The organism is Streptomyces actinomycinicus (assembly GCF_016741775.1).
Taxonomy (GTDB): domain Bacteria; phylum Actinomycetota; class Actinomycetes; order Streptomycetales; family Streptomycetaceae; genus Streptomyces; species Streptomyces actinomycinicus.
On sequence record NZ_JAERRK010000023.1, the window covers coordinates 57,672 to 115,342 of the forward strand.

The 57,671-nt window shown below is 70.7% G+C and carries 48 protein-coding genes and 3 pseudogenes (2 of these 51 cut by a window edge); 19 read left to right on the forward strand and 32 right to left on the reverse strand.

The window, feature by feature from the left end; all coding sequences use genetic code 11:
* The 3 genes from JK359_RS31930 to JK359_RS31940 form a co-directional block, all read left to right on the forward strand.
* A protein-coding gene (locus JK359_RS31930) for a CobW family GTP-binding protein (protein ID WP_201843033.1) crosses the window boundary here: on the forward strand, positions 1-1,066 show its 3' portion. It extends 86 nt beyond the left edge of the window; only the last 1,066 of its 1,152 coding nucleotides appear in the window; the start codon falls outside the window, past its left edge; the stop codon is at positions 1,064-1,066.
* A gap of 50 nt (positions 1,067-1,116) precedes the next feature.
* The gene (gene rpsR, locus JK359_RS31935) at positions 1,117-1,359 is read left to right on the forward strand and encodes a 30S ribosomal protein S18 (RefSeq protein ID WP_201843045.1); all 243 of its coding nucleotides are present in this window, start codon (positions 1,117-1,119) and stop codon (positions 1,357-1,359) included.
* 170 nt (positions 1,360-1,529) lie between these two features.
* Complete coding sequence (locus tag JK359_RS31940; RefSeq protein ID WP_201843047.1) at positions 1,530-2,090, forward strand: GNAT family N-acetyltransferase; 561 nt, start codon at positions 1,530-1,532, stop codon at positions 2,088-2,090.
* An 89-nt stretch (positions 2,091-2,179) separates the two neighbouring features.
* On the opposite strand, the gene JK359_RS31945 is transcribed toward JK359_RS31940, so the two are convergent.
* The 4 genes from JK359_RS31945 to JK359_RS31960 all read right to left on the reverse strand — a co-directional run bounded on the left by JK359_RS31945 (position 2,180) and on the right by JK359_RS31960 (position 7,117).
* Positions 2,180-2,947: a class I SAM-dependent methyltransferase gene (locus JK359_RS31945; RefSeq protein ID WP_201843049.1), complete on the reverse strand. Its 768-nt coding sequence runs from the start codon at positions 2,945-2,947 to the stop codon at positions 2,180-2,182.
* A gap of 83 nt (positions 2,948-3,030) precedes the next feature.
* The gene (locus JK359_RS31950; protein ID WP_201843051.1) at positions 3,031-4,260 is read right to left on the reverse strand and encodes an aminotransferase class V-fold PLP-dependent enzyme; all 1,230 of its coding nucleotides are present in this window, start codon (positions 4,258-4,260) and stop codon (positions 3,031-3,033) included.
* Positions 4,257-5,594, reverse strand: coding sequence for a pyridoxal-phosphate dependent enzyme (locus JK359_RS31955; protein ID WP_201843053.1), 1,338 nt, complete (start codon positions 5,592-5,594; stop codon positions 4,257-4,259). The genes JK359_RS31950 and JK359_RS31955 overlap by 4 nt, the downstream gene beginning before the upstream one ends.
* The gene (locus JK359_RS31960; RefSeq protein WP_201843055.1) at positions 5,591-7,117 is read right to left on the reverse strand and encodes a type III PLP-dependent enzyme domain-containing protein; all 1,527 of its coding nucleotides are present in this window, start codon (positions 7,115-7,117) and stop codon (positions 5,591-5,593) included. Before JK359_RS31960 ends, JK359_RS31955 begins: the two co-directional genes overlap by 4 nt.
* A 915-nt stretch (positions 7,118-8,032) precedes the next feature.
* Here JK359_RS31960 and JK359_RS31965 point away from each other — a divergent pair.
* Positions 8,033-9,526, forward strand: a complete 1,494-nt coding sequence (locus JK359_RS31965) for a YibE/F family protein (protein WP_236678768.1) — start codon at positions 8,033-8,035, stop codon at positions 9,524-9,526.
* A gap of 77 nt (positions 9,527-9,603) precedes the next feature.
* Here JK359_RS31965 and JK359_RS31970 read toward each other — a convergent pair whose 3' ends face one another.
* Positions 9,604-10,236 (reverse strand): type III effector protein, encoded by a 633-nt coding sequence (locus JK359_RS31970; RefSeq protein ID WP_201843057.1) that lies wholly within the window; start codon positions 10,234-10,236, stop codon positions 9,604-9,606.
* Positions 10,237-10,364: 128 nt separating this feature from the next.
* Here JK359_RS31970 and JK359_RS31975 point away from each other — a divergent pair, with 128 nt between their 5' ends.
* From JK359_RS31975 to JK359_RS31985, 3 genes are all read left to right on the forward strand, one after another.
* Positions 10,365-10,796 (forward strand): Hsp20/alpha crystallin family protein, encoded by a 432-nt coding sequence (locus JK359_RS31975; protein ID WP_201843059.1) that lies wholly within the window; start codon positions 10,365-10,367, stop codon positions 10,794-10,796.
* 340 nt (positions 10,797-11,136) lie between these two features.
* Positions 11,137-11,580 carry a DUF2267 domain-containing protein gene (locus JK359_RS31980; RefSeq protein WP_201843061.1) on the forward strand — a complete coding sequence of 148 codons (444 nt, stop codon included), beginning with the start codon at positions 11,137-11,139 and terminating at the stop codon, positions 11,578-11,580.
* Positions 11,581-11,730: 150 nt separating this feature from the next.
* The gene (locus JK359_RS31985) at positions 11,731-12,072 is read left to right on the forward strand and encodes an ANTAR domain-containing protein (protein ID WP_201843063.1); all 342 of its coding nucleotides are present in this window, start codon (positions 11,731-11,733) and stop codon (positions 12,070-12,072) included.
* Between the two features lie 95 nt (positions 12,073-12,167).
* Here JK359_RS31985 and JK359_RS39445 read toward each other — a convergent pair.
* A pseudogene (locus tag JK359_RS39445) lies at positions 12,168-12,311 on the reverse strand (oxidoreductase dimerization domain-containing protein); the annotation flags it as partial.
* Positions 12,312-12,612: 301 nt separating this feature from the next.
* Here JK359_RS39445 and JK359_RS31995 point away from each other — a divergent pair.
* Positions 12,613-13,278: a hypothetical protein gene (locus JK359_RS31995; protein WP_201843065.1), complete on the forward strand. Its 666-nt coding sequence runs from the start codon at positions 12,613-12,615 to the stop codon at positions 13,276-13,278.
* Positions 13,279-13,651: 373 nt separating this feature from the next.
* On the opposite strand, the gene JK359_RS32000 is transcribed toward JK359_RS31995, so the two are convergent.
* From JK359_RS32000 to JK359_RS32010, 3 genes are read right to left on the reverse strand one after another with little or no spacing between them, the layout of a single operon-like run.
* A complete protein-coding gene (locus JK359_RS32000) occupies positions 13,652-15,244 on the reverse strand; it encodes a GMC family oxidoreductase N-terminal domain-containing protein (RefSeq protein ID WP_201843067.1) in 1,593 nt (530 codons plus the stop codon).
* A complete protein-coding gene (locus JK359_RS32005; protein ID WP_236678784.1) occupies positions 15,241-15,903 on the reverse strand; it encodes a DUF5987 family protein in 663 nt (220 codons plus the stop codon). The genes JK359_RS32000 and JK359_RS32005 overlap by 4 nt, the downstream gene beginning before the upstream one ends.
* A 5-nt stretch (positions 15,904-15,908) precedes the next feature.
* Positions 15,909-16,505 carry a hypothetical protein gene (locus tag JK359_RS32010; RefSeq protein ID WP_201843068.1) on the reverse strand — a complete coding sequence of 199 codons (597 nt, stop codon included), beginning with the start codon at positions 16,503-16,505 and terminating at the stop codon, positions 15,909-15,911.
* Positions 16,506-17,178: 673 nt separating this feature from the next.
* Between JK359_RS32010 and JK359_RS32015 the strand changes: the two genes are divergently transcribed.
* The 3 genes from JK359_RS32015 to JK359_RS32025 all read left to right on the forward strand — a co-directional run bounded on the left by JK359_RS32015 (position 17,179) and on the right by JK359_RS32025 (position 19,223).
* Positions 17,179-17,841, forward strand: coding sequence for a lysophospholipid acyltransferase family protein (locus JK359_RS32015; RefSeq protein ID WP_201843070.1), 663 nt, complete (start codon positions 17,179-17,181; stop codon positions 17,839-17,841).
* A gap of 191 nt (positions 17,842-18,032) precedes the next feature.
* The gene (locus tag JK359_RS32020; RefSeq protein ID WP_201843153.1) at positions 18,033-18,431 is read left to right on the forward strand and encodes a gas vesicle structural protein GvpA; all 399 of its coding nucleotides are present in this window, start codon (positions 18,033-18,035) and stop codon (positions 18,429-18,431) included.
* A gap of 3 nt (positions 18,432-18,434) precedes the next feature.
* A complete protein-coding gene (locus tag JK359_RS32025; protein WP_201843078.1) occupies positions 18,435-19,223 on the forward strand; it encodes a GvpL/GvpF family gas vesicle protein in 789 nt (262 codons plus the stop codon).
* A gap of 688 nt (positions 19,224-19,911) precedes the next feature.
* On the opposite strand, the gene JK359_RS32030 is transcribed toward JK359_RS32025, so the two are convergent.
* Positions 19,912-20,595 carry a DUF899 family protein gene (locus JK359_RS32030; RefSeq protein ID WP_201843080.1) on the reverse strand — a complete coding sequence of 228 codons (684 nt, stop codon included), beginning with the start codon at positions 20,593-20,595 and terminating at the stop codon, positions 19,912-19,914.
* A gap of 466 nt (positions 20,596-21,061) precedes the next feature.
* Entirely contained in the window at positions 21,062-21,607 is a 546-nt protein-coding gene (locus JK359_RS32035) for a hypothetical protein (RefSeq protein ID WP_201843081.1), read from the reverse strand.
* A 173-nt stretch (positions 21,608-21,780) separates the two neighbouring features.
* Here JK359_RS32035 and JK359_RS39450 point away from each other — a divergent pair.
* Positions 21,781-22,151 (forward strand): annotated as a pseudogene (locus JK359_RS39450) (FAD-dependent monooxygenase); the annotation flags it as partial.
* Here the strand turns inward: JK359_RS39450 and alc (JK359_RS32040) are convergent.
* The 13 genes from alc (JK359_RS32040) to JK359_RS32100 form a co-directional block, all read right to left on the reverse strand.
* Positions 22,146-23,291, reverse strand: a complete 1,146-nt coding sequence (gene alc, locus JK359_RS32040) for an allantoicase (RefSeq protein WP_201843083.1) — start codon at positions 23,289-23,291, stop codon at positions 22,146-22,148. The pseudogene JK359_RS39450 and the gene alc (JK359_RS32040) sit on opposite strands and share 6 nt — an antisense overlap.
* An 88-nt stretch (positions 23,292-23,379) precedes the next feature.
* Entirely contained in the window at positions 23,380-24,156 is a 777-nt protein-coding gene (locus tag JK359_RS32045; RefSeq protein ID WP_201843085.1) for a hypothetical protein, read from the reverse strand.
* A complete protein-coding gene (locus JK359_RS32050; protein WP_201843087.1) occupies positions 24,153-25,529 on the reverse strand; it encodes a condensation domain-containing protein in 1,377 nt (458 codons plus the stop codon). The genes JK359_RS32045 and JK359_RS32050 overlap by 4 nt, the downstream gene beginning before the upstream one ends.
* The gene (locus JK359_RS32055) at positions 25,526-26,104 is read right to left on the reverse strand and encodes a hypothetical protein (protein WP_201843089.1); all 579 of its coding nucleotides are present in this window, start codon (positions 26,102-26,104) and stop codon (positions 25,526-25,528) included. The genes JK359_RS32050 and JK359_RS32055 overlap by 4 nt, the downstream gene beginning before the upstream one ends.
* A gap of 100 nt (positions 26,105-26,204) precedes the next feature.
* On the reverse strand, positions 26,205-27,344 hold the full coding sequence (locus JK359_RS32060) for a beta-ketoacyl-[acyl-carrier-protein] synthase family protein (protein WP_201843091.1): 1,140 nt from the start codon (positions 27,342-27,344) through the stop codon (positions 26,205-26,207).
* A 26-nt stretch (positions 27,345-27,370) separates the two neighbouring features.
* Positions 27,371-28,087, reverse strand: coding sequence for a 3-oxoacyl-ACP reductase FabG (fabG, locus tag JK359_RS32065; RefSeq protein WP_307788354.1), 717 nt, complete (start codon positions 28,085-28,087; stop codon positions 27,371-27,373).
* Positions 28,084-30,186 carry an aminodeoxychorismate synthase component I gene (gene pabB, locus JK359_RS32070; RefSeq protein ID WP_201843093.1) on the reverse strand — a complete coding sequence of 701 codons (2,103 nt, stop codon included), beginning with the start codon at positions 30,184-30,186 and terminating at the stop codon, positions 28,084-28,086. The genes fabG and pabB overlap by 4 nt, the downstream gene beginning before the upstream one ends.
* On the reverse strand, positions 30,183-31,586 hold the full coding sequence (locus JK359_RS32075; protein ID WP_201843095.1) for a class I adenylate-forming enzyme family protein: 1,404 nt from the start codon (positions 31,584-31,586) through the stop codon (positions 30,183-30,185). Before JK359_RS32075 ends, pabB begins: the two co-directional genes overlap by 4 nt.
* Before the next feature lie 14 nt (positions 31,587-31,600).
* A complete protein-coding gene (locus JK359_RS32080) occupies positions 31,601-33,109 on the reverse strand; it encodes an NAD(P)/FAD-dependent oxidoreductase (RefSeq protein ID WP_201843097.1) in 1,509 nt (502 codons plus the stop codon).
* 47 nt (positions 33,110-33,156) lie between these two features.
* Positions 33,157-34,440 (reverse strand): MFS transporter, encoded by a 1,284-nt coding sequence (locus JK359_RS32085; RefSeq protein WP_201843099.1) that lies wholly within the window; start codon positions 34,438-34,440, stop codon positions 33,157-33,159.
* A complete protein-coding gene (locus JK359_RS32090; RefSeq protein WP_201843100.1) occupies positions 34,437-35,531 on the reverse strand; it encodes a MupA/Atu3671 family FMN-dependent luciferase-like monooxygenase in 1,095 nt (364 codons plus the stop codon). Before JK359_RS32090 ends, JK359_RS32085 begins: the two co-directional genes overlap by 4 nt.
* Positions 35,532-35,628: 97 nt before the next feature.
* Entirely contained in the window at positions 35,629-36,762 is a 1,134-nt protein-coding gene (gene alc, locus JK359_RS32095; RefSeq protein WP_201843101.1) for an allantoicase, read from the reverse strand.
* Complete coding sequence (locus JK359_RS32100; RefSeq protein ID WP_201843102.1) at positions 36,746-37,066, reverse strand: acyl carrier protein; 321 nt, start codon at positions 37,064-37,066, stop codon at positions 36,746-36,748. Before JK359_RS32100 ends, alc (JK359_RS32095) begins: the two co-directional genes overlap by 17 nt.
* Before the next feature lie 318 nt (positions 37,067-37,384).
* Between JK359_RS32100 and JK359_RS32105 the strand changes: the two genes are divergently transcribed.
* The 4 genes from JK359_RS32105 (at position 37,385) to JK359_RS32120 (ending at position 41,757) form a co-directional block, all read left to right on the forward strand.
* Positions 37,385-38,371, forward strand: coding sequence for a helix-turn-helix domain-containing protein (locus JK359_RS32105; RefSeq protein ID WP_201843103.1), 987 nt, complete (start codon positions 37,385-37,387; stop codon positions 38,369-38,371).
* A 285-nt stretch (positions 38,372-38,656) separates the two neighbouring features.
* On the forward strand, positions 38,657-39,466 hold the full coding sequence (locus JK359_RS32110) for a glycosyltransferase family 2 protein (protein WP_201843104.1): 810 nt from the start codon (positions 38,657-38,659) through the stop codon (positions 39,464-39,466).
* Positions 39,463-40,263, forward strand: coding sequence for an aminotransferase class IV family protein (locus JK359_RS32115; RefSeq protein ID WP_201843105.1), 801 nt, complete (start codon positions 39,463-39,465; stop codon positions 40,261-40,263). The genes JK359_RS32110 and JK359_RS32115 overlap by 4 nt, the downstream gene beginning before the upstream one ends.
* A 312-nt stretch (positions 40,264-40,575) precedes the next feature.
* Positions 40,576-41,757 (forward strand): hypothetical protein, encoded by a 1,182-nt coding sequence (locus tag JK359_RS32120; protein ID WP_201843106.1) that lies wholly within the window; start codon positions 40,576-40,578, stop codon positions 41,755-41,757.
* A 269-nt stretch (positions 41,758-42,026) separates the two neighbouring features.
* On the opposite strand, the gene JK359_RS32125 is transcribed toward JK359_RS32120, so the two are convergent.
* The 3 genes from JK359_RS32125 to JK359_RS32135 form a co-directional block, all read right to left on the reverse strand.
* Positions 42,027-42,689 carry a M15 family metallopeptidase gene (locus JK359_RS32125; protein WP_201843107.1) on the reverse strand — a complete coding sequence of 221 codons (663 nt, stop codon included), beginning with the start codon at positions 42,687-42,689 and terminating at the stop codon, positions 42,027-42,029.
* Positions 42,690-42,912: 223 nt separating this feature from the next.
* Positions 42,913-43,623 carry a hypothetical protein gene (locus tag JK359_RS32130; protein WP_201843108.1) on the reverse strand — a complete coding sequence of 237 codons (711 nt, stop codon included), beginning with the start codon at positions 43,621-43,623 and terminating at the stop codon, positions 42,913-42,915.
* Positions 43,624-43,638: 15 nt separating this feature from the next.
* Positions 43,639-50,106, reverse strand: a complete 6,468-nt coding sequence (locus JK359_RS32135; RefSeq protein ID WP_201843109.1) for an RHS repeat-associated core domain-containing protein — start codon at positions 50,104-50,106, stop codon at positions 43,639-43,641.
* A 283-nt stretch (positions 50,107-50,389) separates the two neighbouring features.
* On the opposite strand from JK359_RS32135, the gene JK359_RS32140 reads away from it, so the two are divergent.
* Positions 50,390-51,661, forward strand: coding sequence for a phospholipase D-like domain-containing protein (locus JK359_RS32140; RefSeq protein ID WP_201843110.1), 1,272 nt, complete (start codon positions 50,390-50,392; stop codon positions 51,659-51,661).
* Positions 51,662-51,773: 112 nt separating this feature from the next.
* Entirely contained in the window at positions 51,774-52,139 is a 366-nt protein-coding gene (locus JK359_RS32145) for a hypothetical protein (protein ID WP_201843111.1), read from the forward strand.
* A 138-nt stretch (positions 52,140-52,277) separates the two neighbouring features.
* On the opposite strand, the gene JK359_RS32150 is transcribed toward JK359_RS32145, so the two are convergent.
* Positions 52,278-52,559, reverse strand: coding sequence for a hypothetical protein (locus JK359_RS32150; protein WP_201843112.1), 282 nt, complete (start codon positions 52,557-52,559; stop codon positions 52,278-52,280).
* A gap of 15 nt (positions 52,560-52,574) precedes the next feature.
* Between JK359_RS32150 and JK359_RS32155 the strand changes: the two are divergent.
* Positions 52,575-52,706, forward strand: a pseudogene (locus JK359_RS32155) (RICIN domain-containing protein); the annotation flags it as partial.
* Positions 52,707-52,984: 278 nt separating this feature from the next.
* On the opposite strand, the gene JK359_RS32160 reads toward JK359_RS32155, so the two are convergent.
* The 4 genes from JK359_RS32160 to JK359_RS32175 form a co-directional block, all read right to left on the reverse strand.
* A complete protein-coding gene (locus JK359_RS32160) occupies positions 52,985-54,061 on the reverse strand; it encodes a hypothetical protein (RefSeq protein ID WP_201843155.1) in 1,077 nt (358 codons plus the stop codon).
* A 710-nt stretch (positions 54,062-54,771) separates the two neighbouring features.
* Positions 54,772-55,092, reverse strand: coding sequence for an LppU/SCO3897 family protein (locus JK359_RS39455; RefSeq protein ID WP_236678802.1), 321 nt, complete (start codon positions 55,090-55,092; stop codon positions 54,772-54,774).
* Between the two features lie 585 nt (positions 55,093-55,677).
* Complete coding sequence (locus JK359_RS32170; protein WP_201843115.1) at positions 55,678-57,081, reverse strand: FAD-binding oxidoreductase; 1,404 nt, start codon at positions 57,079-57,081, stop codon at positions 55,678-55,680.
* Positions 57,082-57,303: 222 nt separating this feature from the next.
* Positions 57,304-57,671 carry the end of a SpoIIE family protein phosphatase gene (locus tag JK359_RS32175; RefSeq protein WP_201843116.1) on the reverse strand. Its footprint extends 1,699 nt past the window's final position, so only the last 368 of its 2,067 coding nucleotides appear in the window; the start codon falls outside the window, past its right edge; it ends in the stop codon at positions 57,304-57,306.

The window sequence follows — 57,671 nt, forward strand, 5'->3', positions numbered from 1 at the left end:
GGCGGTGCCGGGGAGCATAGCCCTGCACCACGACCTGGCCACCGCGGGCGAGGGAATCGTGCGGCGTCTCCTTCGCGACGCGTCAGGCGTGCTGGCGTCGGGTGAAGCGCCGCTGGTCAACGACTGCGCGTGCTGCGCGCTGCGCGAGGACCTCGTCCCGGAGCTGGAGCGGCTGGCCGGCCAAGGCATGACGCGACTGGCGATCGTCGAATTGTGGGACTCGGTCGAGCCCAAGGCCATGGCGGAGGTCGTCGCCGCCCACAGCGGCGAGGATCTGACGCTCACCAACGTGATCACCGCGGTGGACCCAGCCCTCGTCCTGCCCTACCTCTCCAACGGGGACGACCTGGCCGAGGCGGGCCTCGCGGCGGCGGCCACGGACCAGCGCACCGTCGGCGACACCTGGGCCCGGCAACTGGAGTACGCCCCCGTCCTCGCCCTCGTGGACAGCGAGGGCGCCGATGAACAGGACCACGCCCTGCTGACCCAGCTGCACCCCACCGCCCGCCAGGTCGACGCGGCCTCGGGTGAGCTGGCGCACCTGGCCTTCGCCGGATTCGACGTGGAGGCAGCGGCCACGGCCCAGCACCCGGCCTGCGCACTCCTGCCGCAGGAAGCCGACGAAGCAGGCGTCACGACGCTGGTCTGGCACGGCACCCGCCCCTTCCACCCCGAACGCCTCTACCAGGCGCTGGAAGACCTCTGCTGCGCGGCCGCACGCAGCAGGGGCCGGTTCTGGCTCGCCGACCGACCCGACACCCTGCTCGCCTGGGACGCGGCCGGCGGGGCCCTGTGCGTCGAGAGCGCGGGCCCGTGGCTCGCCTCCCTGCCGGACGCGGCCTGGGAACTCGTCCCCCCGGTACGGCGAGCGGCCGCCGCCCTGGACTGGCATCCGGAGCACGGCGACCGCTGCCAGCACCTCGTCTTCACCTCACCCGGACTCGACCGCCCCGGCATCGAACAGCTCCTCGACTCCTGCCTGCTCACCGACGCCGAGTACGCGGCCGGACCCGAGGGGTGGCGACATCTGCCGGCCGCGTTCGACTCCCTGCTCGACGCCGCGTGACCCGACGACCCGCACAACAGCCCCCGTCACCATCGACCCGAGGAATCCGCATGACCCGACGCCTCAACACCCGCAAGCCGGTGAAGCCCCGCACCAACCCGCTCGTCGCGGCCGGCATCACCTACATCGACTACAAGGACACCGACTTGCTGCGCAGGTTCATCTCCGACCGCGGCAAGATCCGCAGCCGACGCGTCACCCATGTCACCGCCCAGCAGCAGCGCCAGCTCGCCGCGGCCATCAAGAACGCCCGAGAGATGGCCCTTCTGCCCTACGCCGGCAGGCGCGACTGACCACTTCCGAGCGTGCCGCACCGGCGCCCCTCGACCACACGGGAACAGTGGTTCCCGACCGGAGCGATGGCTACTGTTCACCGCCACGGATGAGGGGCACCGGCAGGCGCCGTCGGCCGGCGCCTGAGAACCCCTGTGGGAAACGCTGGACCTGGAGGCTCGACGTCGTCATGACAGCGCAGGAGGCGGCAAGTGCACCAAGGCTCATCCAGTTCACCTGTCCGGACGAGGTCACTTCCGACCTCAGGCGGGACCTGGTCGACTGCTGGGTGGCGGTGAGCAACGCCGGCGGGGCGGTCATCCCGTACGGTTTCCCGCCGCCACCGGTGACCGAGCGGGAGGTCGGGCCGGTGCTGGACCAGATCGCTGACGGACTCGATCCGCGGCGATGCAGGATGCTCGTGGCCACCGTCGAAGGTGAACTGGCCGGCTGGCTGATCCTTCGCCGGGATCCGCACCCCGTCGTCGCGCACTGCGGTGTGGTCAACCACGTCCAGACACACCTCAGGTTCCGGCGGCTGGGTATCGGCGCCGCGCTGATGCACCGCGTACGCGATGTCGCCCGCGACGAGATGGGCCTGGCACGGCTGGGGCTCGGTGCGAGGGCGGGCCTGGGGCTGGAGGAGTTCTACCGCAGGCTGGGCTGGGTCGAGGTCGGCCGGTGGCCGGGAGCGCTGCGGGTGGCCCCCGGCGACGACCGGGACGAGATCCTGATGAGCCTCGCCCTCTGACAGGTGCCTCGGACGGGCGGGCTCCGGGCGTCACCCAGGCCGGTGCGTCGAACCGCCCGCGCGACAGCGGGCGGAGGCGGGTGGGCGATTCAGTCCTTGACCGCCACGAGAACGTGGCTTTCGCCGAACTGCCAGACCGACGTGACATGGTGGAAGCCCGCCTGACGCAGTAGGCCGGCGTGGCGGGCCGTGCTCAGGTCGTCGCCTGCGCTTCCGCCACCGCGCACGGACAGGCGCTGCGCGCGCTCGGTGAACAGGTCGGCGAGTTCGGGGTCCTGAGCCGCCGTGCTCCACCAGGACTGCCAGTCCTCGTGGGCGTGGCTCCCGGCCCGCTCGGCCCGGCGGCGGCCTACGTGGGCGGTGAGTTCCGAACAGCGTGTGGCGTCCTGGGGAAAGTGGTCGCCGTTGACCAGGACGCCGCCCGATCGGAGAAGTGCCGCCAGGCGTCGATAGGTGTCCAGGAGCGTCGGCTCCGGGAGGTAGTGGAGGGCCGTCGTGGAGACGGCCGCGTCCAGGGGGCGATCCAGTTCGAGGGCCTCGGTCCAGCCGTTGTCACCGATCACGGCGTCCACGTAACGGGCAGCGCCGGAGTGGTGGGTTCGGCCGAGTTCGAGGAGGAGCGGGTCCATGTCGACGGCGACGATCTCCGCGTCAGGCACACGCGCGGCGAGCCTGGCCGCCAGGGAACCGGGACCACAGCCCAGGTCCAGGAGCAAAGGCCTGGGGCGGCCGGCCGTGACGTGTTCGACCACATCGGCGATCACGGTGAACCGCTCCTCACGATCGACGGCATAGCGCTGCTGTTGGAGTTCCCAGCGCTCCACCCACTCCTTGGCCGTCGCCATGCTCACGCCCATCTGGTCGCGCCACCTCTTCCGTCTCACCTCTGTCGCGGACGCCACCGAATGTACAGGCGTTGGAAACGGTTTTCATCTTGGATTCACCCGAGCGAGGTGAGTACGGTCAGGAGTCGGTCGATTTCCTCGACGGTGTTGTATACGTGCAGGCTGACCCGTACGGAACCGTCCGTCTTCTCGTCCGCCCCGGCCTGGCAGAGGCTGTCCGCCCGGACCATGAAGCCGTGGCTGAACAGGATGAAGCCGAGGTCGTCTGAGGGAATGTCACGGTGCCGGAAGGTGACGATGCCGTGGCGCCGTTGAGCGGCCGGGACCGAGGAGTCCGCGGCCAGGCTGGATCGGCAGCCCGCGATCTCGTACGCGGTGAGGCGTCGCAGCCCCTCGGTCAGCCGAGTGGTGAGCGCGGACGTCCAGCCGGCGATCCGGGCCGTGCCGACCGCGTCCAGCCAGTCGAGCGCGGCCTCCAGCGAGGCGATGCCCACGGTGTTGGGGGTGCCCTGCCAGCCGCCGGGCCGGAAAGCCGGGCCGCGTGCGTTGCGCGCCCAGACGACCCCGGTTCCGGGCAACGCCAGAGCCTTGTGCCCGGAGAAGACCACGAAGTCCACGTCCAGCGCGGACTTGCCGACATGGACGGGCAGATGGCCGATGCTCTGGGCGGCGTCCAGACAGATCGGTACGTCCGGGCCCACAGCCTCACGGATGCGGTGCACGTTCATGTCGGCGCCGTACACGTGGTGGACGTGCGTGGCGGCCACGAAACGGGTGCGCGGGCCGACGACCCGGTCGAACGCCCGGTGGTCGTAGTCGCCCGACCCGTCCTGGTACGGCAGTGCCCGCACGTGGACACGGATCCCCCGGTCCGCCAGCAGCCCCTGGGCCTCGAGCCAAGGATCGAGGTTGGCCCGGTGATCGGCGAACGGGACGAGGACCTCGTCGCCGTCGGTGAGACAGGGCGCGAGCCAGTCCCGGGCGACGGTGCGCAGTCCCTCGGTGGTGCCGCCGGTGAAGTGGACGGACGATCGCTCAGGATGCGGGTCGCCCAGGAACTCCTTGACCCGCCGTCGGGTCCGTTCCACCAGCTCGGTCGTCCGGTTGGCCCACGGGTAAGTGCCCCGCCCCGCATTGGCGTTGGATGTCGTGAGATAGGCGTGTACGGCGTCCAGCACGGCCTTCGGCTTCTGGGAGGTGGCCGCGCTGTCGAGGTAGGCCAGCTCGGGATGGGCCGTGATGATGGGGAACTGTTCCCGCACCTCCCGCTGCCAGTCGGCCACCTCGGCCCGGTCCTCCCCGTGGACGGGGTGCACCACACTCACTCCCTCACCAGCGGCGCGCCCGCGTCCCGCCAGGCGACGATACCGCCGGCCAGACTGCGCACGTCCGGGTGACCCATCCGGGTCAGCAGCGCCGCGTACCGGGCGGACTTCTCACCGACCGGACAGGCCAGCAGCACCGGCTGCCGCTTGCTGAAGGGCAGTCCGCCGCGGACGAGTTCGTCGAAGAGCTCGTCGACGATGTTGACCGATCCCTCGATGTGCAGCGCCGCGTAGGCGTGCGGGCCCCGCAGGTCCACCACGATGGGGCGCGGCTCGCCCGCCGTGATCCATCGTCGGGCGTCGTCGCTACCGACGGCCTTGGCGTCAGCTTGTATCTCGGCTTCGGTGAGAGCAGCGGCGGAAGGCCCGCGGAGCCGACTGCCGAGAAGCTCGGGCCGGCGCTGCCGTATGTAACTCAGATAGCTCTCGGCGCGGTCGCAGACGATGAAGACCGCTGTTTGGCGCTGCTCCGAATCGGACAACTCCGCGTCCACAGCCCGCAGATGACGTACCGCGCCCTCGTAGGCGGCGCCTCCTGTCGGTCCCGACAGCAGACCGCAACGGCGTATGAGGGTCAGCATTCCGTCGATGGCCTCGTCCGAGGTGACCGACTCGATGGTGTCGTACGTCGCCGGGTCGAACAGGCCGACCTGGCGCACCTCGTCGATGGTGCGGATGCCGGGTATGAAGTCGGACTTGTGGGCGACCAGGCCGAGAACGCGTACTTTCGGGTCGTGCTCGCGCAGCACCCTGGCCACGCCGGTCGACGAACCGGCCGTACCCACGCAGGCGATGAACCAGTCCGGTGCCCGCCCGTCCAGGTCCTTGACGATCTCCGGCCCGGTCCCCGCCGCGTGCGCCTCGGTGTTGCGCGGGTTGAAGTACTGGTCAGTGTGCACGTAGGCGCTGCCCGGTTCCGAGAGCGCCTGGTGGAAACGGGTCAGTGGATCGTCCGTGTCGGTGGGGTCGAGACACTCGCTCTGCCCGGGCAGTTCCTCGATCTCGGCACCGAGCAGCAGAAGCAGCTCCTTGATCTCCGGCACCCGCATCCGGTTGGTGACGCTCTTGAACCGCAGTCCGTGCATCCCGGCCAGCAGGGCGAGGGCCTTGGCCGTGTTGCCGCTGGAGAGTTCCACGACCGTCTCACCACCCCCGGCAGCAGCCTCGAGGAGCGGGCGCGCCATGTTCCAGGCGGGCCGGTCCTTGACCGAGCCGAAGGGGTTGAGCATCTCCAGCTTCGCGTACAGGTCGATGTGGCGCAGGCCGTGCACGACCGGGTCGATGCGTACCAGCGGTGTGTTGCCGATGGCGTCGGTGATGCTGTCGTACCTCATGCCCCTTGCCCCCCGGGGTGTGTGATCGGCCAGTACTCCTCGTCCAGGCACCAGCGCCAGGAGTCTCCCTCTCTTGTGACGGCCACGGTGCGGGCCACCGGCTGCCGTTGTGCGTGGTGGGCGTGGAAGTCCATGACGTAGCCCGCGGTGTTGGCGAACGCCAACAGGTCGCCGGAGCGTGGCAGGCGGGGCAGGAAGACCGTGCGGCGCGTGATGAGGTCGGCCTCCAGGCAGAGGTTGCCGACGAGATGGACCCCCACCGGCCCTTCGCCGCCCTCCCCGACCCCTCCGGTGCGCGGGAGCAGTACGGGGTCGACGAGTACGCCGTGTTCCTCCAGGCTGACGTCCCCGGCATTCATGCCCAGCCGAACCAGATACCCGCCGCCGCCCTGCCCGGTGCGCCGTACGTCCAGGACCCGTGCCAGCGAGAGCCCGCACTGGTCCACGAGGGCCCGGCCCGGTTCGACGTACAGGTCGTAGAGGTGCTCGAGGAGCAGGGTGGCGGGCGGGCGGCCCAGCGAGGGCGTGGGCAGCGAGAGCAGCTCGTCGAGGTAGCCGGGACCGGCGGTGGGGCGGTACGCCGGGTAGAGGGCGGCGGCGCCGCGCACCGTGCCGCCCTCGTTGCGCAGCCCGTAGCCGTGCCCGCGCCAGGTCAGGGGCGGGCGGGTGCCGAGCACCGCCTCGGTCAGCGCGGTGGTGTACCGCTCCCACTGACCGGCGTCGGCGACGTAACCGACTCCGAAACCCCCGCCGACGTCGATGACGCGCGGCGCCAGGCCCCGGGCGCGGCACTCGTCCATGACCACCACACAGCGCTCCAGGGCACGGACCTTCTCCGCCACGGCAGTCGTGTCCAGGTGGTAGGCGACACCCTGCAACTCGACGGCGTCACGGTGCCGTTCGAATGCGGACAGCAGCTCGCCGACCTCTCCCACCGGGGAGCCGAAGCGGCTGCGTCGCGACAGCACCCGCACGCCCGCACGTGGCGAGTCCTCGGCCGACTCGAACGCCGAGAGCCGGAGCAGGACGTCGGTCCGGGGGAGGTCGTACTTCCTCACCATCCCGGCCAGCTGCTCCAGCTCTCCGGGTGAGTCGAGGTTCACCGTCGCCCCGACGCGGGCGGCCAGCCACAGGAACTCCGGGTCCTTCGGTCCGGTGGCCATGATGCGGTCCGGTGTGACGCCGCAGCCCAGGGCATGCCGCAGCTCCCCCAGCGAGGCGACATCGATGCCCACGCCGGCCGGATCCGCCGCAGCCAGCCGCCGCACCAGCGCGCTGGACCGGTTCGCCTTGTGCGCGTAGTACACCCGGCCGGCCAGGTGGTGGTCGCGGTAGACGGCACGGAAGCGGTCGGCGTTCTCGGCGATCCGCTCCGGAAGCAGCACGTTGAGGGGTGAGCCGAGTGCGTCGACCAGGGAGTGCAGGAACGGTGGCTCGGCCAGCAGCGAGGTGAGCGGCGGCTCCAGTCGTGGTCGCAGATACAAGGGCACACCCACGACAGGCACCTTCCCTTCCCCCCTCATGCCGGCTGACCGGGCCCCCGTCAGCCGTCCGGGCGTAATCATTTCCACCTACACCGGTCATTAAGCCCTCGACCGGTCGCGGCGCGGAGTTGGCCGGTGAGTGTCAGTGCGGCCTCCTCCGGCCCTGAGCGGCTTGGTGTTTACGCCAGGCTGGAGGTTGATCCTCAGTGGAGGTGGGCGACGTGCTGCGGGGCGGGCGCGGCACGCAATCGGTCGGGGAGCCTGCCGTCATCCGGCATCCCGGCCCGCGGCCAGTCGGCAACCGTCTCGGCAATCCCCGACACCCGTGTGCGGTCTCACTCATGTCGCAGCTCCGTCAGGCGCGGTGAGCGACCTGCGGGAATCCGCCACTCCCGCGAGGAGGACTGGGCCGCCCACATGCCCGCGCGGGCGGAGACGGAGTCTGCGAAGACTCGCCACCGTCGCCTCCCCGCCCTCGCCCTCACCGGACTCTTCGCCGCGCCGACGGCCGGGGCTCAGGCGGCCGCCACTCCCGCACCCCAGTAGACAAGCGACGACGCCACCTACTTCAAGCACCCGGGCGTCGCCCTCACCGTCTCCTCCGCCGACACCGCCTACTTCGCCGGGTGGTCACCCCGGGCCCGGGGTGACCACCCGGCGAAGTACCCCTACTCCCACACCGGCAACCTGTACGACTTGGCCAGCGGCAACAACGGCCGCTGCTCGCCCTCATCCTTCTGCACCGCGGGCACCGGCTACGACAGCCCGACCGGCCGGGGCGACCCGAACGGCACCTCCGCCTTCACCGCGGGTCACCTCAGTCGCGTAGATCCCCGCGAGGTGAGTCAGAGGTGTCGGCCTGAGTCCGCGACACGGCCGTTCCCGTACTCTTCCCCAGAGCCGCCCCGCAGGTCCGGCTTCGGAGGGGGTAGGAACAACCGCTAGGGAGACGGCATGGGATCCGCTGACCGGCACAACGCCGGTGACCCGAACGGGGCCGGCGACCGGCCCGGAGCCCGCGGTGACCGTGTGAGCCGGCACGGCCACGGCTCCCAGTACGGCGGTCGTTCCGAGCCGGCCCCTGGCCCCGGCCGCGCTGGAGCGGGCGCCGGCGGCCATGGACACACGCACAGCCACAGCCATGGGCCTGCCGCGCCGGTCTCACGGCACCTTCGCCGAATCATCGCGGCGATCCTGATCCCGTTCACAGCCGCGGTCCTGGTCGGTCTGGTGGTGCTCTGGCCCGGCGGTGCCCCGTCACACAAGCGCACCGGCGTCGGTTTCGACCGGCAGACCCAACAGGCCACGGTCACCCGGGTCGCCGAGGTCAGCTGCGCGTCGGTCAACGCCTCGGGCGACACCCCGACGGGCGACACCTCCCCCGCCGAGGGCACCTCGGCGCAAGCGCAGGCCACCGGAACCTGTAAGAAGGCGACCATCCGGGTCGACACGGGCAAGGACAAGGGCCGTACCTTCACCGAGATCGTGCAGCCCGACCAGTCGCGGCAGCTGAGCCAGGGCGAGGAGGTCGTGGTCGCCTACGAGCCCTCCGCCCCGAAGGAACTGCAGTACGCGGTGACCGACGTGAACCGGCAGTTCCCCATGGCACTCCTCGCGGGCGTCTTCGCCCTCGCGGTCGTCGTGGTGGGCAGGCTACGCGGAGTAATGGCGCTGATCGCCCTGGCCGTCAGCTTCCTGGTGCTGACGCTGTTCATCCTGCCCGCGATCCTGCAGGGCTCCGATCCCTTGCTGGTGGCGGTCGTCGGAGCGAGCGCGATCATGCTCATCGCGCTCTACATGTGCCATGGGTTGTCGGCCCGCACCTCGGTCGCGGTGCTCGGCACGCTGGTTTCCCTGCTCTTGATCGGCGTCCTCGGCTCCGAATTCATCGACTGGGCCGCACTGACCGGTGACACGGACGACAACACCGGCCTGATCCACGGCCTGTATCCGTCGATCGACATGAGCGGCCTGCTGCTGGCCGGCGTCATCATCGGTTCCCTCGGCGTCCTGGACGACGTGACGGTGACCCAGACATCGGCCGTCTGGGAACTGCACGAGGCCAACCCGGCGATGGGCTGGCGCGGCCTGTACCGGGCGGCCATCCGCATCGGCCGCGACCACATCGCCTCCGTCGTCAACACCCTTGTCCTCGCCTACGCCGGTGCCGCACTGCCGTTGCTGCTGCTGTTCTCCATCGCGCAGAGCAGCGTCGGGACCGTGGCCAACAGCGAACTGGTGGCCGAGGAGATCGTGCGCACCCTGGTGGGCTCGATCGGCCTGGTCGCCTCGGTCCCGATCACCACCGCGCTCGCAGCGCTGGTGGTGTCGGCAGACCGCCCCGGTCCGCAGAAGGCAACGGTGACCGCGGGTTCGACGGCGGCCGGTGGAGCGCCTGAGGGCCGGGGCTCGAGGGGACGAGGGCGTCGGCGGAAACCTTCCCGGTGATCATCACCACACAGGAGTGAGCGGAAGAACATCGGTGTACGCGCTCACCGGCTTGGCCATCTTCGGCAACGGACGGGTCAGGGGGATGTGAGGGTGTCGAGCCGGGCGGCGAGGCCGGGGTGGGCGGCGGCCAGGTGGGGGCGAGTGGCGGTCAGAGGGGCGATGAGGTCGGCGGGGTCGTCGTGGGCGAGGGCCGCGTGCAGCTCGTCGAGCGGGCCGCGGGCGGCGGCAGGCAGGTCGGTGAGGGCGGTGATCTGTCCGGCGAGGCGGCGCAGCTCGCCGGCGTGGGTGCGGGCCCAGGTGGCGGTGATGCGTCGGGCGGCCCGGGCCTGGCGGGCGGCTGTCACGCGCTGCTCGCCGGTGGTCCCCGCTGGGCCGGGGCGGCCGCGCAGGTAACGGCGTTCGGCTGCCTGGCGGCTGGCGACGCCGAGGGGGCGGGCGAGGTCGGCCCAGCTGGCCCCCGCGTCGCGGGCGGTTTCGATGAGGCTGGTCTCCCACCCGGCGAGTTCCTCGCGCACCTGCCGCAGCAGCATCAGGGAGGCCAGCGCCTGCTCCGGCCTGGGGCCTGGCCCGTCGGGCGTGTCGGGAGAGTTTCGCTGGGCGCCGCGCAGAGCGTCGTCCATGGCGTTGAGGGCCGCCGCTGCGGCGAGGAACGACGCCGGACTGTGGACGTCCGTGCTGGTCGTGGATGGCTGGTCGGCCGCGGTCACGGGAACCTCCCTCGGATTGTCATCACGTTGACGACACCATGTTTGTCATCCATTGGATGACATGTTACAACGGTGTCAGTGAGGCGCATTGGCAGCAACTGCCTGAACCTGCTGGAGGTGTTTTCACGATGTTGATGCGCACTGACCCCTTCCGCGAGCTTGACCGGCTGTCCCAGCAGCTGATGGGACCGGGCACCTGGTCCCGCCCGTCGCCGATGCCGATGGACGCCTACCGCGAGGGCGACGCGTACGTGGTGGCCTTCGACCTGCCTGGTGTCGCTGCGGACGCGATCGACATCGACGTCGAGCGGAACATGCTCACCGTCAAGGCCGAACGCCGACCGGTGGCGAAGGCCGACGACGTGCAGATGGAGCTGTCCGAGCGGCCGCTGGGCTCCTTTTCCCGGCAGATCGTGCTCGCAGACACCCTCGACACCGAGCACATCCAGGCCGACTACGACGCGGGCGTGCTCACCCTGCGCATCCCGATCGCCGAGCGCGCCAAGCCCCGCAAGATCTCCATCGGCGTCGGCTCCAGCCGCAAGGAGATCTCCGGCTGAGACCCGCCGGACGGGTGCGGAGGGCGGGCGCCCGATCTCCCCCTCACCCCGCCCTCCGCACCCCTGTGGGCAGTCCGAAGAGGAAACGGTGGCGGCCGAGATGACTCTGCGACGCGAAGCGTTCCTCGGCCACGTGCAGGACCGCGGCGAATACGGCACCGCCGAGGCCCCGAGCGCGCCGCCCGCGTGGTGCTCGCGCTGCTGGGGCAGATCCTGCTCCAGCTCCCCGCCGGCTACGACCCTCTCTTCGGCTGCCCCCCGCCCACCTTGACCACGACGGGTGGCGCCGCACCCACGGCACCGCCCCACCCATCCCGGCTCACGAAAGGCATGCACCCCAGTGATCTCCGACGCGCGCGTACCGCTTGAGCACCAGCAGCCGTACGGGACGGCGTATGAGCAGATGCTGGAGAAGGTCCGCTACGAGGGCGCCTACCCCACCCGCGAGCGGGCCGACGAAGCAGTCCGCCTGGTCCTCGCGGGACTGGGGCGCCAGCTGACCGGCGACGAACGCGTCGATCTCGCCGCCTGTCTGCCCTGGGAGGCAGCCCGAGTGCTGACCGCACAGATCCCCGACACCCGGCCGCTGAATGGCTGGGGCTTCGTGAAGGACCTCGCAGCCCGCACCGGCGCCTCCCTGGCCACCACCCGCTGGGACACCGGATCCGTCTTCACGGCCGTCGCCGCCCACGCCGGCCCCGACCTCATCACCCGCATCCTGCGCCGGCTCCCCACCGGCTACGCCCTGCTGTTCGGCCGCGCCGAACTCACCCCCGCCGCGTAGGCGGCGAGCGCATCGCAGACGTGCCGGTAAGTGGCTGTCTGGTTTACCTGTTTACCGGCCATCCGCCAGAACCAAATGATCACGCAGAGAACTGGCCGACCAGAGACATCAGGCGCTTGACGCCTGGGTGCAGCCTGTCAGGAGGCGAACATGACGGAGCACAGTGAGGACGATCCTTCACTGTTCGACGCCGACCAACTCGGGCCGGAACAACTTGCCGGCAAGATCGGCCAGTTGCAGCGGGAAATCGGCCAGCTGCAGGAGGCCGTGGTCTCGCATGCTGTGATCGACCAGGCCATCGGTGTAGTCGTATCTCTCGGTGGCCTTCCTCCCGACCAGGGTTTTGGCGTTCTGCGGACGGTTTCCCAGACGACGAACATCAAACTGCGGGACGTCGCGGAACAGATCGTCGGCTGGCCCGCCAGCAAAGAACTGTCCGACGACATCCGACAGGCCCTGCAGGCCGCTCTGTCCCAGGCGGGCTCTGCCTGAACACGGGTGAGCAATAGTCCTCGGATTCGTGTTGGGCGAACCGGTTGCGGCGGGCGTTGGCCTCTGCAGACCAGCAGAACCAGCACCGCGGCACCGAGGATCTGCTGGGTGCGCGCGTCGATCACGGCCTTCATGAAACCGCGCGTCTCCGCGGTCTCGAGGGCCCGGACGACAGCGCTCACGGGCAGCTTGGCGACGCGGACCGAGCGGTTCTGCTCCCTGGCCCGCCGCTCGGTCATGCAGACCAGGCGGGACGACGGGCGGCGTGCGCCCACGGCCCGCCACCAGGACTGTGTCGCGGCGAGGCTGAGGCCGGCAGCTCAGTGACGCTGTGTGAGTTCCAGGGGCGGACATGCGCAGTCCGGGTTGATCGCGCTGTGAGTGACGCAAGGCTGCTCGCCGCGGAGACCGTTGAGTCACACGTCCGGGCAGTCTTTGTGGGGCATCCGTGGAAGCCGCCGGCCACGATCTCGGCCCTGAACGGCGAGAGACAGGGCTGACCAGCGCGTTCTCGCTGCGGGGCTCGGTTTCTCAGACCGGATGCTGTTCGTCGTCCTGCAAGGGAACCAGTTCGGCGGCGTCCTGTCCGTCGAGACAGCGGCGAAATCGGCTCACCGCCTGACCGGTGATGGTGTACACCATCCTTCTGTGGATCAGGGGATTTCAGCACTGCTGGGCGCGGCGATCGGGGTCCTCGGGGCCGTCTCCACGTCAGCGGTTTCCGGTTGGTCGAACCGGCAGCAGATACGGGCCCAGGCCAAAGTCGACCATGCGCATTGGCGCAGACAGGCGCGACGCGAGGCGTACAGTACGTTCCTCGCACCGGCTCATGAGGCCCACAACGCCCTCAAGTACGCTGCGCGTGCCCTGGTAGGCGACACGGACACCGAGGAGGCCGATCGCCAGCTTCGCATCGCACAGGAGGAGATGGGGGCACTGCAGGCGAATTGGGCAGCGTTGGCCGTCGAGGGACCCGATTCCGTGGAGCAGGCAGCCAACGGCGTGAAAACCGCGCTTCATTCCATGCACACCACACTGCTCGCCTGGCGTGACTCCGCAGGCGCTGCCGACCTGAACGTGAAGCTTGTGGAGCGCCACGCCGTCGAGGTCACCATGGTCTCCGAACGCATCAGTGCCTTCGCTGTCGCAGCACGCGCCGCGCTCGACGAATCCACATTTCCCCAGGGCGCCAACGGCCCGGCCTGACTGCGGCGGAACGGCTGACTGCGGCGGAACGGCTACGAGCGACCGGGGGCGCTCGATGAGCCGCGTCCACGACGTCAGGGCCGCCACAGCCGCGGGCGGGCAAGGGTGACCAGAGCCTGGAAGTGGCGGGCCCATCGCCTCGGATGACCGCGGCCTTCTTGTGCTTGCGCCCGTTGAAGCAGTGAACCGGCTGTCACCGAATTGGGCCAGGGCGGTTTCCTTCGGGAAGACCGCGCCTGCGGTGATTCGGTGACACGACGGCCGCAGCTCAGCGTCGTCACCATGCTCCTCGGCCCTTCCCTGCCTTGCTCGAGGTCCCGCAGCGCCACCACCCCTCCGTCATCGTTCTGGTCATCTGATCACACGCTCCACGTCAGGCCGCCGGACTCGGCGCCCCGTACCGGACCGGGACGCCTGCCTGTGCCGCGCGGTCGGTGATCGTGGGTGTGGCACGTTCGGCGAGGGCGGCGATGGTGAGCGACGGGTTGACCGTGAGGGAGGTGGGGACCGCGGAGCCGTCGGTGACGAAGAGGCCGGGATGGCCACGCAGTTCGTTGCTGTCGGTGAGGGCGCTCGAATCGGGACTGTCCCCCATGCGGGCCGAGCCGAGGGGGTGGGCGGTCACGCTCCCGGCGACGACCGTGCTCCAGGGCCGGACCCGGGCCAGGCCGTCCTTCTCGAGGATGTTCCGCAGTGCGGTGTCCGCCTCCTGCCAGCCGCCGAGCGTACGGGAGGTGGGGTGGTAGGTCATGGTGCCCAGGCCGAGCCCGGGAGCCAGGCGGGTGAAGCTGCCGGTGAGCGGCGGGACCGGGCCGAACGTGCCTTCGTTGTCGTCCTCGGTCATCGCGAGCAGCGTGAGCCAGGACCTCCAGCGAGTGCGGAGGTCACGTCCGGGGATGCCGAACCAGTGAGGTGGGCCGGCGGCCTGGGCGAGCACATTGGTCACGGAGGGGAAGTAGATCTGCTGGAGCATGAAGCGGCTGTACTCGGGGGCCGTCGCGTCCAGGTAGTCGTACGTCGCCGCCGTGATGGGGCGGCCGACGGGCAGGCCTTCGTACGGGACGCCGTCCGGGCGGGACAGGCCGAGCAGCGAGCGCACCTTGGTCTCGTCCACGTCGGCGACGCTGACGCGGTCGCCGTTTCCGGAGAAGTACCGTCCCACGGCCGAGGGGATGCCGCCGAGCGGCAGGGCCGAGCGCTGGAGGATGACGGGGGTGCCGACGGCTCCGGCGGCCAGGACGACCACTTTGGCGTGGATGGTGCCCGCCTGCAGGGTGCACGTGTAGTCGTCCGGGTCGAGGACCGTGTACGTGACGGCGTACCGGTAGCCGGGGACGGGCGAAGGCCCGACGGTCTGGACCTCGTGGAGCGGCCGGATCGTGGCGCCGTGCGCCTCGGCCGCGGGCAGGTAGTTGAGCAGCATGGAGCGTTTGGCGTCGAAGCGGCAACCGGACAGCATCCAGTTGCAGTTGGTGCAGCGCTCGGTGTCGACGGCCACGGGCACGGGGTTGCAGGTGTGCCCGGCCCGCGCACAGGCAGCAGCGAGGACGCCGCCCGCGTACGAGACGTCCGGCCAGCCCGTGCGGGTGACCGGGATCGCCTCTTCGACGCGGTCGTACCAGGGGTCGAGTGCGGCGCGGGTGAGGGAGGCGGGCCAGATGCGTCGCCCCAGGCTGCCGCGGCGTTCGAAGACGAAGGCGGGGGCCCGGAGGGAAGCGGCGAAGTACACGACGCTGCCGCCGCCCACGCAGTTGCCGGCGACCACGGCGATGCCGTCGCCGCGAATGACGTCGACGATCCGGTTGTACGTGCCCAGTCGCAGCGAGTGGGTGAAGTCGGCCGCGGCCAGGCGCGGGCCGCGTTCCAGGACGGTGACGCGGGCGCCCCCGGCGACGAGATGGTAGGCGGGGATCGCACCGCCGAAGCCACTTCCGATGACGAGGACGTCCGTGGTCTGCGCGCTCATGCGGGGCTCCCCGAGTCGGTGGTGGCGGGGTGCGGAGTGGCGAGGGCTCTGCCGTAGGAGTAGTCGGTGAAACGCCACAGCCCGTCGGTGCCGGGCCGGGGGAAGCCCAGCCAGGTCAGGCCGGGATGGCCGGTGGACACGGCCTGGCGGGTGTCGAGGTGGGCGGCGGTGTCGAAGGCGAGGCCGGTCAGGAGGCTGAGTACCTGCCAGATGGCACGGTCGGGGTCTTCAGGCCCGAACAGCCCTTGGACGAGTGCGGTGCGGTGGCGGAAGGACAGGCCGACGAAGGCGGGCACGGTGATCGGAAGGAGGACGAGATGGCTGGTGGCGTAGACGACGGCCCGGGCGTTCAGCAGAGCCGCGAGCTCCGGCAGCAAGGGGGCGAGGGGAAGTTCGGGCGAGGTGAGCGTCGCGATCACGCCGGCCTGTACGGCGCCCGGGCCGCTGACGGCGCCTGCGACGGCGAGGTCGCCGGCGAAGCGTCGCTGGCCGGGGATCAGGGTGTCGGCGAACGCCTCCAGTGTCTGCACCGCCCACGCCGCGGACCCGGCCTCCGCGGCCGTCGCTCGAGGGGCGACGGCCGGGAGTTGACCGGCGGACAGGACGGCGGCAGTGGCGGCGAGGGCTTTGAGGACCGCCCTGCGGCCGGGCGGGGACATGATGCTCACCCGGCCAGGGAACAACGCAGGTCGAACGGGAGGGGCACGGTCAGACCCGTCTCGCCGGCGTCCTTGCCGTACTCGTCCAGTACGTCGGCGAGTTCCGGGAAGGCGGGGCGCAGCGCGGCGACGGCGTCGCCTATGCCGACGCTCGTGCCGTGGATGCGGAAGTTGCTCAGCCGGGCGCCGGCCCGCTGCCGGGTCTTGTCCCACCAGTACTGACCGTCCCAGGTCACCAAGGGCGTCGCGCCGGTGGTGGTCTGCACGCTCCAGTGGTCCTTCTGGTAGTAGTGGCAGGTCACCAGGGCGAGGGCGAAGCGTGAGGGTTCGGCGACGAGGAAGCGCAGGGCGCCGCCGTTGTCGAAGGTGACGTCGCGCTTGCTGTACTCCACGCACAGCGGATCATGGAGCATCAGCCACCACGGCGGGATCTCACCTTCGCCGAAGTGATGCCAGGGGCAGGTGGTGGCGAAGGCGGGCTCGGTGAATGGGCTCACCTCGGACGCCGTGGTGGTCTCCGCCGTCGCGGAGCGCGGAGCTGCAACAGCGGTTCCTGGCATGAGGACGGCGGCGCACACCCACCCGGTGATTGCCAGAGACATGACAGCTTTCGTCGTGCGACGCGAACCGAACAAGGCGATCTCCTGCCTTCCTCGACGAGCGACCGGGCCGACTGCTCAGGGGTCGCTCCTGGGGGCGGACAGCCGTTTCCGGCAGAGCACGGACTCCTGCGCGGGCATGGCGGATTCCTGACGACCGGTCATGGAGCGCCCGGCACACCCACAGAATGAGCCATGACTACCAGTCAGTAAAGAGGCGGGTCAGTGACTCATCCACTGAGACTCTGCACCAGTGCGGGACTGTCGGGCTCCGAACGTCCTGGGGCCGGCCTCCCCCTCGGCCGGCGCGGCTCGGCTCGGGTCGACTCAGCAGTGGTGGCACGCAGCCGTGGTGCCGGAGCTCGTGCGCAGTGCGGCGCGGGAGGGTGCCAGCCTCATCGCCGTGTCGCGCGGGGCGACGGCGAGGCCTGCGTCTCACGCCTGCCCCCGAGCCACTCGTCTCACCGCCTGGCGACCTGCCGCGGTGGGGTGAGGGCCGAACAGGGTCTTCGCGCCATGACGCGGGCATCAGCACGGACGCGGGTCGGGCCGCTGACTGCGACAGGAACGAGCTGAGCACCTGCAGGCCGGGAAAATGAGTAGGACAACTCAGGCTGGACGCCCCCTCCCCCTCCGACGATGAAGGTCAGTGTCGTCGAGATCTGGAGACCGCTTCATGCTCAGCCGCATCGCCGACATGCTGGTGCCCGCCTTCGGCCGCCTGTCGGTGACCATCGACCCTGGCGCCGCCCTGGCGCCGGGGAGCATCATCGCCGCCAACCACACCTCGCTCGCCGACCCCGCCATCGTGATCGCCGCCCTGCACCGCCTGGGCGTCGAACCGGTCATCATGGCCACCGCCGGCCTGTGGCGCGTGCCCGTACTCGGCCGGTCCCTCACCCACGAAGGGCACATCCCGGTACACCGCGGCGACCGACGAGCCTCGACCGCCCTCGACCTGGCCACCCACGCCCTGGAACAGGGCAGATACCTGCTCATCTACGCCGAGGGCGGCCTGCCCCGCCGCAAGGACGCCGCAGAGGCACCCCCCGGCGACTTCCGCACCGGCCTGGCCCGCCTCGCCGAACGCACCGGGGCCCCTGTCGTACCCGTCGGCCAGGCCGGGGCCCGCCGCATCACCTCGGGCAGCATGATCAAGCAGGTCGCCGGCCTCGCCACAGCGCCGCTACGCCGACCCGAGCTGCACGTCCATGTCGGCACCCCCATCGATCTGACCGGCGACAGCACGGTGCGCACGGCGCGGGCCCGAGCGGCGGTGACCAGCGCGTGGCGCACGGCGGCCGCGCACCTCGCTGAGCCCGCCGCGCTCGCCGCGTAGCCCCGCCTCGTCGCCTGCGCCCGGCGCATGCCCACGGTGAATCCTTGATGCCTGCTGGTCACGGAGCACCCGAGATGCTCGCACAAGTGTTTGATCACAGGTGGTCAGGGCTACTCGCCGTGGAAGCCTGCGCCACGGTGAGGACAGCGCCGACCGGACCGCGCAGAGACAGATGAAAGGGGTTGGTCGCGATGACCGTGGCGACTCAGCAGGGCGGCGGGGGCGGTTCCAGTGGCCTCTACGACGTTCTGGAACTCATTCTCGACCGCGGGCTGGTGATCGACGCGTTCGTGCGGGTCTCCCTTGTCGGTATCGAGATACTCAAGATCGACATACGGATCGTGGTCGCCAGCGTCGACACCTACCTTCGCTTCGCCGAGGCGTGCAACCGCCTCGACCTGGAAGCGGGGCCGCGCAAGCCGGCCGGGCTTCCGGAACTCACGGGACAGCTCACGGAGTCCGGCGCCCGCGGCAAGACGAAAGGGGCTCTGGCCGGGGCGGCGGAGACGATCTCCGATGCCTTCCAGCAGGCACGCGACGAGGGCCGTGAGCGGCAGGGCGACCGGGCCGCGCGCAGGAGAGGGGAATGAGAGATGAGCACTTACGTTTACGGGATCACCCGCGCCTCGAGCTCCCCCCTCCGCCAGGACATGGACGGCATCGGGGATCCCCCGCGGCCGGTACGCGTGCTGCGCCAGGGCGAGCTGGCCGCGATCGTCAGCGACGCCCCCGATCAGCTGCGGCCCAAGCGTCGTGATCTGCTCGCCCACCAGCGTGTCCTGGACGAAGCCGGAGCGGGGGGCGTGGTACTACCGATGCGGTTCGGCAGCGCCTCACCGGACGACGACACGGTGACCACGGTGCTCGCCGAGCGTGCGGACCTCTTCCTTGAGCGGCTGCGGGCGCTGGACGGCACGGCGGAGTACAACGTCAAGGCCAACCACGACGAAGAAGCCGTGCTCCGCCTGATCATGACGGACCACGACGACATCCGGTCCCTGGCGGAAACGAACCGCGAGGCCGGCGGAGGCACGCACGAGCAGAAGATCAGGCTTGGCGAGATGATCGCCGCCGCCGTCCAGGCACGCGAGGCGACTGACGCGGATCTGCTTCAGCAGGCGCTGCGGCCGATGGCGGACGCGGTCAGCGCCGGGCCGCAGAGCACCGGCTGGCTGGCCAACCTCTCCTTCCTGGTGGATCGCGGATCAGCGGAGCAGTTCCTGGCCTCGGTCGACGCACTCCGCCAGGAGCACCCGCATCTCGAACTACGCGTCAACGGCCCCCTGCCGCCGTACAGCTTCGTCGACGCCGCCTCGTCCCAGCAGGCCGAAGGCGGCACGGCCGAAGCGTTCGGAGCGGCGGCAGCCGAGCCGAACGGGTGAGGAGGAAGCAAGCGCCTGCCGGTGCGGCGCTGCAAGGAGTGCTCTCATCAGCCAGACCAGTCATGCATCCGCTCCACCACGCCAACGCTGCGGCGCTTGGACTTGACTGGTTCTGTTCAAGACTTCGGCCAGCGGCCGGCCTGCGCGTCGGGAGGCAGTATCCGGTGCGGAACGAGTCGCAGACCAGTTCGTGTTCCCAGCTCCATTCGCGTTGCTGTACCTCTGCATCGACAGCGTCGACATCTTCAGGGACGTAAGGCGTTGTCGGCAGTGCGACGAGTTCGGCAACTGCCGAAGCGGTCAATGGCCGGTAGGCGAGGGCATGTATGGGTATCGGCATGCGGATCACTCTAGAACCGGCCGACGCCGGCGAAATTCGTGAATTCGCACAGTGATTATCGTGGGCGCCCGGCCAGTTCATCGGTGCCGTCCAAGAGCACACGGAACGCTCGTGACTACCGCTGTGTCGTGTGCCGGCGAAGTCAGTCGTCCGCACAGCCTTGACCTGCGTGGACTGGAACGGGTCGGATGCGTGGTGCCCAGATGATCTGGTTGGCCGCGAGTCACTGATCCCTTGCGTTCTTCTCGGGCGCACGGCAGTGCTGCGAAACCCCCCTCTCACCAGAGCACGCGCCGGGAGAACGTGGCGTGACTCAAGCTTGAAGCCGACGCCGCCGGTCGTCGGTGGTCAGTAGTCGAGGTTGGGGTACCAGCCGTCGCGGCCCTGCGGGGTGAGGTCGAGGAGGTGCCAGACAGGAGCCAGGAGGTCGATGCCCCGCTCGTCGATGTCGTCGGCCATGCGTGGGTGGGTGGAGTAGAAATGGCGGACTGCGTCGTCGCTGTCACGGGTGAAGACGGAGATGGTGGAGTCCTGTGCGCCGTCCCTGTCCTCACTGCTCAGGTCGTATTTGAAGGTGCTGTCGCCACAGCTCAGGAGCCGTAGCCGGTGCCAGCCGCGGTTGCGGGCATGCTGCCGGAGGGCGGGCAGGTCGGCGGCCGCAGCGATGACGAAGTCGGCGTTGCGGGCGATGTGGTGGGCGATCCCGTTGAAACCGTCGATCCAGAGGGTGCACATGGGGCAAGGGTCGGTCTGCAACTTGCCGTACATGAAGTGGTAGACGATCAACGGTCGGTCGTTGGCGGTGAACAGTTCACTCAGAGTCACCTCATGGACCGGTGTGTCGCCGGCCTCGAGGTCAGCGGGGCCCTCGATGAAGACGTAGTCGTCGACGGGTGGTCCCTGAGGGAGTGCCCGACGCTGTACCGCGACCTGCTCACGGTGGCGCATGAGGTCGATCTCGGCCAGGCGCAGCTCTTCGCGGGCGTCGAGGTAGACCGCGGACTCGCCGGCCAGTCTGGTGTGCCGCAACATCACGTCCTCCTGGGGTGACGTCCCCCCGGGGCCCTGGCCCGGATCACAAGCCCCTCATCACGTGTTCCCGAGCCGGCCTATCGAGTCTACGGCGGCTGTACGGTCCACCGACAGCCGAGCTGAAGTCCGGCTCTCCACCGGTCCGCGAGTGAACCGAGGAAGTCGGCCCTTCCGGAGGGGACCCGGACGCGGCAACTGGCTGACAACCCCGGCGTGGTATCAGTTCGAAGGGCGGAACCGGACCAGATCAAAGAGGCGAGGCGTCGCAGAGACAGTCGGCCTCGTCCAGTGAGGTGCCGTGCCCGCAGGGTGCGCCCAGGTCGGCACGGCTTCGGGTCATGAGGGGACGTCGCATCGCAGAGAACGGATGGATGAGACGGACCGTTGCGGGGCCGTTCCGCAGCACGAACCACACCACTCGGCCTTCGATGGCACGGGCCCAGCGGTCAGAGAAGGCCCTTCACACTCACCCGGAGAGTTCGGCCCGCCACGGCCGCGGCCACTCCCCCGGCGGCGGCGGATCTCCCGCGATGCCGAGATCTCGTCGCGCGCTCTCGTAGAAGGCATCACGCGCCGTACTCGCCAACCGATGGGCCTTGGTCCACATCTCGGCGTCGACCGGGCCCTCCCTTATGAGTAGCTCGATGGTCCAGATCGCCTCGTGCCAGCGCCGCGCCACCGCGATCGTCGCCGCATCCCCGACGAGCAGGACAGATTCCCATTCTGTCGCACGGCGGGACTCCGCGTCGGCGAGGAGGGAGAGACCCTCGGCCGGCTGCAACGGATCGGCTACGTCCGCGAATCCGAGCGCAGCGCCGATGCGCTGGGCGACGCGAAGCTGTGCCTTGAGGGCATTGGCGTAACGGCCGTACGTCTCGAAGCGTTTCTCGTCCCACCGCTCCTCCCGCTGCCGCTTCCACCGTCGACGCTCGGTCAGGCTCTGCACGGCGTACGAGCCGAGCGAACCGACTACGACGCCCGCCAAGGCAGGCAGTTGGTCCGAGAGCGCCACAGCCCCTCCCCGACTTCGTCCCCTGGTGCCACACGCTCATCGCTCTACGACCGGGAACCCCTACCCACCTTTGCCGTGGAGCATCTCTGCTCGGGAAGACACCGAACGGTGCGTTCACCGCATCCCTGGCGGATGACGGACGGGGTACCGGCCTCGCAGCGGACAGCCCCGGGATCACCGGCGCCGGGCTCGGTGGACTCACCTCGGCACCTGTCCTGCACGTCGACGAAATCCCGGTCAGGGTCCACGGGGCCGAGTCCTCCCCGACGGCACGCGCGCAGGCGGGATGCTCGACATCCACGACTACGACGGGCAGCTCGCTGGCAAGGCCGCCGGCCTCATGGACGAGTTCCACTCCATCGTCGTCGAAGGCCGTCGGCCGATGCGGCTCCTCGAACAGGACGGCACCGTCCTGCACGAGATGGCCGATGCCGGCACGAGCGGACAGCCCGAAGTACGGCGCGGAGAGCTGTGGCGAATCCTGCCCGACAGGCCGTCCGAGGTCCCGACAGGGCGTCCGAGGTGTGGTGGTACCCGGTCAGTCCCGGCCTGCGCGGTCGGCGCGGTCGGCGCGGTCGGCGAGTTCCGCCGCCCCGGCCGGCGTCAGGGCGCCGTGCAGCCTGAGCCGCGCCAGCCCGCCGTCGGGGAAGACGTCCAGGCGGGCGTGGGTGGCCGTGGCCGGTGCCGGGAGGGGGAACCGGTGGAGGGCGTCCGGCTGGAGGGGCACGCGGCGCAGCACCTCGGTCCAGGTGCCGGAAGGTCCGTCCTTGACCGACAGGGAGGCCCAGCCGGCGGCATTGCCCTTGAGGTTGGCGGTGTCGATCTCGACGGCCCGTATCTCGCTCTGCGCGGCCAGCCGGTAGGAGATCCAGTCGTTGCCCCCGTCACGACGGCGGCGCGTCTCCCAGCCGTCGTCCTGCTTCTGCGACAGCCCGGGCATGATCGTGTTCCCCGGCGAGGAGTAGAAGCCGTCGGACGCGTCCTCGACGCTGCCTCCGTTGATCACGCAGGCCACGTCCACGGTACCCAGCACGGCGAGCCAGGCCGGGTCGGGCAGGACCTCGCCGTGGACGCGGAGCCGGGCGATCCCGCCGTCCGGGTACTGGTTGACCCGCAGGTGGGTCCAGCGGCGGCCGGAGTCGACGGCGAAGCCGTTGGCCGCATGGCCACGCACCGGTGTCCGCGGCAGGATCTCGTGCCAGTCGGCGGGGTCCCGCAGCAGCTCGGCCACGGACGGAGTGCCGTCGAAGGCGGCGGCCTGGACGCTGACCTGCTGGGGGAAGTTGCCGCGGAAGTGTGCCGTGTCCACGACGATCCCGCGGACGATGCCGGGCGCGCCCAGCCGGATCAGCGCCCAGTCGCGGTCGCCGTCGGCCGGGAAGGGGTCGTGGGCGTCCGTCCCGCGCCGGCGGCGGGTCTCCCAGCCGTCCATGATCTTGCCCTTGTTCCCGTAGGCGTGGACGTCGAAGACGGCCGGAGTGCGGGACAGGAGGTTCTCGCGCTCGGCGAAGAACTCGTCGTCGGCGGCGACGACCGCCGCGCCCAGCCGGCGGTCGGCGAGGTCGGTGAGCCGGGTGAAGGCGAAGTCCCCGTGCCGGTAGTCGGCGTACGGGTCACCGGAGACGTAGGGGGCCGCGTACGCGGACTCGGCGGCGGGGTGGTGGGCGGAGGAGGACGCGGGCATGCGGGGGCCTTTCCGAGTGGGGTGGGCGGGCCGGCTCGAAGGAGCGGCCCCGCCAATCTCGCAGCCCCGCACCGCCCGGGTCCATCGATCATTTCTGACGCAACTCTTCAGGATTTCCGAACGGTTGGGACGTACGCCAGATCCGCTCGAACTCCGCCGCCAGCGACCGGACCCGTTCCCGGTCCCGGGTCACCGCTGCGGGCTCCCCCGGCTCCCCGCACACCAGGGCCAGCGCCCCGTCCACGACCACCGTGTGCCGGGCAGGAGCCCGGCCCAGCCGTATATCGGCGCCCCGGGACGCCAGTTCGCTCAGGTAGCCGACGCTGTCGGCGTCGCCGAGGATCTCGCGGCCGGTCACCTTCCGCAGCAGGATCCCGCGCCGCAGGAGGACGCGGTACCGGGGCAGCGCGGCGGCCATGTGCCCACGCGCCAGCGGCCCCGGCGGGTGGACGACGGCGAGTTCCCGGTGGACGGGGTAGGCGTACCGGCCGATCAGGCCGCGTCCTCCGCCCTCTGGCTGAACGTCGGTACCCGCTCCCCGGCCGCTCCCGTGAGCCCAGGCCCGCCGCAGGCCCCGAACCCCGGCGCGGACGGCCGCGATACGGCGCGCTTCGCGTTCCAGGGCCTCGGTGCGGGCGGCGATCAGGGGTTCCAGCGCCCCGCTGGGGTCCGGCACGGTGATCCGCTGCGCGTCGGTGAGGGTGACCAGGCCGTGGCCGAGGAGTTCGGCCAGAGCGGCGTCGAGCCGGCCGAGGTCCCATCCCAGCCGTCGCGCGGCGTCTTCCGGGAGCAGGCCGGGGCGGTGGAGGAGCGCTTGGTACAGCGCGCCCGCCGGCTCTCCCAAGCCCAGGGCGTCCAGGTTCACCCGCGGCCGCCGTGGGCCAGTGCCGCGAGTTCCACGGCGGGCACGTCCCCCGTCGCGGCCGCCAGCAGCACTCTTTCGAGGGCCCGCAGCCACTCCACGACCTCCCGCTCCCCCAGGCACCGTCCGTCGGCCCACAGGGTGATCTCCGCCGTCCCGTCCAGACGGTAGACGGTCAGGTAGGCGTGCACCGGCATGAACGCGGCGGTCTCGACCCGGATGTCGGCCAGCTCGCCCCGCCCCGCGCCGGGCGGCAGCGGGCCGGTGGCCTCCGGGTAGGCGCTCATGTCGTTGTAGACCACGTCACGCGCGAAGGGGGTCCCCCGCCCGGCGTCCGCACGCTCGCGGGCCGCGCGCTGCGCAGCGGGGTCGACGGCGCTGTACCGGTAGGCGCGCAGGGATTCCTCCCGGGTCAGGCCGGTGAGCCGCCCGAACGGACCGGCTTGCGCGCAATCCACGACGATCAGCGCGTCCTGGGCGAGCGTGGTCACGGCCGCGGCCGTGCGGGGGGTCGACCGATTGGCCGAGATCGAGGTGACGGCGGTCCGCGTGCGGCCCGTCCGGGCGGCGAGTACCGCCTGGAACGCGGTGAGCACGATGGTGGAGCGCCCGGTGCCCGTCCGCTCGGAGACCACCCGGACGGCTTCGGCGAGGCGGGCGGAGATCATGAAGCCCTCGCGGTACCGGGGTTCGTCCGGTGTCACGGTGTGCCGGGCGGTGAGCATGGCCGCCGGTGCCCGCCCGTAGACGTCCTCCCAGTGGGCGAGGGCCCGGGCGCCCCTGCGCAGCCCTGCGGGAGAGTGCTGTTCGAGGGCCAAATCGACGGGGTGCGCGGCGATTTCCTGGCCCCTGCGCACGTGGACCCCGCCGGACAGCAGGGCGATGAGGTGGTCTTCGACGATCTGGAGGGCCAGCCCGTCGACGGCCATGTGCGACAGGACCAGGACCAGGCGGACCGGCCTGCCTCCCTCGGTGACGATCCCTGCCCGCAGGGGCAGTTCGGCGGCCGTCTCGAAGGGCGCCGCCCTGAACCTGTCACAGAGTTCCCGCGCCGCGCGTGCGCGAGCCTGCGGTCCCTCGGCGGGGAGCAGGTGCGCGGCGAGCCGGACACGGCCGAGGACGGACTGGACACCGCGCCGGGGATACACGGTGCGCAGCGACTCGTACGCGGTGAGGACGGTGCGGAGGGCACCGAGGACCTCGTCCGTGGTCACGCCCTGCGGGACGGTGAGATCCAGCGGCAGGAAGGCGAGGTACCGGTCGTCCGGATGGTCCTGGAGCTCTCGGTGCAGCTTGGCCTGCCCCCAGGTCATGGGTCCCCGCCGGGCGGGGCCCGCCTCGAACTCGAGGACGGTCGGGGTGCGGCTGTCGGTCACGGTTCCTCGCTCTGGACGGTCAGCAGGGTTGCGACGGCCCGGCCCTCTTCCGGGGGTGCTCCGAGCTGCGGCAGCCGTGTCCGGATCAGTGTGTCCCGCTCCCCCGCGGCCAGTTCCACCTCCACGACGAGGGCGCGTTCGGCCGCGCCGGAGGCGAGCAGGACCCGGGCGTACGCCTCGCCCTGCCCGGCGGCATCGTCCAGCACGGACAGGCAGGCCATCGGGCCGGTGACGCCCAGGACGCGGGTGAGGTGACCGAGTACGGAGGTCGGCACCGACTGGAAGAACAGGACCGGGGAGGGCGGCTGCCGCTCGGACAGCGCGCGGGTCACGGCGTCGGCGGTCTCCGTGTCCCCGAATGTGGTGACGAGGAGGACGGCGGTGGCGGGCCCGGCGACTCCGGCGGCACCGCCGGGGTACGCCGTGAGGCACCTGGTGACCGCGGCTGCGACGAGCGGGGCGAACGCGGAGAAGGCGAACCCGTGCACCGGGGGCGGGGCCGGCCGGTCCGTGGTCCTCGACTCGGCCCGGGCCAGTACGGTCAGGGCGGCCGGCGCGGACGGGGCTGCGGTCATGAGGACTCCAGGAGCAGGGCGGCGGGGCCGGCGCGGACGGGGCTGCGGTCATCGGCACTCGAGGAACAAGGCGGCGGGGCCGGCGCGGACGGGGCTGCGGTCATGAGGACTCCAGGAGCAGGGCGGCGTTGGCGCCGCCGAACGCCGCGTTGAGGGAGACGGCGTGGCGGAGGGGGGCGGGCCTTGCGGTGTTCGGCACGCAGTCGACCGGGCACTCCGGATCGGCCGCGAGGTGCCCGGCGGTCGGCGGTATGAGCTGGTCCTGGAGGGCGAGGACGGTGATGACGGCCTCGACGGCACCGGTCGCCTCGAGCATGTGCCCCGTGGTGCTCTTGGTGGAGCTGACCGGGGTACGCGTGCCCGCCGGGCCGAACAGCCGTAGCAGGGCGGCGGCTTCCGCCGCGTCGTTGAGCTGCGTGCCGGTGCCGTGCGCGTTGACGTAGCCGATGTCGTGCGGGTGCAGGCCCGCCTTGCGGAGGGCGGCGCGGAAGGCGGCCTCCAGCCCCCGCCCCTCGGGGTGGGGCCGGATGACGTGGTGTGCGTCGCCCGCCATGCCCCAGCCACGCAGCCAGGCCTGGACGGGGCCGCGGCGTGCGGCGACCCTCCGCTCCGACTCCAGGACGAGTACGGCGGCGCCGTCGCCGTGGAGGAGCCCGTCGCGGCCGGCCGAGAAGGGGCGCTGGACTCCGGTGGGGCTCAGTGCCCTGCCGGAGTCGAACTTGGCGAAGCCGTCTTCGGACACCAGGTGGGCTCCGCCGCAGACGGCGATGTCGGTGAGGCCCTGCTCGATCATGGCGGCCCCGTGGGCCAGTGCGCTGGTGGACGCCGTGCAGGCGTTGACGAAGGCCAGCCGGGGCGTGCCGAGGCCGAGTTCGTGTGCGAGCCGTTCGGGCAGCAGGGCGGGCAGGGTGTCGAGGAGCCGGTCGGGCCGGCCGGGCGGGCCGTTGCGGTCGGGGAGTCCTGTGAAGTCCCCTCCGGTTCCGATCAGAGTGGGGGCGCCTCGGGCGTCGGTCCCGGCCATGGCCAGGGCGGCGCGGGCGCACCGGACCAGGGCCTGGTACTGGCCGGCCGGGGGCCGCGGATCGGTGGCGGCGTGCTTCGCCCGGTAGCCGGCGGTGTCGAAGCGGGTGACGGGGGAGAAGATCTGGCGTCCGGCGAACACGCCCTCGCGCAGCGCCCCGGCGCCCGTTCCGAAGGCGGTGAGGACGCCGAACCCGGTGATGGCGACAGATTGAGTCATGTGTGCTCCAAGCCCAGGGAGTCGGGTCAGTGGCCGATGCCCAGGCCGCCGTCGACGGCGAGGGTGACACCGGTGACGTAGGAGGCCTCCGGTGAGGCGAGCCAGAGCACGGCGGCGGCGATCTCGTCGGCCGTCGCCGCCCGGCCCAGCGGGACCTCGCCTGTGATCCGCTCCTTCTGCTGCTCGCTCAGGGTCCGGGTCAGCCCGGCGTCGACCAGGCCGGGGGCGATGACGTTCGCGGTGATCCCGTACGGGCCGAGTTCCCGGGCGAGCACCCGGGCCAGGCCCACCAGACCGGCCTTGCTGGCGGCGTAGTTCGACTGCCCGGGATAGCCGCGGTGGGCGGCGACGGAGGCGACGAAGACGATCCGGCCGCCGCGTCGGCGGACCATTCCCCGGGCGGCCTGCCGGGCCGTCCGGAAGGCACCTGTCAGGTTGGTGTCCAGCACCCGCTGGAACACCTCGTCCTTCATGCCGATCAGCAGGCCGTCGTCGGCGGTGCCCGCATTGGCTACGAGCACCTCCACCGGTCCGTGCGCCTCGGCGGCGCGGGCGAACGCGGCCGCCACCGAGGCCGTGTCGGTGACGTCGCAGGGCACCGAGAGCAAGCCGTCGGGCGCCTCCCCCGACCGGTGGGCGACCGCCACCCGGTCGCCCCGGGCGGCGAAGGCGCGGGCGACCGCGAGGCCCATGCCCCGGCTGCCCCCGGTCACCAGGACGGACCTGCCGGCCGGGGCGCTCACCGGCCGTCCCCCTCGGCGTCCGGGAAGGTCCGCCCGACGACCTTGAGCAGGCCGGTGGCCTTCACCCGGGTCTCCTCGAATTCCGCGGCCGGCTCCGACAGGGCGATCACGGCGCCGCCGACGCCGAACTCCACCTCCTCGTCGCCCGCAACGAGGGTGCGGATGACGATGCTGAGGTCCGCCGCGCCCGACAGCGAGAAGTAGCCCAGGGCGCCCGAGTAGAGGCCGCGCGGACCGTTCTCGAGCCGGTCGATGATCTGCATGGTGCGGATCTTGGGCGCGCCCGTCATCGATCCGCCGGGGAAGCAGGCCCGTACCGCTCCGACGGCGGTGACGCCGGACCGCAGCCGCGCGCTGACGGTGCTCACCAGCTGGTGGACGGTGGCGTAGGTCTCGACGTCGAAGAGGGGGGCGGTGCGTACGGATCCCGGCTCCGCGCAGCTGCCGAGGTCGTTCCGCACGAGATCGACGATCATCAGGTTCTCGGCGCGGTCCTTGGCACTGCCCGCGAGTTCCCTCCGCAGGGCCTCGTCGCGCTCCGGGGTGGCGCCCCGGGGCCGGGTCCCCTTGATCGGCCTGGACTCGGCGGTGCCGTCGGAGGTGACGTGCAGGAACCGTTCCGGGGAGGAGCTGAGCACCGCCGTGGAGCCCCAGCGGAGGAACGCCCCGTAGGGGGCGGGGCTGTGGGCGCGCAGCTGCCGGTACGCAGGCCACGGCTCCAGGCGCCCGGCGACGCGGGCCGTATTGGTGAGGCACACCTCGTAGGTCTCTCCGGCCTCGATCTCCTTCTGGCACAGGCTGATGAGTTCGAGGTACCGGCTGCGGTCGTGACGCAGGGTCAGCGGGCCGAGACCGGCCGGCGGGAGGCCCGCGGGCGGCTCCACCGTGAGGAGGGCGTCGGCGGTGAGGAACTGCTCGGTGTCGTCGAGCCACCGGTGCGCGGCTTCCTCCCGTCCGGTCTCGGCGAGGGCGAGGAGGTGGAAGAGGCCGGTTTCGTGGTCGTGGGCGACGATCCGGTCGGCGAAGATCATGACGGCGTCGGGGCGGGCGGAGCGGTGGACGAGGTCGCCGCCGCATTCGGCCTTCAGCTCGTACCCCAGGCAGCCCACCCACCCGGCGGCGAAGTCGAAGGGCAGCGGCGGCACCTGTGTGCGGTGCCGCGCCAGGTCCTCGTCCAGCCAGTCGAAGAACGGGCCGTCCACCACGTGGGTGCCGTCGGCGCCGGTGACGGTCACGGTGGCGGCCTCGACGTCCGCGGCGGCCACCCGGGCGAGCGGGCCCCGCGCGTCCCCCATGAACGAGAACCTGCCCGTCCCGGGTCCGGGGGCGCCGCTGTCGAGCCAGAACGCGTGGGTGGCGGCCGCGTACCGCCGGTCGAAGACGGTTTCGGGCGAGGCGCCGGAGGTCACGGTACGGGCGATCAGCCGGTGGGTGAAAGGCACCTGCGGTGCCGGGGGCCGCTGCGCGAGGGACGGGGCGGGCTCCGCGGCGGCCGCCGCAGCGCTGTAGGTGGTACGGCCGTTCTGGCGCCGGGTGAGGTCCCGGAAGTTCCGCATCAGCAGGCGACCGTGTTCGGTGCAGACCGACTCGGGATGGAACTGCACTCCCCACAGGCACCGTTCGCGGTGTCGTATGCCCATGACCACGCCCTCTTCGCACCAGGCCACCGCCTCCAGGTCCGCCGGCAGCTCACCGATGGCGAGGGAGTGGTAGCGGACGGCTGTGAACGGGGTGGGCAGCCCCTGGAACAGACCCTCCCCCGTATGGCTGACCAGGCTGGTGCGGCCGTGGCTGACCTCGGGGGCGGGTACGACGCTGCCGCCGAGGATCTGCGCGATGCCCTGGTGCCCCAGGCAGACGCCGAGGAGCGGGATGCGGGCCGAGGCCACGATCTCGGCGCAGATCCCGAAGTCCCCGGCGCGGCCCGGGTGGCCCGGCCCCGGCGAGAGGACGACGTTGTCGAACTCGTCCAGCAGCCCCCTGTGCCAGGCGGGATCATCGTTGCGCATGACGACCGGCTCGGTGCCGTTGACGACGGCGAGGTCGTGGAAGAGGTTGTAGGTGAAGGAGTCGTAGTTGTCGATGATCAGGGTTCTCACAGCTGTCCTCGCTCGTGCAGCAGGGCGCGGTTGCGCAGGATCTTGCCGTTCGCGTTCCTGGGCAGGGACGCCACGGTGAAGTAGCGCTTGGGGATCTTGAACGCGGCCAGGTGCTCGCGGCACCAGCGGGCCAGTTCCTCGGGCCGGGCCGGCCCGGCGGTGTACGCCTCCACCGTGTCGCCGAACACCACGACGGCTTCCTCGACTCCGGGGCAGGCGCGCAGCACCCCTTCGACCTCGGTGAGGTCGATCTTCATCCCGCCGACGGTCACCAGCGAGTCCGCCCGGCCCAGCACGCGCAGCTCTCCGCTGGGCGGGTCCAGTTCGCCCCGGTCGAAGGTGCGCAGCCATCCGCCGGCGTAGCGCGCGGTGCCGTCGTCCTGGAGGTACGGGGAGTGGTCCAGGGCGACTTCGATCCCGCCGCCGCGCACCCGTACCGGCAGGCCCGTGGTGCGCCCCACGCCGGGCGGCGGGCACGCGCCGTCGAGCCTCGCCGTGATGACGCCGGTCTCGGTGGTGCCGTACACCGGGGAGACGGGCACCCCGTACCGGGCGGTGAAGCGCTCGTACACCGCGGCCGGAAGCGGTTCACCCGCCGACACGGCGAGCCTGAGCCGGCGCGGGCGCAGGGCGTCCGAGCGGCCCCGCGAGAGGAGGTCGAACTGGACGGGCACGCCCAGAACGGCGTCCGCGCCGTGGCCGGGGCCACTTCCCGCGAGGATGCGGGCGGCCTCGCCGATCCGCTGGGAGGTGGGGAGGAGCAGGTGGGTCCCGTGCTCCAGGCCGTGCAGGAAGCCCCCGACCAGGCCCATGGTGTGGATCAGCGAGTTGAGCAGCAGGATCCGCTCCCCCGCCCGGGGCATTCCGGCGAGCGCCCCGTACCTGGCCAGTTCGGCGGTGAGGTCCGCCGGGCGGCGGCCCACCACCTTGGGCGTTCCGGTGGAGCCCGAGCTGAACTGGACCAGACACACGTCCCGTTGCCAGGCCGGCCCGTCGGCCCCGGCAGCCCGGCCCTCCGGCCTGCGGGTGACCACGATCGGGCAGTCGGGGACGGGGCCGGTCGCCTGCCGCGCCGGCCCGTCGGGCCTGATCAGGTACTGGGGTGCGCACCGGGAGAGCAGACGGGCGGTCTCGGCCGGGGCGTTGCGGACGTCCAGGAGCTGGACCTGAGCACCGCACGACCACACGGCGAGGACCGTCGCCAGCAGGGTGACGCCGGGGGGCAGCATGACCGCTGCCGTGGACCCCTCCCCCACGCCGTCACGGCTCAGCCCGGCCGCCAGGTTGTCCACGCGGGCGCGCAGTTCGCCCCGGGTGAAGGTGGTGCCCATGGTCGCCCACGGGTCGCCGTCCGCTCCCCTCGCCAGCAGGTGGGCTCCCCACCAGTCGGCGGATGCCATGTCCGGCGGTCCTCTCAGTCGGTGGCCGCGTACGCGGCGTAGTAGGCGCGCAGGGTGCGGGTGATGGCGGGCGAGTAGCGCGCCGCCGCCAGGATTTCGGGCGGGGGTGTGAAGGTGGGGTGGATCTCGTCGGCGAAGGCCCTGAATTCCAGGCGCAGGCTGTGCTCGATGGTGCGGGGCCAGTCCACGGGCAGGCGCCAGTCGTGTTCGTAGCCGGTGGCGAGCATGTGGGTGACCGCCGTCTCGACGGTGTCGCGCCGGGTCATGGGCTGTACGGGCGGCCGTACGGGGGTGAAGAGGGAGAGGTCGAGCTGTGGGGTCTCCCCGTGGAGGCGGCGGGCGATCTCCTCGGCGAGCAGCGGCGACAGGTGCAGCCCGTCGCGGTAGGTGCCGGTGAGTAGCCACAGCCCGTCCGGGCCGGCCTCGCCGATGAGGGGGTAGCCGTCCAGGGAGACGGGCCGGTTGCCGACCTGGAGCCTGCGGACCGGGCTGCTCCACAGGTCGCGGTGGAGCTGCTTCACGGCGCAGTCGAGGAGGAACTGGGCGTCGCGGACAACGGGCTTGTCCACGGCCGTGGGGGAGATGATGTTGGTGGCCCCGACGTACACCTCCCCGGCCGAGCGGGGCACGAGGTGCAGACCGCAGGCGAAGGCCCGGTTGGGCGTCCGGATGACGCTGGACGGCCCCTGCCGGCCCGGTGCGTCGAGGAGGGCGGACACCCCGAATCCCGCGACGAGGCCGGGGGTGCGGCCGGCGAGCTGCGGGACGGTGTCGATCAGGTCCTGCGTCCTGGTTCCGGCGGCGAGGACCACGGTGTCCGCGTGCAGCGTGCTGCCGGAGGCGAGGGTGACGCCGGTGACCCGGTCGTTCCGCTGGAGGACCCGGGTGGCGAGTTCGCCGACGAGCGTCCCGCCCCGGTTGAGCAGAGCGCTCTCCAGCCGCCGCAGGAGCAGACCGGAGTCCACGGCGTGCTCGTCGGGCAGGTACATCGCGGCGAAGGGGCGGCCGGCGGCGTCCGGGGCGATCCACGGCACATCGGCCGGCTCGACGTCCTCGTACTTACGGTCGTACGAGGCGAGGGCCGTGCGGATGGCGGCGTAGTTGGCGCTGTCGATGCCCGGCACACCGATGGCGTTGAGCATGACGAAGGTGCCGTCGGCCACGCGTATGCCGGCGCCGTCTTTGGCACCTTGCGGACCCGCCGCGTCGTCGGCCAGTTCGGCGAGCCAGGCCGGCCAGCGTCCGGCGGCCGTGACGGCCAGGTCGAGCTTGGCCCGGCCTCCGGAACTCGCGAGCAGGGTCGAGGTGACCTCGCCGAAGCAGCCCAGCATGGCGCCGGCGGCGGTGGAGGCCGCCCAGGGGCGGGCCGCCTCGCCCACGACGGCGACCCGTGAGCCGCGCCGGGTCAGGGTCAGGGCCAGGGAGAGGCCGAGCACCCCGTTGCCGACCACGATCACGTCATGGGTCGCGGCCGATCCGCCGCCGCCGTTCGCGGGCACGCCTGTGTTGTCCTCGTGAACCATCTGGGTCTCTTCCGTCAGGGAGTGTGGGGTGCGCGGCAAGGCCGTGATCAGTCGGCCGCGCGGGCGAGTCCGCGTACGGCGGGCACGGCGAGCAGTGCGGCGCACACGAGCAGGGCGACGCAGCCGCTGCCCAGCAGGAGGGCGTCACTGCCCAGCAGTGACGCGCCCGGGCCGGCCAGGGCCTGGCCCACGGGGAACATCGCCATGGAGCCGGCGACCTCGTAGGAGTGGATGCGGTTGAGGATGTCGGGGGGAATCTGGGTCTGGACGCTCGTCGCCCACATCACGCCCCAGAAGGCCCAGCCCGTCCCCGCGACGAGCACACAGCCGCAGACGGCCCACAGGGGCAGGTGGGTGCCGACCGCGACCGGGAACAGGGCGTAGCCGACGAGGGCCAGTGCCCCGGCACGCAAAGGCTTGCGCGGCCGTAGCCGCAGGGCGACGAGCCCGCCGAGGACGCCGCCCGCGCCGAGCGCGGAGTTGACGAGGCCGTAGGCCCCGGCGCCGTGTTCCGACACCAGGGAGGCCCCGGCGACGGGGGTGAGCGGCCCGAGGACTACGAGGGTGAGCAGCATCCACAGGGCGATGACCGACCACAGCCAGGTCCGCGCCGTGAACTCCCGCCAGCCCTCGGCGAGGTCCGCGCGGAACGAGGTACGGCCGGCGGCGGCCTTGCCCGGCTCCGCGTCGGCCGGGGGTGCCAGGCGGAGGGTGCCCAGGCAGAGCGCACTGACCGCGTAGGTGGCGGCGTGGACGCAGAACACGCCGGCCGGGCTCGACAGGCCGACCATGAGCCCGGCGACGGCCGGGCCGCCGAGAGTCATGAGCGCTTCGGCGGTGCGCAGCACGCCGTTGCCCTGCTGCACGTCGGCCGCGACGCGGGGCACGGTGCTGGCGACGCCGGGCTGGAACATGGCGGCGGCGGTGCCGTTGACGGCGCCGACGAGGCACAACTGCCAGAGCGTCACCTGGCCCGTCGCGTACATGACGGCCACGGCGGACTGGGTCGCGACCCTCACCAGGTCCGCACCGATCATCAGGGCACGGGCGTTGAAACGGTCCGCGAAGACGCCGCCGAAGATGACGAGCCCGCCGAAGAAGGCCATGAACGAGCCGACGGCGAGCCCGATGTCCCCGGGACCGAAACCCATCTGGATCATGCCGGCGACCTGGGCCACGGGAAGCATCGCGTCGCCCAGGGTGGCGACCGTGCGGGCCGTGAAGTAGAGCCGGAAATTGGGGTTCCAGAGGCCTGGGACCATTCTGTCCGGACCGCTGCGGGGGCTCAGTGTGCTCGTACCGCCGTCCGCTCCTCCCGCGGTCTCCGTCATCGGGAGACCTCTGGGACGGTGGCGCTCGCGCGGACCAGTTCGGCGAGGGGGCCCAGCCCGTCCAGCACGGTCCGCTCGGGCAGGCCGAAGTCGATGAAGCAGGCGATCTCGTCCACGCCGATCGCGCGGAGCCGCTCCACCGTCGCGGCGGCCTTGGGCAGGGTGCCCAGCAGGCTGCCGTCGTCGTAGTACCGGTCGAAAGCGCGCCGCACCATGGTGTCCACGTGGCGTTCGGAGAGGCGGGCGGGGTCGACGGGGCGGGAAACCCCGAGCGTCTGCGAACCGAGCAGCAGCGTCAGCGAGCTGCGCAGGTACGCGCTCATGGGCTCCCGGACGAGTTCGCGCACCTGCGCGTCGTCGGTTCCGAGGAAAGTGTGCAGCATGACCACGACGTGGCCGCGGGAGGCGTCCGAGCCGGGGCGCGCGGTGTACGCCGTCCGGTAGGCGGTGACGGAGCGCTCCAGGGCGTCGAGGTCCTGGCCCACCAGGTGGGTGAGGACGCCGGCTCCGGCGGATCCGGCCCTGGTGAAGGTGTCCGGGCCGCCCGAGCTGGTGATCCAGACGGGCAGTGCGTGCCGCACCGGGCGGGGGTGCACGCCGACCGGGCCGGTGGTGCCGTTGCCGTCCGGCCGGTCGAGGGTGCCGCCCCGCCAGAGGTGGCGGACCTGCTCGACGGTGCGCGCCAGCACGTCGCGGCGGTCGGCGTACGCGTCTGGTCGCAGCGCGAAGTCCTGCGCGTGCCAGCCCGAGGCGAAGGCGATTCCGGCGCGGCCCCCGGACAGGTTGTCGACCACGGCCCACTCCTCGGCGATCCGCAGGGGGTCGTGCAGGGGGCCCACGACGCTGCCGGCGCGGATGCCGACGCGGGAGGTGATGCTGGCGACGGCGGCTCCCGTGACGGCGGGGTTCGGGTACAGGCCGCCGAAGGGGCTGAAGTGCCGTTCGGGTGTCCAGACGGCGGTGAATCCGTTGCGGTCGGCGAAGCGGGCGCCCTCCAGCAGGAGGCCGTACGGGCGGGCTCCGAAGCCGTGCGCGGCCCCGGCGGGTTCCGGTGCCGGGCTGTTGCCGAAGTAGAAGAGGCTGAAATCCACCTGGGTCCTTGTGAGTCGGCCGGGCGTGTTCGTGGTGCGGCGGCGGGCCGGGCGGTCCGGACGGTCCTGTCCGGCCCTTCCTCTGCCGGGCGCGGCGTCAGCTCCCGGCTGCCGTCCGGCGGTCGGCGAGCCGCTCGGCGGCCGGTTCGGTCAGGGCGCCGTGGACGCGCAGCCGGGCGAGGCCGCCGTCGGGGAAGATGTCGAGGCGCACGTGGGTCGCCACCCGGGTGCCCACCTCGAACCGGTGCCGGGTGTCGGGCTGGAGGCGGGTCCGGGGCAGAACCTCGAACCAGGCGGAGGCGTCGGAGACGTCGGCTCCGGTGGAGGCGTCGAAACCGTGGAGCGCGGCCCAGCCGGCGGCGTTGCCCTTCAGGCAGGTCGTGTCGACCTCGACGGCGCGGATCTCGCCCTGCTCGGCGAGCCGGTAGCGGACCCAGTCGTTGTCCTTGTCGCGGCGCCGCCGGGTCTCCCAGCAGTCCCCGGTGTTCTGGGGCCGTCCGGGCATGATGAGGTTGGTGGGCGGCGAGTAGAAGAGGTCCGAGGCGTCCTCGACGACGGCCCCGTTCTCCAGGGCGACCAGGTCGAGGGAGCCGACGCGGTCGAACCAGGACACGTCCGGGACAACCTCGCCGTGCACCCGCAGCCGGGCGACCCCGCCGTCCGGGTGCTGGACGAGTCGTACGTGGGTGAAGACCTCCTCCGTCTCCACCGAGAAGGCGTTGGCGGCGTGCCCGCCGACGGGCGAGCGGGGCACGATCTCGACCCACCGCGTCCCGTCGGAGAGGAGTTCCTCGGCCGAGGCGGCGTAGGGTGCGCAAGTGGCCTGGACGCTGACCTCGTGCGGGTAGTTGCCGCGGAAGTGGGCGGTGTCGACGATGACTCCGCGGATGATGCCGGTGAGGCCGAGCCGTACCAGGGCCCAGTCGTGGTCGGTGTCGGTGGGGTGAGGCTCGGCGGTGCTGCGGCCTCGCCGGCGACGGGTCTCCCAGCCGTCCATGACCTTGCCCTTGTGGTCGAAGGTGTCCCAGTCGAAGCGGGGCCCCTGCGGTACGACCAGGTTGTCGCCCTCGGCGAAGAGGTCGTCGTTCGTGGCGACGACGCCGGCACCGAGCCGGCGGTCGGCCAGGTTGACGAAGCGCGTGAAGCCGACCTCCTTCTTGCGGTAGTCCGCGTAGGTGTCGCCGCCTTCGTAGGGCTGGGCGTCTCCGGTGAAGTCAGTGAGCTGTGGCACGGAATTCCTCTCTCGGGGCTGCGGGGGCGGGCTCGGCCTCGGTCCCTGTCCGGTCGGGGTGGTGGGCGCGTATGTAGTCGTAGATCGCCTGGGGCGTGCTGAAGTTCTGCAGGTCCGCGTACTGCGGATCGATGACCAGGTCGTGCTTCTCCTCCAGGAGGTGCTGGAGCCACACCAGCGCGAAGGAGTCGACGACGATCGGCGTGTCCAGCCGGAACTCGGCCGACGCCTCGGCGTTCATGCTCTCGGCGACGGCTGCGAGGACGGTCTCGGGGGTCAGCGGGGACGCTGCGGCATCGGCCACGAGGTCACTCCCATCCCATGTCGTTGCTGTCGGAACCGAGCAATCGCCGGCACTTCACGTTCACGATCTCTACCTCCAGTTCCTCCCTGCGGAACTCATAATCCACATAGCGAAAGCTGTGGATCAAGGAATACCAGTGGCACACTTGATCCTTGACACATCTGTGTCAGGCCACCAACTTGGCTGAGATCCAGTGGAGTTGCGGAGCGGCGGCACAGGGCGGAACCCCGCCCGAACATGACAAACCCACTTGCCGCTTCGTTCAGTTGTGCGAATACTCGGCTGCTCGGGCGCGCTGATCAACAGCGAGGAGAACTCATGCTTGAGCCGCTGGGATTGGAAGAGCAGACGGAAGCCGTCTACCTGGCCGTTCTCCGTCACCCAGGCAGTGACGTCCACGCGCTGGCGGAGCACGTCGGGGCGAGCGAGGAGAGCGTCGCGCGAGCGCTGGACGCCCTGGCGGACCTCGCGCTGATCCGGCGCTCATGGTCCGACAGCAGGACGGCTGTGCCCGTCAGTCCACAGGCCGGGCTGGAGGCGCTGCTTGCCCGGCAGCGGTTGGAACTGGCCGAAAGACAGCGGCAAGTGGAGGCGGTGCAGCTGGCCGCCGCCGAACTCATCGCCGACTACCCGCCGTTGACGGGAACCGGCCCCGGGCAGGAGCTGGAACGGCTGGAGGGCGTGGCGGTGGTCCGGCAGACGCTGGAGCAACTGGCCGCGACGGCGCAGGAGGAGACACTCGCCCTCGCTCCCGGCGGCCCCCAGCTGCCGGACAACCGCGCTGCCAGCCGGCCCCTGGCCCGCTCGATCCTCGCCCGGTCGGTACGGATGAAGACCGTCTACCTGGACAGCGTCCGCAACGATCCGGAGAGCCTCGAACACGCCCGCTGGCTGGTCCGCAACGGCGCCGAGACCCGGACCACCCCTGTCCTCCCCCTGCGGCTCCAGGTCGTGGACCGGGCCATCGCACTCGTCCCGATCGACCCGCAGGACACCTCCCGCGGCGCGCTCCTCGTCCGGGAGGCAGGCCTGGTCCACGCCCTCGTGTCCCTCTTCGACCTGATCTGGGACTCCGCGGTCCCCTTCGGCGAACCGGCGCCCCGCAGCGAGGACTCGTTCACCCGGCAGGAACTCGAACTGCTCCACCTGCTCAACCAGGGCCTCACCGACGAGGCGGCCGCGCGGAAGCTCGGCGTCTCGCTCCGCACGGAGCGGCGCATGATCACCAACATCGCCGACCGGCTGGGGGCCAAGAGCCGGTTCCAGCTCGGGCAGCGCTCGTACGCACGCGGGCTGCTCTCCTGAGGGCCGGACCGGGCGGTGCGGGGCCGCCCGGTGGCCGGGTCTGCCGCGGTGGCACAAACGAGCTACGGCACACATGCGCCACGGCGGCCGGCCCGATTCCGCTCGCGGCCGGGCCTAACCTCTTCCTGGCCCCAGCCCGGCCCCGCGCACCGCCAGCGACGGGCGGCCGGTGCAGCGGGAGCCGACCACCGCTCGACACCAGGGGAGACGCATGTCCGCGATACATCGGTGCAGACTGCGAACCGGTCCGCGCGCCGGGATCCGGCCGGCGGCGGGGCCGGCTGTATGAGTGCCGCACGGTCGGAGCGCTCCGGCGCCGGTGTCCCATGCATCACCATCGTCATCGCCACCGAACTGCGGCCCGACCGGCTCGGCTACCTGGCCGCCGCGCACGCCAGCCTCGACCGCCAGGACGTGCCCTGGGAGGCGCTGGTCGCGATCGACGGCGCCGACCCCGCGCGGCTCCCGTCGGCCCTCGCCCGGGATCCGCGGGTACGCACCCTCGCGCTGCCCCGCCACGTCGGTGCGGCCTGCGCCCGCAATCTCGCGCTGAACGAGGTGCGCACCGAGCTGATGAACTGGATGGACGACGACGACGAGCTACCGCCCGGCAGCCTGTCCGTCCGGCTGCGGGCCCTGTACGAGACCGGGGTCGGCTGGGCCGCCGGATACAGCGAGGACCTCCACCCCGACGGTTCGACCACCCTCTGGCGGTGCTCCACCCCGCCGGGCCGCCACGACGCGGGGGACGTGTGGACGTACTGGAAGGACCCTTCCGACACCATCCCGCTGGGCCCCACCACGATCCTCGCCCGCACCGAACTGGTGCGGGCGGCGGGCGGGATGGGCGGCCTGGTGCAGGGTGAGGACTACTGCGCCGCCCTCGGCGTCACCGCCCTCGCGCCCGGCGTGCTGCTGCCCGTCCCGGTCTACCGGTACCGCAAGCACGCGGGCCAGATGACCCGGCAGGAGTCCTACGACGAGTTGGAGGCCCGGGCCAGGATCCACGCCTGGAACTTCGGACGCTGCCTGAGGGAGTTCTCGCCGCGTCCCCGTGAAGCCGTGCTGGCAGGCGACTTCGGCCGGGCACTGTGACGGCCGCGGGCCAGGCGCGGACGCGCACGGAACTCGACGGGGAGCCCGTCGGAGCGGCGCAGCTCCAGGCCTTGGCACTGACCAACTACGGCCATTTCACGACCATGCGCGTCGAAGACGGACGGGTGCGCGGCCTTTCCCTGCACCTCGAACGGCTCCGGCGCGACTGCCGGACCCTCTTCGGCACCGACCTCGACCTCCTGCGCGTCCGGGAACTCGCCCGCCGCGCGGCGCCTCCCACCGGGTCCGCCACCGTCCGCGTCACCGTCTTCGACCCGCTCACCGACCTCGGCAGACCAGCCGCAGTCGGCGAGCCGCGCGTGCTGACGACCTCCCGGCCGGCCGCCGACGCCCCTCTTCCCGCGCTCGGAGTGCGGTCGGTGGTGTACGCCCGGGAGGTACCGGAGGTCAAGGGCGTCGGGCTCTTCGCCGGACTCCACCACCGCCGCCTGGCCCAGCTGGACGGGTTCGACGACGCCCTGTACGTGGGCCGGGACGGGACCGTCTGCGAGGGGGTGACCTGGAACATCGGCTTCTTCGACGGCAGCCGGGTGGTCTGGCCGGCCGCCGTATGCCTCGCCGGGGTGACCATGGAGCTGCTCAAGCGCGCGACCGGCCACGAGTCGCGGCCGGTCCGGACCGTCGAAGTGCGGGACATGCGGGCGGCCTTCGCCACCAACGCCGCGATCGGCGTCCGGGCCGTCGAACGCATCGACGGGGTGCGTCTGCCGGCCGCGCACCCCGCCATCGACGCCCTGCGGCGGGCGTACCTGGCCCTGCCGGGCGAACTCCTGTAGCACGTCGGGCATTTCCAGCACCACCACACCCAGCACACGCACCACAGCCAGCACACGCACCACACCCACCACTCCCGCGGAAGCCGCTTGCGCTGGTTCCAAGCCACTACCCGCGCCCGGCAGGGCAGCCTGCCGGTCCGCATCGCTCTGCACGGGCACCAACCGTTGATCCCGTTTCCTCGCTGTCGGCCCGGTGCCCGCAAACGCATGCAGGGAACGTGTTCGGGACACTACGTTGTCGGGCAGCAAGCACCGAAAGTGCGTACGACTCAAGGCCGGTGGAGTACGCGAAGACAATCAGGGGGAGGCAGCGTGACGGACGCAGAAGCGCAGAGCGGGACGCACGGCAACAAGGAGGGCGACAGAGCGCGAGCTTGGCGTTCCTGGTCGGCGTCGCGCAGACGCCGGGGCCTGCAGGGCGAGGCGACCGATGCCGGACTCGGCTCGGTACGGATGGTGCACCGCTCACGACTGCCGCTGTGGACACGTCCGTTCGCACCGTTGCTGACCGCGGTCGTGGGCGGCCTCTGCCTCGTGCTGGTGCTGATGCGCAACCCCGTCGCGGCCCTCTGCGTCGCCTTGCTCATACCGGCAGGACTCTTCGCCTACGCCACCGCCGCACCGTCCAGGCTCCGCGGGGGCCGCCAGTTCATTGCGGTGTGCGACGGCGGACTTGTGATCGCCCACGAGTACCTGCCGGCACGCGCCGTGCCGTGGACGCAGGTTCAGGAGTGGCGGACAGCGGTAGCGCGGCCCGGCGTCGAGCAGCCGGACGTACTGGTCATCGAGGGGGAGGACGAGGAGACGGAGATCCCAGTCGGTGCGGTCCACCGACGAGGCGATCTGGTCCGAGCCCTGGCGCGCCGCTCTCCCGCGCCGCCCAACTACCGGCGAGGCGTCAGCATCGCGGCGGCCATGGCCGTCTTTGCGGGGCTGCTCGGCTGGCTGGCGCATTGGCAGTTCGATCCCCGTCACGAAGAGGCACTGCCCAGTATCGATCATCTCGGTGCGGCCTGTGATTACCCCGGGGTCGCGTACGACGGAGCGGCGGCCTATGACAGCTCCCGGCCGCGGCAACTGGTCATCTACCAGAAGACGACCGGGGACTACGATCGCCACACGATCACCGAGCCCGCGAACACGTCGTCCGCCATCAGCCCCGAAGCAGTCGACAAGGTGCAGCTGATCGCCTGTGTCCACCGAAGCGACGACCCCTACGGGGACATCACGGACACCCGGTGCGAGTACGTCTACGGCGACGGAACGGCTGGCCGGCCCGTCTTCGGCCAGCAGATGCCGGACCGAGTCCTCAACGTCCAGATCGTCCACTACGTCGTGGACGTCTACGAACTGCGCACCCATCGCAAGGTCACCTCACGGCGAGTCGACGGCGACGACATGACCTGCCCGGGATCCCTCACGGCCACGGAGGCCGTCTACAGTCAGATCAGCGACACGGCCTTCCACCGCCTGCTGGACCCCTTGACGCGTTAGCCATTTCAAACGCCGGCCGCGTCCTTGCGCGGCACGGCCTTCTCCACCCGACCAGCTTCGGCCCCCTTCCTCCTCGCCGCCGCGGCCGGAGCGGGCGGCCTTCAGGCCGCCCTCGAGGACCTTCAGCAGGTCGACGCCGATGTCTGCAGCACCAGGACCCTGTCCTCTGCGGGGAACGCGCCCGCAGCCAGCACGAGAAGGAAATCCGCTGCGGCGAACGCCCCCTCACCGCGACAGCGTGACGGGTTACCCCCGCTCAGCCGAGAGCGTCACTCGCGCCCCTCCCACCGACTCGGCCCGTAACAGGCGCTTGCCACTCCAGTGACCAGCGCCCAGTAGCGGTCGCCGAACGACCAGTGCCACCACTCCGTCGGGTAGTTCACCAAGCCCACGGCCGTCAGTGCGCGTCCCAGAATCGCCCGGTGCGAGCGCGCCCGCTCGCTGATCCCAGCGGCGTCGGTGTAACACGCTCCGGCGCTCTCCTCCGGAGTCGCGTTCATGGGCGTGCCCATGTCCAGCTCGCGGCCGTCCGCATCCACGAGTGTCAGATCCACGGCCGCTCCCGCACTGTGCGGCGCGATCTCGGGCGGTGACACGAAGCGGCTCGCCGCCGACCGGATCTGCTCGTCGGACCATCCCGGCTGCTCAGCTCTCAGTCTCGCCGCGTACTCCTCGAAGTAGCGGTGCTGCAGCCCGGGGGGACGATAGCCCTCGACCACCAGGAACCGCAGGCCGGTCGGCAAGAGCCCCTGCGCCTGAAGCAGACGCCCCAGCACGCCTTCCCGCAGGTAGAAGAAAGCGTCCGAGTCGCTCTGCTTCCGCAAGTCCACAAGGAGCGGACTTTCCCTCCGGACATCGATCAGCGGCTCATCGCACTCGTGCACGGGGACGGCCGCGACACGTGGATCCGACATCAAGATGATCTCGCTCATCCCGCGATCATCTCGCAGGTGCTGCCGGAGCCGTCGAGGACCCCCAAGGACCCGCAGATCCCCTTGCCACTCCCCCACACCTTCGCGCGGATGACGCCAACCACCGGTGACCGTTTACGGTCGCGGCACCAGGCACCGCCCCTGCCAGGGTTTCTGCGCGCCCCGGGCGCCCGGGGCGATTGGTGTTTGCGCGGTGCCCGTCGGTGTTCTCGGAGTTCCACCCCTACGCGCGCGCCGTCGCCAGGCCCCAGACCGTCAGCGCGACGGCCGCGCTCGTGACCAGGGTGTAGGCGGTCACCCGGCCACCGCCCAGCGCTCGGGGATCTTCGGCGGTCCGCGACCACAGCGGTCGCGGTTCGCACCACAGATACGTCAGGAACCCGGCGCCCGTGAGGAGGGTCGAGACGTACCAGTGCCCCGGATTGGCCCGGGGCCTGTCACGGAACGCGATGGCGGCGAGTACGGCCAGACCGCAGGCGAGCACGGCCCAGCGCAGCCACTCCTGCGGGATGAAGCGCCAGTAGAGGACGGGGACGAATGCCGATATGCCGCCCAGTTCTGACAGTGGGTCGTCCTCGGCGAAGGTGACGGTCTTCCCCTGGGCGCGGGCCTCGCGCCGCACCGTGTCCTCGAAGATCCGGACGCCGCCGGGGCTGAGCGGGAGTTCGCTGAAGCGGTGGGTGACCTCCTTGTCACCGAGGAAGCCGGTCGACCAGCTCGCCCGGACCTCCAGGAGATCCGTCTGCCGGACGTGCACGACGGGTGATCCGTCGCGTCCGGCGTCCCGCACCAGGTCGGACACGCCGGCCTGGGCGGGCAGCAGGTGCGACATCCCGCTGAGCGTTCCGGCCAGCAGGAGCAGCAGGGCCGCCGCCCGCAGGGGACGGTCCGGTATGCGCCGAACCGCCCGGCTCGGCAGGGATGTCGCCTTCACTTGTGTCGGTTCTCCTTATTCACGGATGGTCATCGTGTAGTAGTAGGTCTGGTGCACACTGGCCATCTGGTGGCCCTGACCTCGCTCCATGCCGATCCCCGTCCAGTCCGGCAGGTGGAACAGGGACTTGGTGCCCGTGTTGTTGAAGGCCGCGACGGCTACGGTGAACTCCCGCCTCTTCTTGTTGATGTTCACCACCTGGAAGACCTCGTTGTAGGACCCGAGGAAGGCGTCGGGTGTACCCGTGCCCCCCTGCCCGTCCGTCTTCATCCCCCACAGGTCCTTGAAGAGGTTGGTCTTGGGGTCACTATACGAAGCGTCACCACCGAGCATGGACGGCGGCAGGTCCCAGTCCGCGTCGACAGACCTGGTCAGGTACTTCAGCAGTTCCCGGTTGTGCGGGCCGGTCGCCAGCTGCTGTGTGATCCTGGCCCCCGCACCGAAGGTGAGGGCGCCGCCCTTGCCGTCGAGCCACCGCTGCAGCACGTCCTGCCAGACGACGTCGGAGGTCTGGCCCTGCAGGTCGGCGCAGCCGGCGGCGACGCCGGAGCTGACTTCGGCCCCCTCGGTGCACGGCTTCATGTTGCCCCCGAGGACGTACACGTAGTTGCGCAGCTCGATGGCCAGCCTCTTGTTCAGTCCCTTCTGCGTGTTCACGAGGGCGTTGAGCGCATTCTGGCAGGCCTGGTCGCACCCGGGTGCGGGAGCCGTCGCCGGGCCGCGCGGGGTGTTGGGGATGCCGCCGCTCGTGTGCTGGCCGGACGGCTTGCCGTTCACCACCAGCGGCGGACGGTGTCCGCAGCGGCAGGCCCGGTTCAGGCCGGTGGGGTCGCTGTAGTTGACGGGATCGTTCGCGGAGTAGCTGTAGGAGCTGAGCTTCTGCGGTTCGTACGGCGACTGCACCGGGTCCGTGGACAGGAACCGCCCCAGCTGGGGATCGTAGACACGCGCGCCCAGCAGCGAGAAGCCCGTCGAGTCGTCCTCGGCCTTGCCGAGGAAGCCGCGGTCGCTGCCGCCGGCCAGGCCGGTGGCCCCGCGCTGTGCCCCGAACGGCGTGTACCGGCGCCGGGTGACGACCCCGGCCACGCTCACCGCGAGCTGTGTGGACGCCTGCCCGTCTCCGAGCAGCCAGGTCAGCACGCCACCTGCGGAGCCGTCTGCGGTGCGCATGGCGAGACTGGCGTCCCCCGCGCTGTAGTAGCGGGTGGCCCTGGCCGCCGCCGTGCCCGACTTGTGCAGCTCGTGGCCGTCCAGGTAGAGGACGTTCTCCTGCTTCGAGGTGCGCAGGAGGACGTCGCCGTCCGCGTCGTAGACGTACCGGGTGGTCTCGTCGCCGCCGGTCTGCTTCTGGGTGATGGAGGCCAGCCGGCGCTCCGGGGTCCAGTCGAGGGTGGAGGCGACCCCGCCGAAGGTACGGCTCTTCAGCTGGCCTGCGGCGTCGTAGCCATAGATGTCCGTGCCCGAGGGCGAGGTCACCGAGGCGACGGCGTGCGGGTGCGGCCGGTCCGGGGTGTAGGTGGACTCGTCGGCGCTGTAGCCGGCGTAGCCGTAGTCCTTCTTCACCGACCCGCTCCGGGTGGTGTCGATGACGGCCTGGACGTTGCCCATCCGGTCGTAGGCGTACTTCGTCTGGTACGGCGCCGGTCCCGCGAAGTCGGACTGCGGTGTGCTGCCGCAGCTGGTTGCCGCGGTGGTCCAGGCGTCCGTGAGCCGGTTCAGGTCGTCGTAGCCGAAGCACTCCTGCTGGTTGTCGGCCGAGGCGCGCAGCGCGGTGACCGCGCCGGAGTTGTCTCGGGTGTAGGTGTCGTCCTGGACCTTGGTGCCGGTGCCGTTCTTCACGGTGGTGGTGACGATGTTCTTCAGCCAGCCGGTGCCGTTGGCGTCGTCGTAGGCGAAGGTCCGGGTGAGGGATGTGCCCGTGCCCGCGGTGCCGAAGCCGCGCGAGGTGAGCCGGCCCAGGCCGTCATAGCCGGTCCCGGACAGATAGGTGGTCAGGGCGCTGGAGACCTTGGAGAGCCTGCCCTGTGTGGTGTAGTCCGTGGTGACGGTCTCCCGGGGCAGGCCGCCGATCGCCGGGTAGTCCACCGAGGTGACGTGATCGACGGAGTCGTAGCCGTACCCGAAGGTGTACGAGCCCGCGAGACCTGCGCCGTCGTCCGGCACGGTGACCGTCTTCGACGTCGGGCGTCCGCCGGCGTCGTAGGTGTTCACCTTGGCGGTGTAGGCCTGCCCGCCGGAGTAGGTGGTGGACGCGGCCGGCAGGCCCTTGCCACCGGTGGCGGAGTCGTACGTCCGGCTGGTGAGCACGGTGGTGCCCTGCTTGGTCTTGGTGGACCGCATCAGGTTGTCGTACTCGTACGTGAGGACGGTCTTGTTGGCGTCCTCGGTGGTCAGCACCTGGCCGTTGGCGTCGTACGTCGTCGAACTCGCGCCGGCGTCGGGGTCCTCGGTGGTGAGCCGGTCACCCGCCCAGTTGTAGGTGTAGTGGGTGGTGTTGCCGCGCGAGTCGTGGATGTACTTCAGCTTCCCGCTGCGCGTGTACTCGTACGAGGTGGTGTACGACTCGGCACCGATGTGCTCGACCACCTTCTCGGTGCGGCCGTAGACGTCCGTGTAGGTGTCGACGGGGCCGCCGGTGGGCGGGAAGACCGTGGTCAGGTCGGCGCCGCCGTAGCGGGTGACGGTCTTGTTGACCGGCTGGACCACACCGTTGACCTGGATCTGGCTCAGGGTGGTGCGCCCGGCCCAGTCGACCTCCGCGTCGGTGTACGACGGCAGGTCGGCGACGGCCGCGTTCACCGGGCCCGAGCCGGTCGCCCCGGAGTTGTAGAACGGCGCCGAGGTGCCGGCCACGTTGCCCGAGGAGTCGTAGCGGGTCACGGTCACGGTGCGGCCCGTGCCCGTGGCCGACGGCTCCTGCTTCTCGCGTTCCCGGCCCAGCCCGTCGCTGTAGACGACCGACTTGGCGTAGGTCGCGCTCTTCTGGAGGGTCTCGGTGGTGGTTCTCATGTCGGCGCCGGTGGCCACATCGGGCACGCCCGTCTCCGAGGCGGCGACCGGGACGTCATAGGCGAACTTCATGGACGGGTTGCCGTCGGGGTAGTTCGCGGACTCGGTCGGTTTGAAGACCTGGGCGAGACGGCCCACGGCGTCGTAGACGACATGGGTGGTGTTGCCGTTGGCGTCCACGGTCTTCCAGGGGCGGCCGAAGAACCGGGAGTCGTACTCCGTGCTCGTCATCGCCGTGGCCGGGCCGGCGGTGCCGTCCGGGTCCGGAGTCGTGGTGGTGATGCCGTCGAGCGGCCAGGACGTCGGCGGGTTGTAGGCCGTCGTGGTCAGGTTGTTCTTGCCGTCCCAGGCCTTGATCCGGCGTCCGGCGTCGTCGTAGTCGCTCTTCGCGGCGCGGAAGGTGGCGGCGTCGGTGTAGACGCGTACCTCCGTGGCGTTGCCGTCGGTCAGTTTCGTGTCGTTCTCGGTGAACGAGGCCGCGTGATCGTAGAACGTGACGGTCCGCTTGTCCTGGTGCAGGGTGTCCAGCCCAGCCGCCTGGTCCTCCGCCTGGGTGGTGCAGGAGACGCTGTAGTGCCGTTCGTCGTCCTGGTACACCATCCAGCGCTTGGTACCGGTCCCGTCGAGCGTGTCGGTGTTGTAGGTGCGGCCGTACTCGGTGCAGGTGTTGTCGGAGACGCCTGTCGCACCCCAGTCGTCGATCCGCATCGGCAGGCCGAACGTGGTGGAGGCCGTCTCGTTGTCGTCGTACTCGTTCTCGACGATGTGCTCACGCCAGGTGGCCGGGTCGTCGGAGGACGTCGCCAGCTTCTCCAGGCTCCGGGTCCGGTCCTCGCGGACGATCCGCGCGTCCGGAAGGCCCGTGTACTGCGCGGTGTTGTGCGTCCAGTACTCGTGCCACTGCCGGGACTGCGCCTTGTCCTCGTGGTCGCGGCTCGACGTCTCCAGCGTCCTGCCCGCGAGCCACGGCGAGTCCGTCCACTCCTTGCCGTCGGAGTCGGCGATCTTCACCGTCCGTGTCTGCGCCGGGTCCGTCTTGGACGTCCGGTCCCCGTCGAGGCCCCGGTAGAGCCAGTAGTACGTGGAGTGCTTGTTGCCGCCGGCTCCCGTGGTCACCAGCACCTTGCCGTAGCCACGCCACTCCGACCAGGACTCGTCCTCGTCCTTGCCGATCGGGTCGGCCGTGAAGCGCCACCCCGGAGCACCGTCGTACTCGTAGGTCGTGGTCATCGAGGGGTCGCCGTCGGCCAGGTCACCCGGGTCGACGGCCATCTTGGTGACGACGAACTTCTTGAACCAGCCGGACTTCTCGGTCTCCGAACCCTCGGGGGTCCACTTCTGCCAGAAGCACTCGTAGTGGTTGTCCGACTGGGACGGCAGGTTGTTCGCGTCGCACTGCCGGTCGATCGCGCCGCCGTCGTCCGTGGCGTGCCCGTAGGTGGCGCTGATCACCGCGCCGGTGTCGGTGAACACCTTGTTCACCCGGCGGAAGTTCAGTTCGCCGTCGCCGACCTTGTTGTCCTGCCACTCACCGTTGAAGTTCAGCGTCGGCAGGGTGATGTCGTCGCCCGCGTAGCTGCGGCGCTGGATGTAGTCGAGCCACAGCTGATCGCCGACCGCCCCGGACGGGTCCATCAGCGCGTACTTCATCTGGTACTGACGCACGGTGTCCCAGTCGGCGGCGTTGGTGTCGCGGACCTTGACCAGGATGTCCCACAGCATGCCGCGCTGGAAGAATGTGGGGAAGTACGTCTTCCCGGCGCAGCTCTCCCCGTCCTCGGGGCCGTCGCAGATCAGGTCGACAGGCACGTCAGGGTACGACGACGGCTTGGCGTCGATCGTCGGGCAGTCCGGGGTGACGTTGTCCAGCGGGTCCTGCTCGCTCATCCGCTCGACGCACCGGTTGACGTGCTGGAAGTCGACCTGCCCGGGCAGCTGTGCACCCGGTATCTGGGAGGACCAGCCGTAGTCGATGCGCTCGAGGTAGGAGGCGGAGTCGTACGAGCGGGCCTTGTCGGCCGCCGCCACCGACCGGTAGAAGTTCGTCTCCTTCTTGTAGAAGTAGGAGTTCTCCACCTCGTTCGGCGTCACCACACGGTCGAGGTTCCACCGGTAGGCCTGCTTGCACGGGCTCGGGTACGAGGCATGGCACGGCTCACCCTCGTCGTCACCGACCACGGGCACGGTCAGGACGGAGTTCGTCTTTTCACGCTCGTTCTGGGAGTTGAGTCGCTCGGTGCGGCCCCAGCCGAAGTAGTAGCGCGTGCCGTCCTGGTGGGTGATGACCCAGAACTCGTCCGTGTTGTCGCTGCCGTAGCCGCCGTTGAGCTTCTGGACCCGCCAGCCCTCGTCGTCCTTCAGGTGGAAGGAGGCCGTTCCGGTGTTGTCCTGGACCAGCTCCGACGTGGTGCCGCCGAGGTTGATGACGTAGTTGGCGCCGTTGGGGTCGGCACCGGAGTTCGGCGAGTCCCAGCAGAGGTCACCGAAGTCCGGGTGGCCGTCCTGGCTGCAGTTCTTGTAGCGCCGCTCGATGTAGCCGACGTCGAGGTCCCAGCCCATGCCGACCCAGGAGGCCTGGTTGTTCGAAGCCGACGTACGGCCGTCGATGCCCTGGGAGTTGTAGTTGAGGGAGACCTCGGGGGCCTGGCCCATCGGGGGGTCGGGTATCTCGATCGGCACCGAGTAGGTGAAGGCGCCGGAGCCGAGCGAGACGTCCCACTTGCCGGTGGGTGACAGGGTGCTCGCCCGGTAGTCGCCCTTGTCGGACGAGGACCCCGAGGTCAGCGTGTACACGGCCGGATCGGAGACGGCATACATGCCGGACATCTGCTCGGTCTGCGGAGCCGCCTGGACCGTCGCGGTCAGGGTCTGCCGGCCGCTGTCGTTGTGTGCCGGGACGTACTGCGCCTTCTGGCAGGCCTTGGCCTCGGGGGTGGTCGCGGCGCAGGCCGGCAGCCTGACCATCCGCAGCCGGTGCGCGAAGTCACCGCCGTAGGCGCGGGCGAAGCCAGAGTAGTCGATGGACACGTCTACCGCGCCCGTCGTGGCGCCGCCGTCCCTGCGGGCCACCCGCACTCCGAGGCCGAGGCCCCCGGCCGCCTCGGCCTTCTTGCGGTCCAGCACCTGCAGTTCGACCTTGGCCGGGGCTCGGCCCGCCGGCTTCGCGGCGGACGCGGGCCGCGCGGCCGTCGGCCGTACGGTCACCACGGACGCCTTGGCCGGCCCGCTCCCCGCCCGAAGGTCGAGCGTGACCTTCACAGGCTTGGGCCAGGACGCCTTGGGCGCCTTCTTCAGGGTCGGCTCGGTGGCTTGCGGAACGGGCGTGTCCAACGCCCTGGCTCGCACACTCGGTTCGCCGCCCTTGGGCAGCGCGGCCGCCGCCGTCACCGGTGCGAGCACCAGAGCGGACAGCAGACCGGCCATCAGCCCACTGCCGACCAGCGCGGCCATGCCGCGCGAGCGCAATCGTCTCACAGACTTCAGCTCAGCTTTCTTGGAGAACCGACGCACGTCGACCACTCGCGCCCACCGGCGGCTGCTGTGCCCGGCTGTGTGTTCGCTGTGCACCGATCGCGACAGCGGCACGGACCCTAGGCGTCATTGGAATGTCCTGTCCAGTTCAAGGGAAGGTCAAGTTCCGGACACTGTCGCATTCGTCGAACTTCTGACAAGATCCGTGCCCGTCACCTGTGAGAGATCGCAACAGTGGACGTACGCCCAGGTCAGGGCCATCGGTCCACCTGGGGAGGGAAATCAGATGCGACGTACATCCCGTTTCGGGGCGTCGAGGATCGCCGCTGTTCTCAGTGCCATCGTGCTCGCCGCCGGACTCCAGTTGGGCACCGCGCCCGAGGCCGCGGCCGCCGTGGCCGAGGGCCCCGTCTTCAACAAGCCCACCGGCACCGAGGCCGAGCAGCAGGCGATCCGCACGCAGTTGCTGACGTTCATCGGCACCGCGGCGCCCGGGTCCGACATCAAGGTGGCGATGTACCACCTGTGGGACGAGGAGGTGGCCCAGGCTCTCGCCGACGCGCACACCGTCCGCGGGGTCAACGTCCAGGTGATGCTGGACCATTCGAGTTCGACATCGGCCACGGACACCTCGTACGGCATCCTCACGACCGCGCTGGGCACCGACCGGACCCAGGGGTCCTTCGTCGGCACCTGCCCGGCAAAGCAGTCCTGCCTCGGCGATCCCGATGTCCTGCCCAGCAATGGCCTCAACCACAACAAGTTCTGGCTGTTCTCCCAGGTCGACGGGGCCTCCGACCTCGTGGTGCAGAGTTCCTCGAACATGTCCCCCTCGGCCTACAGCCGCATGTGGAACAACGCGTTCGTGCTGCCGTTCAACGTTCCGATGTACACGGCGTACACGAACTACTTCGCCAAGCTGAAGGCGATGGACTGGCGGAGCTGGGCCTACGCCTCGACCACGTCGAGCCCGTTCAAGGTGTACTTCTTCCCCTACCCGGGCTCGGGGAACACCAACGACACCATCTGGAACGTCCTCGACAACGTGACCTGCAAGTACACCTCGGGCGGCGTGGCCAAGCAGACCAAGATCCGCGTCGCCGTGCTCCGGCTCACCCGGCAGGGTGTCGCCGAGAAGCTGACGGCTCTGCAGAAGGCCGGCTGCTCCGTCGACGTCGTGTATGCCGAGACCGACAGCGCCGCCGGCACCGGCACGCCGGGCACCTGGGAGGCGCTGCACGTCTCCGGCGGTCCCGCCGTCCGCTGCTACAACTGGGACGAGGACGGTGACCCCGCCACCACCAACTCGGTCATCCACTCCAAGTACCTGCTGATCGACGGCATGTACGACGGAGCGGTCAACAAGGTGCTGTGGACCGGGAGCCACAACTATTCCGGCCCCTCGCTCCGGGAGAACGACGAGGCGCTGCTCAAGGTGGACAACTCGGCGTACCACGACGCCTACGTCAGCAACTTCAACGCGGTGAAGGCCGCCGCGGTCCCCGGCACCGCCGACGGCACCGACGCCTGCAAGGGCGTCACCAAGACGGCCGACTGAGCCCACGGGAAGCCCGGCGGATACCCGTTCCACCGAACTAGGCGGAACGGGTCAATTCGCGGCAGAGCCATGCGCCCAACCGGTTTGATACAGGACCAATTCAGTAGCCTCTTTGGAGATTTCGACGCCGGAGGCCGCTATGCGCAATTTCCACCTCAAGATCTACGATGCCAACATCCCCGCCCAAGAGCACCTCTGCGCGGCCTTCGTCACAGCCACCGTGTGCGAGGAAAAGGTCCACACACAGCTGGCGGAGAGCACCAACAAACCCCGGTGGCACTGGGCCCACACGTTCACTAATGCGCGGTCGGACTGCCGCATCAAGCTTGCGATCTACGCCGACCAGACACCCGACTCGCCTGATCGACTGGGGTCGGCTGAGATGACCGTCGGCGAATTCCTGCACGGCAAGGAGGACATGAAGCAGACCGTCAGCGCCGGAGACTGCTCCCTCACCGTCTCGGCCCGGTGGGAGTGACTGACAACTAGTAGTGCAACTGCGTACGCGTCTCTCTCGGAAGCCTGTCTGCCGCGCGCTGCGAGGTGGTCGGCCGGCGCGGTGAGCTGGCCGTGTCGCGGCGAAGGCCGCTGCGCGCTTCTCCTCCGCAGGGCAGCGTCAGCGAACCGTCGGCCACCGGTTCTCGTGCGGCGTCCAGACGACGCAGCACGCCTCGCGTACGCACACCGGCTCCAGGCCGGGCACAAGTAGCCGCATCATGCGCTTCAGGAAGGCGTTCTGCTGCTGTGTATGCGCTGCCGGGCGCTCCACGAAACGGCTTCCCGCGCCGTGCGCGATTGGTAGACGATCGGCGGCATGGCCGGTCCGGGCGTCTCTGCGCATCACCGTCACCGTCCCGCGCACAAGCCGCGCTCCTGACGCGAGCGCCAACTCCACCACCACAGCACCTACGGCCAGTACCGCTTGGTCAACGCCAAGAGCGGCAAGTGTCTGAACGTGAACGGTGCGAGCAAGCAGAACGGCGCCGACCTCATCCAGTGGCCGTGCAGCGACGCGGCCAACAGCCGCTTCCGGATCATCGACTGACGCTGTTCCCCGCCGTCCGCCCCTGCCTGCGCGGCTGGGGCGGACGGCGCCGGCGGGCACACGCAGGCACGAATCGGCTGACACGGCAAACCGCCGCACCACACGGTGAGCCGCCATCCTCATCCGGGCACGGCGCTGACCAAGGAGACACAGCGCGGTGAGTGGAAGTTGCCGCACCAGTCCGGCTGTCACCGGCGAGGCAAGCGGCTTGTCACCCTTTCTGACTCGGCAGCATTTCTGTCACCGGCTGCGGGAGGGTGTGTGACGGGCCCGACGGTTCATTGGATCAGGTCGGTGTGTGGATGTCCGGGGGAGGTCGGGCAGACGTAGATCTGCATGTTGTCCGTGCTGCCTACTTCCACCCTCGTCGGCTGCGAGGGATCCTGGCCCGCGTAGTAGGAGCCGGCGAGGGCGGTGGCCTGGTCTTCCTCCGGCGCCCAGCTGTGACCTTCACCGCCGTCCCACTCCCAGGAGGCGATCGTCAGCAGCGGGACCATTCGCACCTGGCACACAGCGCAGTACCGGGGGTTCGGGTCGGTGCGGCCCCAGGGGGGCCAGCCGCCGACCTTCCAGCCGGGTGCGTTGCCCAGATGTATGGAATAGAAGTCGCGCGGATACTCCGCATAGGAGGGATCCACGTCGGCGCCGGCTGCCTGCCACCTGTTCCAGTCCTCCAGCATCCGCTGCAGCTCCGGGCTCAGATCCAGGCTGTTGGGGTACTCGGTGATCGCTTCCGGCGCCAGCACGCACGGCTCCGGCACGTAACCCGGATAGTCCGCCTCGTACGGTTCCGGTGGTGTGGCGAGGATGTCGCCGACGTCCGCGGCCGACCGCCAGAACAGTGCGGTCGCCGGCTTGTAATCCGGTTCGTGCTCGTACGGGCACCAGAGAATCTGAAGCAGATCGGCCTGCCCGGGCGGCCGCAACAGGGGTATGTCACGCAGGAACAGCTGAGCCACGGGCAGCATCGGGACCGGGCATTCGGCGGGCCATGGAGGGCCGGCGTCGAGCCGTTCGGCGAGCCGCGCGGCATTGCGCTCCTTGAGCGCTTCCTCCTCGGGCGTGAACACGGGAGGCCGGTCGTCAGGGCGCCACCGGGACTGCAAGCGTCTCTGGAGCCGCACTTCGGTCGGTGACTGGCGGAATCCGGTGTCCACGTGCAGGTGCGCGTCTTCGCAGTGCGGCCACGGCTCCCCTGCCGGCCACAGCAACGGCCCGCCGACCGAGCTGTCTCTGCTCGAAGGCGACCCCGGACGCGGATGCAGCCGGATGGCGGGTCGCGCCAACGGAGCCAGCTCGGGAAAGACCGCGGTCACCTCGACGGGCCGCGGCGGAGTAGTGCGTACGAAACCCATGCCGGTGATCCTGTCACCAGCCACCGACAGTCCTTCACCCCGATCTGCGCATCGCGGTGAACGTATGCCGTCAGAGCACTGGACGGCGCACCGAGCCGACGCCGACGCACAAGTCCCGCAGACCGGGCCGACTCGGCGAGCTGGTGCCGCTTCATGCTGCGCACGGTGACGGTCGGGCTCAGCCATCCCGCTCGACAACCGCCGGGCAACGTGGGGGTCCGTGGTGCCGGCGGTGTGGGTGATCTCGGGACCACCCTCGCCGCCGTGTACGACGCCGAGCCAAGTTCTCGCCCGTAACGTGGTGTTGGTGTCGCGGCCCCGTTCGCCGAACAGCCGGAGCGGTTGTGCTGTGAGGCTTGCCTTGCCGGACCCGCATTACCGATCAGTTCGGGCCGCCGGTTGTGACCGGCGCGGGTGGACGGCCGGAGGGCTGGGAGGGGCACCGTACGGGCCAGGAGCCGGCGCGAGTGTGAAGGAGACCGTTACGACCCCTGGGGGGGTCTCTTCATCCCAACTGGCCCGACATCGGCACCTGGTGGCCCTACGGCACTCCCCGCACCGAGCGCGGCCACGGCACTCGCCGGAGCCACCCGAGCGACCGCGTACCGGCGAAGCGCTCCGGACGTCTCCGGGCGGGGCACCTGTTGGCCCGGGGTACCGCGCGGCCGCCGAACGCACCTGCGAACGACGGCCCGACCGGAATCAGAGGCTCAGAGCTTGGTGAAGCACATCGTGGAGCCGAGGCCCCTGCGGGTGACCTTGATGCCGTAGTCGTACTCGGTCCCGCACTGCTGGCCCGCGACCACCAGGTCGCCCATCTTGTACTCGGCCTTCGGTGAGTCGCAGTCGACGACCGTCGGAACCGGACTGCCCTGAGGGTCCTCGACCGTGACACAGTCGCCGATGGTGGGGTTGTGCGACGCCGCCTCGGCATCCTTCTTCGCCTTGCCGCCGTTGGGGTCGGTGTTGTAGTCCCAGACCCAGTAGCCGAGGGCACCGAAGACCGCTATGACGATGACGGCGGACCTCAACACCCGTCCCAGTCCGCCCGGCTGCGGTCGCTGCGGCCCGCGGGGAGCCTGCGGCTGCTGAGGGCGACCGTACGGTGCCTGCGGCTGCTGGGCGTGACCGTACGGCGCCTGTGGCTGCTGCGGGTGACCGTACGGTGCCTGCGGCTGCCCGTACGGCGGCTGATTCTGGTACTGCGGTGGAGGCGTCGACATGCCTGTGCTACCCCGTGGTTGAGCGGCGGATGGTGATCAGTGCGAGCGCGAGACTATCCCCCGGCATGGCCCGGCCACCAATGGCGATCATGGAAGACCCGCAGGACTGGGCAGGGGGCTCGCAGTTGATGGGCCCCATGCAGTAGGCGTCGGAGACCTCGACCCGTTCGAGGAATGGAGGGACCGACTGCATGTCGTGGAGACGCCGAGCACGCCTCTGCCCAACTGCAGGCGGTCCGCTATGGCACGGTACGGCTCTTCCGGCATGACAAGCGCACCGCACCGCGGCCGGTGACCGCGGGGCCGCCTTCCCTGCGCGCAGTAGCCGGGTGGCTTCTCCGGCGCCCGGACGTCGGTGGTGGCGTGGGCGCACGCCCTGGCAGTACCGCCGGTTCACGGCCTGTGCGCGGCCGATGCGAACAGGCCCTCCGGGTCGTACGCGGCGCGGGTGCGTTCGAGCCGCTCCCCGTGCGAGCCGAAGACCGAGCCCCGCAGCCCGCTCGCGTCCTCGCCGAGCCCGGCGAAGTTGACGTACGTCCCGCCGCTGGAGAACGGCTTCATCGCGTCCCATGCCGAACGCGCCCACGCGATGGAGGCCTCGTCCAGCGCGGGGTCCCGCCAGCCCGCGTCGATGCTCAGGTTGTAGCGCGCGGACCGGTGCGCGAACGCGCTGTCATCGGGGCCCACGCGCGCCACGGCGCCGCCCAGGGTGCGGATGACGATCAGGCTTTCCGGAGTCGGCCGGCGGGAGTCCCAGTCCACCAGGGCCCGGATGGCCTCGTCCGTCAGTTCCTCCATGAAGTGCGATTTCATGAAGTAGCGTTCGCCGTCGGGGAACCGCCAGGTGTTCGCGCTCTGCAGCGTGACGTACGGCAGGGTTCCGCTCAGGTCCAGGAGCGGCGGGCCCAGTTCGCGCTGCGGCGCCAGCGCGGCAGTGGCACCGTCGCCCGGCGGGCCGCCGTACACGGCACCGACGATCACGCACTTCGACCGGTGCAGTTCCTGTGGGATCGCAGGGTCGGCGGGGACGCTCCAGAGCAGGATCTCCGGCGTGACCGTCTCCGGCGCGGCGTGGGTCGCGTCCCGCCAGGCCCGCAGCACTTCCTCGGCGCGCTCGTACGGGTGGAGAGCCAGCACCCCGGCCACCTCCGGACCAAGCACATGCAGGCCGAACTCGAAGGAAGTGACAACGCCCAGGCCGCGGCCCCCGCCGCGCGCCGCCCAGAACATGTCGGGCTCCTCGTCCCGGCTCGCCGTACGCACCGTGCCGTCCGCGGTGACGACCTCCAGCGAGCGGACGCTGTCGCAGCTCAGCCCGAACGTCCGCATCACGAACCCGAAGCCGCCGCCGAGGGTGAGACCGGCGATCCCGGTCGCCGAGATCTCCCCACCGGGCGTGACCAGCCCGTGCAGTTGGGTCTCACGGTCCAGTTCGCCCCAGGTCACGCCCGCCTGAGCACGCGCGGTGCGGGCCGAGGGGTCGACGTGCACGCCCTTCATGCGCGACAGGTCGATCACCAGGCCGTCGTCGCACACAGCGCTCCCCGCGACCTGGTGCCCGCCGCCACGGATGCTCACGACCGGCCGGTGCTCGCGCGCGGCCGCCACCGCCTCGACGACATCGGCCGTCCCGGCGCACCGAGCGATCGCCACGGGTCGGCGGTCGATCAACCCGTTCCATACGGCCCGCGCCTCGTCGTAGCCGGGGCTACTGCGGTCGATCACCTCGCCGCGCAGAGAGGAGCGGAGCCGTTCGGTCAGGGACCGGTCACGTGCCTCTGTCTGCTCGCTCGGCATGGGCCTCACCTCTCCGGGGCGCGCAATGCGAGCTGCTCACCGGTCCACGCTATGCCGGAGCGGACGCCCCTGCATTGCGGGGAGGTCCGGTCCGATCCGGACCGGTCAGAGGCCAGGCAACCCGCTCGGCCACTCCCAGCGATTCCGCCATCAGCGCTCCCGTGGTTTCCTGCGGTCCGCCGGGCAGAGTCGTCGCGGTTCGGTCCTGCGTGCCGTTGGCCGTCATTCTGCCCGTGCGATGAGCAGGGCAACGTCGTCGTGGCCGCCGGGCTGCCGGAGTTGCTGCAGCAGTCGGTCGCAGGTGTCTTCCGCGGAGGGGTCCGGCCGTGTGAGGAGGGAAAGGAGGTCGTTCAGGCGTTCGTCGATGGGGTTGTTGCGGGTTTCGACCAATCCGTCGGTGTAGAAGACCAGTTGATCACCGGGTTTCAGATCGAGGGTGATGGACTCGAAGAGGACGCCACCCACACCGAGCGGGGCGCCCGTGGGGAGATCGAGGAGTTCCGGTGATCGGCCGGGCCCCGTCAGGACCGGGGGCAGATGGCCGGCAGAGGCCACCTGCAGGCGGGCGTGGTGGGGGTCGTAGATGGCGT

Coding starts and splice junctions, on each gene's coding strand:
- JK359_RS31995 (WP_201843065.1), top strand. CDS start 12,613: ATGCTGTTCGTCGTCCTGCAAGGGAACCAGTTCGGCGGCGTCCTGTCC.
- JK359_RS32055 (WP_201843089.1), bottom strand. CDS start 26,104: ATGACCGCAGCCCCGTCCGCGCCGGCCGCCCTGACCGTACTGGCCCGG.
- JK359_RS32020 (WP_201843153.1), top strand. CDS start 18,033: ATGACCGTGGCGACTCAGCAGGGCGGCGGGGGCGGTTCCAGTGGCCTC.
- JK359_RS32025 (WP_201843078.1), top strand. CDS start 18,435: ATGAGCACTTACGTTTACGGGATCACCCGCGCCTCGAGCTCCCCCCTC.
- JK359_RS32105 (WP_201843103.1), top strand. CDS start 37,385: ATGCTTGAGCCGCTGGGATTGGAAGAGCAGACGGAAGCCGTCTACCTG.
- JK359_RS31945 (WP_201843049.1), bottom strand. CDS start 2,947: ATGGGCGTGAGCATGGCGACGGCCAAGGAGTGGGTGGAGCGCTGGGAA.
- JK359_RS31965 (WP_236678768.1), top strand. CDS start 8,033: ATGGGATCCGCTGACCGGCACAACGCCGGTGACCCGAACGGGGCCGGC.
- JK359_RS31975 (WP_201843059.1), top strand. CDS start 10,365: ATGTTGATGCGCACTGACCCCTTCCGCGAGCTTGACCGGCTGTCCCAG.
- JK359_RS32075 (WP_201843095.1), bottom strand. CDS start 31,586: ATGGCATCCGCCGACTGGTGGGGAGCCCACCTGCTGGCGAGGGGAGCG.
- JK359_RS32170 (WP_201843115.1), bottom strand. CDS start 57,081: ATGCCGAGCGAGCAGACAGAGGCACGTGACCGGTCCCTGACCGAACGG.
- JK359_RS32030 (WP_201843080.1), bottom strand. CDS start 20,595: ATGTTGCGGCACACCAGACTGGCCGGCGAGTCCGCGGTCTACCTCGAC.
- JK359_RS31940 (WP_201843047.1), top strand. CDS start 1,530: ATGACAGCGCAGGAGGCGGCAAGTGCACCAAGGCTCATCCAGTTCACC.
- rpsR (WP_201843045.1), top strand. CDS start 1,117: ATGACCCGACGCCTCAACACCCGCAAGCCGGTGAAGCCCCGCACCAAC.
- JK359_RS32110 (WP_201843104.1), top strand. CDS start 38,657: ATGAGTGCCGCACGGTCGGAGCGCTCCGGCGCCGGTGTCCCATGCATC.
- JK359_RS32080 (WP_201843097.1), bottom strand. CDS start 33,109: ATGGTTCACGAGGACAACACAGGCGTGCCCGCGAACGGCGGCGGCGGA.
- JK359_RS32125 (WP_201843107.1), bottom strand. CDS start 42,689: ATGAGCGAGATCATCTTGATGTCGGATCCACGTGTCGCGGCCGTCCCC.
- JK359_RS32015 (WP_201843070.1), top strand. CDS start 17,179: ATGCTCAGCCGCATCGCCGACATGCTGGTGCCCGCCTTCGGCCGCCTG.
- JK359_RS31955 (WP_201843053.1), bottom strand. CDS start 5,594: ATGAGGTACGACAGCATCACCGACGCCATCGGCAACACACCGCTGGTA.
- JK359_RS31985 (WP_201843063.1), top strand. CDS start 11,731: ATGACGGAGCACAGTGAGGACGATCCTTCACTGTTCGACGCCGACCAA.
- JK359_RS32140 (WP_201843110.1), top strand. CDS start 50,390: ATGCGACGTACATCCCGTTTCGGGGCGTCGAGGATCGCCGCTGTTCTC.
- alc (WP_201843083.1), bottom strand. CDS start 23,291: ATGCCCGCGTCCTCCTCCGCCCACCACCCCGCCGCCGAGTCCGCGTAC.
- JK359_RS32160 (WP_201843155.1), bottom strand. CDS start 54,061: ATGGGTTTCGTACGCACTACTCCGCCGCGGCCCGTCGAGGTGACCGCG.
- JK359_RS32085 (WP_201843099.1), bottom strand. CDS start 34,440: ATGACGGAGACCGCGGGAGGAGCGGACGGCGGTACGAGCACACTGAGC.
- JK359_RS32060 (WP_201843091.1), bottom strand. CDS start 27,344: ATGACTCAATCTGTCGCCATCACCGGGTTCGGCGTCCTCACCGCCTTC.
- JK359_RS31960 (WP_201843055.1), bottom strand. CDS start 7,117: ATGAGGGGGGAAGGGAAGGTGCCTGTCGTGGGTGTGCCCTTGTATCTG.
- JK359_RS32005 (WP_236678784.1), bottom strand. CDS start 15,903: ATGTCCCCGCCCGGCCGCAGGGCGGTCCTCAAAGCCCTCGCCGCCACT.
- JK359_RS32000 (WP_201843067.1), bottom strand. CDS start 15,244: ATGAGCGCGCAGACCACGGACGTCCTCGTCATCGGAAGTGGCTTCGGC.
- JK359_RS32010 (WP_201843068.1), bottom strand. CDS start 16,505: ATGTCTCTGGCAATCACCGGGTGGGTGTGCGCCGCCGTCCTCATGCCA.